This window comes from Jatrophihabitans endophyticus (assembly GCF_900129455.1).
In the GTDB taxonomy this organism is placed as follows: Bacteria; Actinomycetota; Actinomycetes; order Mycobacteriales; family Jatrophihabitantaceae; genus Jatrophihabitans; species Jatrophihabitans endophyticus.
The window spans coordinates 1-54,237 of record NZ_FQVU01000005.1; the positions used below are offsets into that span (position 1 = coordinate 1).

The following is a 54,237-nucleotide window of genomic DNA, read 5'->3' on the forward strand; positions in this document are numbered from 1 at the left end:
TCGGCGGTGGCGGTGGCGACGGCGGATTGGCGGGAGGTGTCCTCGGCCGAGGAGGCGATCTGGGCGGAGGTCGCCGACAGCTCCTCGGCCGACCCCGCGAGCGAGTCCGCGTTCTCGACGACGGTCGACATCACCTGACGCAGGTTGGCGACGGCGGCGTCGAGCGAGGCGCCCATGCGGCCGAGCTCGTCGTTGCTGGTGAGTCCGGCGCTCGCGTTGAGGTTGCCCGCGGCCAGGGCCTCGGTCGCCTCCTGCACCTTGCGGGTGTTGCGGGCGATCGCGGTGGCGACCAGGTAGCCGAGCCCCAGGGCCAGCGCGATGCCGACCGCGAGCAGCACGACGGCGACGACGACCTGCGAGTGGTACGCCGCCTGGGCCTGCTTGTCCCGGTCGGCTGCTTCGGCCGACTCCGACGTCACGAGGTTGTCGAGAGTGGTGGCGAGCTTGTCGCTGATCGGCGACACCTTGGCCTTGTTCACGCTCAGCCACTCCGCGCGCTTGCCGGCGAGGGCGAGCGGCTCGAGCAGCGTCTTCTGCGCCGCCATGTAGTTCGTGGCCAGCGCCTGGACCCGCTTGACCGACGCGACGTACGAGGCGTCCGGGTTGGAGGCGAGGAAAGCGTCCAGGGTCTTGGTGAACACCGCGTAGTCGGCGTTCATCTTGTCGATCGCGGTCTGCGCGTCGGTGCGGGTGGACGCGAGGGGCGCGCCGCGCGCGTCCACGCGGACGGTGAGGAACGCGGCCCGGATCTCGCCGGCCTGCGCGACCCCCAGGGTGTTCTCCTGGTAGATCGAGTGGCCGCGGTCGGCGACGTCGCCCAGCGAGCGGATGCCCAGGACGCCCACGATCACGGCGACCAGGCACGCCAGCGCGACGGCGGCGAGGATCTTGACCTTGACGCCGCGATCGGCGAACCAGCGCGTGGCGCTGCCCTTGCGTGACGTGCTCTGTGCTGCGGACATCTCGACCTCTCACGGACCCCGACCCGAGCACACGCCCGGCTGTTGTCGGTCTGATCGGTTGCGCACAGCAGGAGTTGAGAGGTAAACGAAGTTGATGTTCGGTCAGCGAACGGTACGCACCTTGTAGGTCGATATGGCACCCAGCAGTGCGGTACACCCCACAGTTGCGAACAGGGCGGGGTACCCGTGGCCGGCGCCGTCGATGAGCAGGCCGGCCAGCAGCGGCGCCACCGCCGGCGGCACGATGGTGCCGATGTTCATGACGCCGAGATCCTTGGCCCGGCTGCGCGCGTCGGGCAGCACCTGGGTGATCAGGGCCTGGTCGACCGACATGTACGCGCCGAAACCGCCACCCAGCATCGCGGCGGCGACGAAGGCGACGCCGGGGCCGGGGAACGCCGCGAGCAGGAAACCGGCCAGCGCCTGGAGGACGCCGGCCACCGCCACGAAGATCCGTCGCCGCCCGGATCGGTCGGACAGCACGCCGGCCACGTAGGTCGTGACCAGCGCTGCCACCAGGTAGACGACGGTGAGGGCGAGCAGCGTGCCGTCCGGGTCGGCGACCCGCAGGGCGTCGGTGAGGAAGTAGAGCAGGTAGCACGTGCCCAGTGAGTTGCCGAGGTTGACCAGCAGTCGTCCCCCGAAGGCCCACGCGAAGTCGGGGTGGGCGCGGACGTCGATGCGCAGGGAGCCGACGACCTGACGCAGCCGCAGCACCTCGCCGGGCGCCGGCGGAACCTCGACGTAGTGGCGGACGAACGGCACGGTGAGCACCAGCAGCGCGGCCGCGATCACGACGTACCCCTCGAGCGAGGTCAGGCCCAGCGCGGCCACCACCGCGATGCCGAGGACGACGCCGAGGGCCTGGGGAGCGTAGACGGCGCTGGAGATCATCCCGCGCTGCCGGCCGGGGACACGGTCGACGACGACCGCGGTGAGCCCGGCGGTGGCGGCACTGAGCCCGAGCATGCTGAACGACCACGCGAGGGCGAGGCTGCCCCAGTGCGTCTGCAGGCCGGTGAGCACCAGCCCCGCGGCGAACAGGACCGTACCCCCGGCGATCCACGCGCGGCGGCGACCGAACCGGGAGCGGCTGCGGTCCGACAGTGCGCCGCAGATCGGCAGCGCCAGCAGCGCGATCGCGCCCGAGACCCCGTTGATCACCGCGAAGTCGCGGACCTTGGCCGCCGGGTCGATGCGGGCCAGCTGGTCGGGCAGCAGCAGCTGGATCGGCACCAGGTTGGCCATCCAGAAGCCCAGCCACGCGACGCCGAAACGGACGGTCCAACCGCGGCCGACACGCTCGGTCGCGTCCGACGCGGCGTCCGCCGCGGACGGCACCACGGTGCCACCCACGGCGGGCGGGACGATCGGCTCGAGCTCGGCGGGCATCGTTCCTCGTCTCGCCTCGGGGACCGATGCGAGGTTAGAGCACGAGACCGCTACGGGACGGCCTGCTCGGCCGCGACGGGCTGCGCGGCGTGCCAGGTGACGCCCGCGAGGATGCGGTCGAGCGCGGTGCGCTGTGCGCGCGTGATCTCGTCGCTGCTCCCGGGCGCGGCGAGCTGGAACCCGACCACCGTCCGCGGGCCGACCAGGGTCGCGGCGACCGCGTACCTGCTCACGACGTAGGTCGGCTTGCCGTCCACGGTCCGCCGGACGCTCGCGTACCGGTCGAAACCGTCGACGTCGTCGAGCTTTTCGCCGACGAAGATCACGACCGACCCGGTCTGCCTCGACTCGAGGACCAACCGCGTGGGGTAGTCGCCGGTCGCGTCCGCATAGGTCTCGGTGACCCGGCTGCCGGGCGGTGCGTAGCTCAGTCGGAACGGCACCGGGAAGGGGGCCGTCTCGTCCGGCCGGACCGCACGCGCCACCGCGAGCAGTTGGGCGTCGGTGCTGGTCGCGCTCGTCCGGCCCTGCACGAGGACCCAGCGGCCGCGGGGCGAGCGGAAGGCGAGCGTCGGGTACTCGTGGCCGCCTTCACCCTGCAGTTCGACGTCGCCGAGGTAGGCGGTCCTGCCGTCGAGATCGACCTTGCGCCCCCCGGTGACGGTGCCGCTCGCGAGGTGGTCCCACACCGTCACGTAGGTCTGGTACGGCGAGCCGCCGTTGTCGCCGGCGATGGTCCCGTCGTCGCCCTTCTTGCGGAGGGCGACCGAGCGGTAGCCGGGACGGGACTCCCGGGACGCCACCGTGTAGCCGCTCGGTGTGTCCATGGCGAACCAGGTCAGCGACGCCGACCGGGTGACCCGGTCGACCGCGGGCGCCGGACGGGGCGTCGTGGTCGTCGGCGTGCCGGTGTGCGCCGGCGGGGCCGTCCGCTCGCCGTTCGAGTCGTGGACGGCGACGACGATGCCCGCGGCGGTGAGGACGGCCACGACGGCGGCCGCGGCCGCGAGCAGCGGCGAGCGGTTCGCGGTACGGCGTGCGGCGCGGTGGCGCTCGCGGCGAGGGGCGAGGGTGACGACGTCGGGCGCGTGCTGCTCGTCGCCACCCCGTTCGAACGCGAACGTCGAGGCGGGGACGGCTCCGACGTCCTCGGCGCGGGCGCGCAGCATCGCGCGCAGGTCGTCCTCGAACGTGTCGCGGGTCTGGTTCGGGGTCATCGGGCACCACCCTCGGTGTCGTCGTTCAGGGTGTGGTCGTCGCGCAGGGTGTGGTCGTCGTTCAGGGTGCGGTCGTCGTTCAGGGTGTGGTCGTCGCGCAGGGTGCGGAGACCACGGGCGGCGAGGCTGCGGACGGTGGCCCGCCGGCAGCCGATGGCGTCGGCGATCTCGGGGTCCGCGGCGTCGGCGTAGTAGCGCAGCACCAGCACCGTCCGCTGCCGGGCCGGTAGTCGACGCATGGCCTGCCACAGCACGTCGCGCTCGGCGGCGGCGGTGACGTCGTCGGCACTCGCGACGTCCGGCCGGTCGTGGACGCGCTCGACGGCGACCTCGGTGCTCGACGCGCGACGCGCCCACGAGATGTTGTGGTTGGCGAGGGCTCGCCGCGCGTACCCGACGGGGTTGTCGAGGGGCAGCTCGTCGCCGAAGCGGCGGTGCATCGCGAGGAACACCTCCTGCAGCAGGTCCTCGGCGCGGTGCCTGTCCCCGGACAGCAGGTAGGCGAACCGCAGCAGCTCCGGGGCCGCCGACCGGGCGAACGCAGACAGCGAACTGGACCCGGCCGTGGGCAGTGGGGATTCGGTGGCCATCGCTCTCACGCCCCGTACGACGCGGTCATGGCGCGAAAGTGTTGCAGCCCCCGGTCGTCCGTCCGCCAGGCGCGTCAGAACGTGAGCACGATGCGCCCTCGCACGCCGCCGGCCTCGAGCCGCCGGTGCGCCTCGGCGGCCTGTGTCGCGGGCAGCTGCGCGGCCACGCGCAACGTCACCGCGCCCGCCTCGACCTGCCGTCGCAGCTCGTCGAGCTTCTCGTGCTCGGTCGCATAGCTGCGCACGAGCACGGGGATCACCCGGACGCGCGTCTGCCGGCCGCCGTCCCACCCACGGACGGTGGCGACCCGGCCGCCGTCGGTGACCGCGCCCAGCACGGCGTCGCCCTGGACCGCGCCGTCGCACAGCCCGTCCACGCCGTCCGGGTACCGCTCGCGGACGGCGTCGGCGAACCCGTCACCGCGACGGACGACGAGGTCGGCACCGAGGGAGCGCACGAGCTCCTCGTCCTGCTCGGCGGCGTCGGCGACGACGGTCAACCCCGCCGCCTTGCCGAGCTGCACCGCGTAGCCGCCGAAGGCGCCGGCCGCGCCGGTGACCGCGAGGGTCTGCCCCGGGGCGAGGCCGAGCGTGTCGAGCGCGAGCCGCGCGGTCAGCCCGTTCATCGGCAGCGTGGCGGCCTCGGCGTCGCTCGCCCCGGCCGGGACGGCCACGACCGACCGGGCCGGCAGGACGAGGTCGCTGCGGTAGCCGCCGTGGGCGCCGGCCGGTACCACGATGGCCATGACCCGGTCGCCGACGGCGACGCCGGTGACGACCTCCGCGCCGACCTCGACGACCTCGCCCGCGACGTCCATGCCCGGCACCGCCCCCGGCGGCTGCGCCTCGTCCTCGTCGTCGCGGGCGCCGGCACGCAGCAGCGTGTCGGTCGGGCTCACCGCCGCCGCCGTCACCCGCAGCCGGACGTCGCCCGGCCCGAGGGGTTCGGCCGGCGCGTCGAGCTCGTGCAGGGCCTCGGGTCCGCCGTAGGTGGTCACGCCGATCGTCGTCATGGTCCCTGGCCTACCCCGCCGGTCGGTCGTCGGTCGTGCACTACCGGCCGGTAGCGGGTAGGCCACGGCCATGCTGCTGATCCTGCTGCTCGTCCTCGCCGTCGTCACCGGGGTGCTCGGCGCCGTCATCAAGGGCGCGTTCTGGCTGTTCATCATCACCGCCCTGCTGTTGGTCGGCGCGTTCGTCGCCGGCAAGGCCCGCTCCCGCGCCTGATCCGTCCGCCGGCGGTTCAGTCGCCTGCGGCCAGGACGACGACCTTGCCCGCGAGGGTGCCGGCGGCGGCCCGCGCGTGGATGTCGGCGAGCTCGGCCAGCGCGACCCGCTCGGTGACCTCGACGGTCAGCTCGCCGCGGTCCACCCGGGCCACGAGCTCGGCCAGTTGGTCGGCATCGCTGCGGACGAACAGGTCGATGCCGCGCACACCGCGGGCGTCGTCGGTCGGCGCGGGCATCCACACGGTGGTGCTGACGACGACGCCACCGTCGCCCACCAGCGCGGCCAGCGTCGCGAACTGCTCGGGGCTGATGGGCGCGAGGTTGAGCAGGACGTCGACCGGCTCGCCGACCGTGCTCGCCACGTCGGTGCTCGTGTAGTCGACGACCTCGTCCGCGCCCGCCGCCCGCACGTCGGCGCTGGTGCGCGGGCTGGACGTCGCGATCACGTACGCGCCGGCGGCCTTGGCAAGCTGGACGGCGTAACTGCCCACGGCTCCGCTCGCGCCGTTGACCAGGATCCGCTGGCCCGCCTCGAGCCGGGCGTGGTCGAACAGTGCTTGGTACGCGGTGAGGCCGACGAGCGGCAGCGCCGCGGCGTCGGCGAGCGGGATGGCGGTCGGTGCCGTCGCCAGGCTCGCCGCGGGGGCCACCACGTACTCGGCCGCCGCGCCGTCGACGACGAAGGGCAGGAAGCCGACGACCTGGTCGCCGACGGCCCACCCGGTGACGCCGGTGCCGAGGGCGTCGACCGTGCCGGCGACGTCGAGGCCCGGGACGTGCGGGAACGTGACCGGCATCGGGCCCTGCATCAGCCCGGCGCGGATGTTGCCGTCGACGCCGTTGAACGTCGTCGCGGCGACCCGGATGCGCACCTCGTCGGTACCGGGGACCGGCTGGTCGGCGTCCTCGTAGCGCAGGACGTCGGCGTCGCCGTACTCGTGGAATCGCACTGCCTTCATGTCGGCTCCTTGCTCGGATCGGATGTGCTTCGAATCCGAAGCACTAGAGAGACCGTAGCAGTGCTGCGAATTCGAAGCAAGCTTTAGACTGGGTCCATGTCCGGACCGGAACCGACCCTGGAACCCGCGCAGCTGGGCGCCTACTTCGCGCTGATGGAGGTGGCGGGCCTGCTCCGGCACGGCGTGGAGCAGCAGCTGCGCGACGAGGGCGACCTCACCTACGTCCAGTTCCAGCTGCTCGCCCGCCTCGGGCTGGACTCGCCGACCGGCAGCCGACGGATGACCGACCTCGCCGACGGCCTCGTCTACAGCCGCAGCGGGCTCACCTACCAGGCGGGACTGCTCGAGCAGGCGGGGTTGGTCGAGCGCGGCCCGTCCCCGGACGACGAGCGCGGCGTCACCGTGACCATCACCGACGCCGGGCGCGCCCGGCTGGCCCGGGTGCTGCCCGGGCACGTCCACGTGCTGCGCGACCTGCTCTTCCAGCCGCTCGCCTCGACCGACGTCGACACCCTGGCCGCCCTGCTCGCACCCGTCCGCGACCACATGCGGGCCAGCCCGCCCCGCTCCGCCGCTCCGCGCCGCCGCAAGCGCAACGGCTGATCCGCCGGGCGGCCCGTTCGCCGCTCGTCGGATGCCCGTGTGGCCCATGCGCTCATGTGATGTCAGATGGCGACTTCGACGGCCCTCCCGGTTGGTTCATCGCGACGGCGCGACCTGCCTCGCCTCGACTCGGTCGAGCGGCCGGGTGAATCGTGGACCGACACGCTCGCGGAGCGAGCAGATTCGTCCACGATCGGGATCGGTGGGCCCCGTCGGGCTCGAACCGACGACCTACGGATTAAAAGTCCGCTGCTCTACCGACTGAGCTAGAGGCCCGTGTGGCGACCGGACGAGCCGGCCGCCGCGCTGCGTCGATCCTCCCAGAGCGGACGGCCGGGACGCGAGCGCACCCGCCGCTGGTTCACTCCCGGCCGAGCAGTTCGTTGAGGTCGGCCGCGGCCTGCGCCGCGGCGGAGTCGGCGACGGCGGAGACGCCGCCGAGGCCGAAGTAGGAGTGGTTCAGCGAGGGGAACTCCTGCGTCACGACCTCGACGCCCGCGGCGCGGAGGTCGTCGGCGTAGAAGTTCGCCTCGGTGCGCAGGACGTCGAGGGTGGACGTGTGGATGACGGCCGGGGCGACGCCGGTGAGGTCGGCACAGCGCTTCGGCGACACGCGCCAGTCGGCGGCGTCGGCCTCGTCGACGTAGGCCTGCGCGAACGTCGCCATCGTCTCCAGCGTCAACCCGAAGCGCTGGTAGACCGAACGCCGGGACATGTACCCGTCGTTGATCTCGGCGTCCTGGTAGCGGCCGGCGACGTCGGTGACGGGGTAGAGCAGCAGCTGCGCGGCCACCGGCAGGCCGGCGTCGCGCCGGGCCAGCGCCACCGACGCGGCCAGCTGACCGCCCGCGCTGTCGCCCGCTAACACGAGTGTGTCAGTGCCGCCGAAGTCAGGGAGGCGCTCGCCCACCCAGTTCGCCGCACGCAGCGCGTCGTCGAACGCGGTCGGGAACCGGTGCTCCGGCGCCCGCCGGTAGGCGACCGAGACCACGACCGCGCGGACCTGCGAGCAGATACGCCGTGCGTGACCGAGGTGCGTGTCGAGGTCGCCGATGATCCAGCCGCCGCCGTGGAAGTAGACGACGGTGGGCATGGGCGAGGGGTCGACCTCGGTGCCGCCGGGCTCGCCGGCCGGGCGCAGCACTCGGATCGCGATGGCCGGGGCGTCGCCGTCGGCCGGGATCTCGGTGTCCTCCTCGCTCGCCGGCGTCAGCGCCGGGTCGAGGCTGTCGAGCGCCTTGGCGTTCGTCTCGCGGGCCTGTTCGCGCGCCTGCTCGATCGTCACGGCGTCCTCGTGGGGGGTCACCTGGACCATCCACTCGGCGATGTCGGAGTCGAGGGTCATGTCGTCAGCGTCGGGCACGCGGTCATTGTCCCCGGCTCGCGGCGGCCGGGCGCACACGGGGCGGTCGGCGTCGTTGCACGGCCGTCCAGTGCGTGACATGTTCCCGAAACGCAGGGGTGTGAGCGTGTGCCGCATGGCAACGGCAACCGTCACCTCCTGCGTCCGCGCTCTGCCCGTCGGCGACCCCGGCGAACCCCAGCGCGCCGAGCGCGACGACCTCCTCGCACTGGCCCGGCAACCCTGGACGATGCACATCGGCCGCACCCCGATCGTCGTGCGTCGCGCGACGGTGCGCGACCTGCGCGGCGTCGGCCAGATGCACCGTCGCTGCTCGGCCCGCTCGCTGCTCGACCGCTACCGGCAGGGCGGCCGGCCGCCGACACCGGCCGCGCTCGACGCCGAGCTGCGCAACCCGACCGGCTTCGTCGCGGTCACGGCCGACGGCGGCGTCGTCGCGACCGCGTCGGTCCGCCGCGATCCGGGGCACAGCTACGTCTGCGCCGAGGCCGCCGTGCTCGTCGAGGACGGCTGGCAGCGGCGCGGCATCGGCAGCGAGCTGCTCTCGCACCTGGCCGGCGTCGCGCAGGTCGCCGGCTTCACCGAGCTCATCGCCTACCCGGGCACCGCGATCCCCGCCGCGCAGCGCCTCATGGTCGAGGTCGGCCGCACCCGGATGGTGCCCGACGTGAACGCGCACCTGCACACCTACCTGCCGGAGGCCGCGACCCTGGGCCTCGGCTCGGTGCGACAGCGCCTCGCCGGCTAGGCACCTCACCCGGCCGGCGCCACCGCGGTCCACGGCAGCGTGATCTCGCCGTACCGGGCGCGCCGCGCGTCGACCGGCCAGCCGGCGTCGAGCAGCCCTGCGCACGCGGCGAGCCACCGCTGTCGGGGGCCGAAGGACGACAGCGGCGCGGCGGTGTCCCACGCCGCGTCGAACGCGCGGAGGAACGCGTGGACCGGCTCGCCGGGGACGTTGTGGTGGATGAGCGCCTTCGGCAGCCGCTCGGCGAGATCGGACGGGCGCTCGATCGCGTCCACCCGGCAGGCGAGGGTGATCGTCCGCGGGCCCTCGGCGTCGAGCAACACCCAGCAGCCGCGCCGGCCGATCTCGTCGCAGGTCCCCTCGACGAGCAGGCCGCCGTCGGCCAGCCCGGCGCACATCGTGCGCCACGCGTCGGCGGCACTCGCCTCGTCGTACTGCCGCAGCACGTTCGCGGCGCGGACGAGGGCGGGTCGCCGGCCGGCCAGCTCGAAGCCGCCCCGCGCGAAGTCGAGCCGCGGCGGGTCCGCGGCGGGCGCCGCCGCGGCCACCCGGTCGGGGTCGATCTCCAGCCCGAGCACCCGGACGTCCGGGCGCGCCGTCGCCAGCCGCGCGGCCAGCTCGACCGCCGTCACCGGGGTGGCGCCGTAGCCGAGGTCGACGACCAGTGGGTCCGGCGCCGCCCGCAGTGCACCGCCGAGCGTCGCGACGATCCAGCGATCCATGCGACGCAGCCGGTTCGGGTTGGTGGTGCCACGCGTCGGCAGGCCCAGCGCCCGCGCGCGCCCCGCCGCCAGGCGTGGCCGGCGCCGCGACGGTTGCTGCGATCCGGCCACGACCCGAACGGTAGCGTCGACCGACGTGCAGCTCGCCGACCTGACCACGCTGCGCCTGGGCGGCCCCGCGCGCCACGTCGTCGAGGCGACCACCACCGACGAGCTCGTCGACACCGTCCGGCGGGCCGATGTCGCAGGCGATCCCGTGCTCGTCGTCGGCGGTGGCAGCAACCTCGTCGTGGGCGACGCCGGCTGGCCGGGCACCGTCGTGCTCGTCCGGACCGCCGAGCAGCGGGTCGAGCAGGACGGCGACGCCGTCACCGTCGTCGCCGATGCCGGGGTGGTCTGGGACGACCTCGTCGCGGACTCGGTGGCCCGCGGCTGGTCCGGTCTCGCCGCGATGTCGGGCATCCCGGGCAGCACGGGGGCGACCCCGGTGCAGAACGTCGGCGCGTACGGCAGCGAGGTCGCCGACGCCGTCACCGGGTTGCGCGTCCTCGACCGCGGGACCGGCACCGTCGAGGACTGGGACCCCGTGCGCTGCGGCTTCGGCTTCCGTACCAGCGCCTTCAAGCACACCGACCGCTACGTCGTGCTGTCGGTGACGTTCGGGCTCACGGTGTCGCCGGACGCTCCGCCGATCCGCTACCTCGAGCTGGCCCGTCGGCTCGGCGTCGAGCAGGGCGGTCGGGCGCCGTCCACGGCCGTGCGCGAGACCGTGCTGGCGCTGCGCCGCAGCAAGGGCATGGTGCTCGACGCGCCCGACCACGACACGTGGAGCGTCGGGTCGTTCTTCGTCAACCCGTTCGTCCCGGCCGACCGGGTGCCCGCGGGCTGCCCGAACTGGGAGGTCGACGGCGCGGTCAAGCTCTCGGCCGCCTGGCTGATCGAGAACGCCGGCTACGGCCGGGGCTTCGCCGCCGGGTCCGAGCGGGTCTCGGTCTCGACCAAGCACACCCTGGCCCTCACCAACCGCGGCGATGCCACGACGGCCGAGCTGGTCGAGCTCGCCCGCGTGATCCGCGACGGCGTCGACCGGCGCTTCGGCGTGCGGCTGCGCCCCGAGGCCCACCTGGTCGGCGTCGAGCTCTGACGCCTGTGCCTACTCGATCGGGCCGCGGTGCACCTTGTGCGGCGCGGCCTGCGCGAGCGGCTTGACCACGAGCAGGTCGACGTTGACGTGCGCCGGACGCGTCGCCACGAACGCGATGCAGTCGGCGACGTCGCCGGCGCGCAGCGGCGCCTCGACGCCCTCGTAGACCCGGTCGGCCGCGGCCTGGTCGCCACGGAGGCGGACGAGGGAGAACTCCTCGGTGTGCACCATGCCGGGCGCCACCTCCGTCACCCGGACGGGTCGGCCGGCGAGCTCGAGGCGCAGCGTCTCGACCAGCGCGGCCGCGCCGTGCTTGGCCGCGGTGTAACCGCCGCCCCCTTCGTAGACGAGGTGGCCGGCGATCGACCCGGTGACGATCACGTGCCCGCCCGCGCCGCGTTCGAGGGCGGGCAGCAGCGCCTGCGTCACACGCAGCACGCCGAGCACGTTCGTCTCGAACATGGCCTGCCAGTCGGCGGGATCGCCCCGTTCCACCGTCTCCACGCCGATCGCGCCGCCGGCGTTGTTGACGAGCACCGCGAGGTCGTCGATCGAGGCCGCCAGCGCGGCGACCGAGGCGGGGTCGGTGACGTCGAGGGTGACCGCCCGGACCCCCGGGACGGCCGCGGCCAGCTCGTCGAGGCGGTCGCGGCGCCGTGCCGCGGCGACGACGTCGAAGCCCTCGGCCGCGAGCCGGCGGACCGTCGCGGCGCCGATCCCGCTGCTGGCCCCGGTGACGACGGCAACTCCGTGTGGCATGCGTCCGATTCTGCGGCACGGGGCATGTATGCAGGTGAGGCGGTCGTTCCGCCATGATCTGACCCGAGGACAGGAGACCCGTGTCGCAGCCGACGAGCACCGGCGAGGTCGCGACGCCCGCCGAGGTGCGGCGCGTCGCGATGCTCAGCGTGCACACGTCACCGCTGGACCCGCCCGGGGGCGGCGACGCGGGCGGCATGAACGTCTACGTCGTCGAGACCGCCAGACGACTCGCCGCCCGGGGCATCTCGGTCGAGATCTTCACCCGGGCGACGTCGAGCGAGCAGCCGCCGGTCGTGGAGATGTGCCCGGGCGTGCACGTCCGGCACGTCAGCGCCGGCCCGTTCGAGGGGCTCGACAAGGGCGACCTGCCCGCGCAGCTGTGCGCCTTCACCGCCGGCGTGCTCCGTGCCGAGGTGCGCCACGACCCGGGCTGGTACGACGTCATCCACTCGCACTACTGGCTGTCCGGACAGGTGGGCTGGCTGGCCCGCGAACGGTGGGGCGTCCCGCTCGTCCACTCGTCGCACACGCTGGCGAAGGTGAAGAACGAGCTGCTGGCCGAGGGGGACGCGCCCGAGCCGCGGGCCCGCGTCATCGGCGAGGAGCAGGTGGTGGCCGAGGCCGACCGGCTCGTGGCCTCGACCGCCGACGAGGCGCGCGACCTCGTCCGCCTGTACGGGGCCGACCCGCGCACGGTGCGCACCGTCGCCCCGGGCGTGGACCTCGACCTCTTCGTGCCCGGCGACGGCGCGGCGGCCCGGGCCCGGCTCGGGCTGGACCCGACCGCGACCGTCCTGCTCTACGTCGGGCGCATCCAGCCGTTGAAGGCGCCGGACGTGCTCGTCCGCGCCGCCGCGGCGCTGCGGGCCGAGGACGCGCTGCCGGGCCCGTTGCAGGTCGTGGTCCTGGGCGCCCCGAGCGGGTCCGGGCTGGTGCACCCACAGGCCCTCGCCGATCTCAGCGACTCGCTGGGGCTGCGCGACGTCGTCCGGTTCCGGCCGCCGGCGCCCCGCGAGGTCGTCGCCGACTACTATCGGGCCGCCGACCTCACCGTCGTGCCGAGCTACAACGAGTCCTTCGGACTGGTGGCGCTCGAGTCGCAGGCCTGTGGGACGCCGGTGGTGGCCGCCGCGGTCGGCGGTCTGCCCACCGCGGTCGCCGACGACGTCTCCGGTGTGCTCGTCGACGGGCACGATCCCGCCCAGTGGGCGAAGGCGATCGCGGGCGTGCTGCGAGGGGCAGGGGTGCGCGAACGACTGGTCACGGGTACCCGGCGCCACGCCGAACGGTTCTCGTGGGAACGCACCGCCGACGGCCTGCTGGCCGCCTACCGCGAATCGATACCGGAGCTGGAGGCCGCCCGCGCATGAGCGACGCCGCTACGCACGACGTCACGACGACCATCGAGCAGGCGCTGGCCGAGCTCGACCTGGAATGGCAGCCGGTCGGCACCGCCGCGTACGCGGTGGCGCTGCCCGGCGAGAAGCGGCTCAAGACCGCCTGCATCCTCACCGTCGGCGCGCACGCGCTCGCGATCGAGGCGTTCGTCCTGCGCGCTCCCGAGGAGAACCGCGAGCAGGTCTACTCGTGGCTGCTGCAGCGCAACACCCGCATGTACGCCGTGTCCTGGGCGATCGACGGCACCGGCGACGTCTACCTCGCCGGCCGCGTGCCGCTCGCGTCGGTGACGCCGGACGAGATCGACCGCATCCTCGGCGCCGTCCTCGAGTACGCCGACGGCGCGTTCAACGTCCTGCTCGAGCTGGGCTTCGGCTCGTCCATCAAGCGCGAGTGGGCGTGGCGCGTCAAGAACGACCAGCCGCTCGCCAACCTGCAGGCGTTCGCCGAGTTCGCCCAGCGGGACGCCTGACGCGACCGGCGTCACCCTCGCATCGCCCGGGAAGCGACGGCCGGCTCGGACCGCTGCCGCGCGGGCTCGTTCCCCGGGCCTGCGGGGCCGCTGGCAGGATGGCGACATGGCGACCCTCGTGCTGCTCCGCCACGGCGAGAGCGACTGGAACCAGAAGAACCTCTTCACCGGCTGGGTGGACGTCGACCTGACCGACAAGGGCGTGGCCGAGGGACGCCGGGGCGGCGAGCTGCTGATCGAGCACGACCTGCTGCCCGACGTCGTCCACACGTCGCTGCTGCGGCGGGCCATCCGCACCGGCCAGCTCGCGCTCGACGTGGCCGACCGGCACTGGATCCCGGTGCGTCGCTCGTGGCGACTGAACGAGCGTCACTACGGCGCGCTGCAGGGCAAGGACAAGGCGCAGGTGCGCGACGAGTTCGGCGACGAGCAGTTCATGCTGTGGCGCCGCTCGTACGACACGCCGCCGCCCCCGCTCGATGACGCCGACGAGTACAGCCAGGCCGGCGACCCCCGCTACGCCGACCTGCTCGAGACGCTGCCGCGCACCGAGTGCCTGCAGGACGTCGTCGGGCGCATGCTGCCCTACTGGTTCGACGCCATCGTCCCCGACCTGCGACGCCACGGCGTCGTCCTCGTCGCGGCGCACGGCAACTCGCTGCGCGCGCTCATCAAGCACCTCGACGGCATGAGCGACGAGGCCGTCGTCTCGCTCAACGTGCCCACGGGGATCCCGCTGCACTACGACCTCGACGACGCCACGCTGCGGCCGACCCGCCCCGGCACCTACCTCGATCCCGACGCCGCGGCGGCGGCCATCGAGGCCGTCGCGAACCAGGGCAGGAGCGCCGCGGGCGGCTAACCCAGGCCGGCGAGACCGTTGGCCAACGGGCTCGGCCGCACGCCGGTGACGATGAAGATGGTGCGACGGGCCACCGCGACGGCGTGGTCGGCGTACCGCTCGTAGTAGCGCCCGAGCAGGGTCATGTCGATCGCGGCCTCGGTGCCGTGGCCCCACCGCGGGGAGAGCACGAGCGTGAACAGCTTGCGGCGCAGGGCGTCCATCGAGTCGTCCTCGGCCTCGATGGCCTGCGCGAGCTGGATGTCGCGGCCCTCGACGACGTCGGCGACCTTCTGCACGAGCGACTTGGCGACATCGCCCATCTGCGCGATGACGTCGCGGGCCTCGGCCGGGACGGCGAGATCGGGGTAGCGCAGCCGCGCGATCTTCGCGACGTGCAGGGCGAGATCGCCCATGCGCTCGAGGTCGGCGACCAGGTGCAGCGTGGTGACGAGGGTCCGCAGGTCGGTCGCCACCGGCTGCTGCCGGGCGATCATCTGGAAGGAGCGGTCCTCGAGGTCCTCGCGCAACGCGTCGACCTGCACGTCGGCCTCGATCACGCGCTCGGCGCGGCCGAGGTCACCGCCGAGCAGGGCACCCGTCGCCTCGTCGATGGCGGCGGCGACGAGACGGATCATCTCGGCGACACCGGCGCCGATCTCGTCCATCTCGTCGTGGAAGACGTCACGCATGGTCGCGACGATCCGACGCGCGGACGACCACGGCATGCAACCGAGGTGAACGTGCCCGGGCTTGTTCGTGAACAGCAGGTGGCAGCATGCCCGCCTCCTCGTGACGGGGCGGTTCGGTGGCCGAACCGCCGTACCATTCCCAGTGTGGCGGTTCTGGCGACGATCGTCGCACTCGTGGCCCTCGCCGTGGGCGTGGTGCTCGGGCTCGCCGTCGCCCGTGGTGTTCCGCGATCCGGCGACGTCACCACCCCCGGCGACCCGGCGTCGGACGATCCGGCGTCACCCCCGTCGGTCGACCCGCAGCTCGCCTCCCTCGTGGTCGAGGCGCTCGACCACGGGGTCGTGGTCATCGACCGCGAGGAGCGCGCCGTCCTGGTGAACCCCGCGGCCCGCGCCATGGGCATCCTGGACGTCGACACCCTCGCCTTCCCCGGGCTCGTCGCGGTCGCGCGCAAGTCGCTCGAGACCGGCGAGTACGACAGCGCGTCCATCGACCTGCCCATCGGTCGGCTCGGTCGCGAGCCCATCGCGCTCTCCGTCACCGGCGTGCCGTTGTTGCCCGGGCCGGACGAGCGGGTCGCGGCGGTGTGCCTGCTGCTGTCCGACGTGTCCGAGCTGCGCCGCCTCGAGGCCGTCCGTCGCGACTTCGTCGCCAACGTCTCGCACGAGCTCAAGACCCCCGTCGGTGCGCTGACGCTGCTGGCCGAGGCGATCCAGGACGCCGCGGACGATCCCGAGGCCGTGCACCGCTTCGCCGGCCGTATCCAGCACGAGGGGTCGCGGCTGGCTCGACTCGTGGGCGAGCTGATGGAGCTGTCGCGGGTGCAGGGCGCCGACCCGATGCCGGGGGCCACCGTGGTCGGCGTCGAGACCATCGTCACCGAGGCCATCGAGCGCACCCGCCTCGCCGCCGAGCAGGCGTCGATCACCGTCACCCGCGCGTGCGTCGGCGATGTCGAGGTCCGGGGCAACAAGGCCCAGCTCGCCACCGCCGTCGCCAACCTCGTCGACAACGCGATCGCCTACAGCGGCAGCGGGACGCGCGTCGCCGTGACCGCGCGGCTCTCCACCGACATCGACGCCCGCCCCACCGTCGACATCAGCGTCACCGACCAGGGGATCGGCATCGCCGAGGCCGACCGCGAGCGGATCTTCGAACGCTTCTACCGGGTCGACCCGGCACGGAGCCGCGCCACGGGCGGCACCGGTCTGGGGCTCGCGATCGTCAAGAACATCGTCACGAACCACCTCGGGACGGTGTCGGTCTGGAGCGCCGATCGCTCCGGATCTACATTCACCATCCGGTTACCGCGCGTTCATTCCGATCGTCCATCGTCGGCCACGTCCGACACGGCCGGACCGACGCCGCCGCCGAGCCGCGGCGAGTCGAACAGCGGCGAATCAGCCGGCGTCGCGGCGCTGGCCGCAGAGAGTGGGGAGAACCGCGCATGACGCGAGTCCTGGTCGTGGAGGACGAGGAGTCCTTCTCGGACGCGCTGTCCTACATGTTGCGACGCGAGGGGTACGAGGTCGAGGTCGCCGGTACCGGCACCGACGCGTTGCAGAGCTTCGAGCGGAGCGGGGCCGACCTCGTCCTGCTCGACCTGATGCTGCCGGGGCTCTCCGGCACCGAGGTGTGCCGCGAGCTGCGCACCCGGTCGCACGTGCCCATCATCATGGTCACCGCCCGCGACTCCGAGGTCGACAAGGTCGTCGGTCTCGAGCTCGGCGCGGACGACTACGTCACCAAGCCGTTCTCGTCGCGCGAGCTGGTGGCGCGTATCCGGGCGGTGCTGCGTCGTGGCGCCGAGCCCGAGGAGCTGCTGCTCAACGTCGTCGAGGCGGGTCCGGTGCGCATGGACGTCGAGCGCCACGTCGTCACCGTCGACGGCCAGCAGATCGCCATGCCGCTCAAGGAGTTCGACCTGCTCGAGCTGTTGCTGCGCAACGCCGGCCGGGTCCTGACGCGCGGGCAGCTCATCGACCGCGTGTGGGGCGCCGACTACGTCGGTGACACCAAGACCCTCGACGTCCACGTGAAGCGGCTGCGGGCCAAGATCGAGCCCGACCCCGCCACGCCCAAGTACCTCGTCACCGTCCGCGGCCTGGGCTACAAGTTCGAGAGCTGACCCGCGGTGCCGGCTGCACGCGTGGCGGGGTGGACGGCGACGAGGCCCAGGGCGAGCCGCTTCGCGCAGACGGCGGCGAGTTCGTCGTAGGCCGGCTGCCCGATGAGCGCGACGAGCTCCGGGCCGTACGAGACGTACATCGGCTCGCCGCCGACGTGGGCCTCCGGCGAGGACGTGCAGTACCAGTCGAGGTCGTGACCGCCCTCGCCCCAGCCGCGACGGTCGAACTCGGCGAGCGTGGTGCGCAGGATGCGCGTCTCGTCGGGACGGTCCACCCACTCCTGCTCCCGACGGACCGGTAGCTGCCAGCACACCTCGGGCTTGGTCTCGAGCGGGTTGCGCCCGATCTCGAGGGCGAGCCCGTGCAGCGCGCAGCCGATGCCGCCGGGGTGCCCGTCGCGGTTGGCGAAGATGCAGGCACCGTCGACGGTGCGGGTCTTGCGGCGACCCTCCTCGTCGTCCTCGACCGGCTCGGCGAAGTCGAGCTTGACGGCACCGCGCTTGCCGGTGCGGTGGCCCTCGTCGTAGAGCTGCCAGTGCTCGCGGGTCAGCTGCTCGGCGAAACGCTTCGTGCGCTTCTCGTCGTCCTTGTCGGTGAAGTACGCGCCGTGGTTGCAGCAGCCGGTGCTGGCCTGACCGGCCACCGTGCCGTGGCAGCCGCGGCCGAAGATGCACGTCCACCGCGACGTCAGCCAGGTGAGGTCGGCGCGGACGAGGTGCTGCGGATCGGCCGGATCGAAGAACTCGATCCACTCGCGGGGGAAGTCGAGGCCGACCTCGCGGACGGGGCGGGCACTGGCGGGACTGCGCTTCGGCACGCGTCGAGCCTACGAGACGAAACGCGGCCGCATCGTGCAGCCGATACGCTGCGCGGCGTGCGACTGGGTGTGCTGGACGTCGGCTCGAACACCGTTCACCTGCTGGTGGTGGACGCCCATCGCGGTGCCCAACCGACGCCGCAGCTGTCGCACAAGGTCGAGCTCCGACTCGCCGAACACATCGACCGCGACGGCGATCTGTCCAAGGCCGGTGCCGATACGCTCGTCGCCGCGGCCGTCAGCGCGCGGGACAAGGCCGACGAGCACGGCTGCGACGAGCTGGTCGCGTTCGCGACGTCCGCGGTACGCGACGCCGGCAACAGCGCGCGCGTGCTCAAGCGGGTCGCGAAGGAAGCCGGGGTGCCCCTGGACGTGCTGTCGGGGGAGGACGAGGCCCGGTTGACGTTCCTCGCGGTGCGGCGCTGGTTCGGCTGGAGCGCCGGCAACCTCATCAGCCTCGACATCGGCGGTGGCTCGCTGGAGCTCGCCGTCGGCCGGCACGAGGACGCGGAGGTCGCGTTCTCGGTGCCGCTCGGTGCCGCGCGCCTCACCCGCGAGTGGTTCCGCGACGACCCGGCCGGCAAGAACGAGGTCAGCGCTCTCCGTGCGTACGTGGACGAGACACTGCGTGCACCGGCGCAACGGCTGCTCGACGCGGGGCTGCCCGACCGGGTCGTCGCCACCAGCAAGACGTTCCGCACCCTGGCCCGGCTGGCCGGCGCGGCGCCCAGCTCCGAAGGGCCCCGGGTCCGCCGGTTGCTGACCCGCACCGGTCTCACCCAGGTCACGTCGTTCATCTCGCGGATGGCCTCGCAGGACCTCGCCGAGCTCGACGGCGTCAGCGTCGGTCGCGCGCACCAGGTGCTGGCCGGCGCGGTGGTCGCCGCCGCCGCGATGGACGCCCTCGACGTCGAGGAGCTCGAGCTGTGCCCGTGGGCGCTGCGCGAGGGTGTGATCCTGCGGCGGCTCGACTGGCTCGAGGGGTCGTGACCGCGCCCCGCGGATTACGCTCGCTCGCATGAGCGCGGGCCCCCCGGACGGCACGCCGGGCCGGGCGCTGCGGCCGTGCGCCGCCCGGATCGGGTTGTCGACCGCGTCGGTCTACCCCGAGGGGACGGCCGTGGCGTTCGAGCTCGCCGCGAAGCTCGGCTACGACGGCGTCGAGGTCATGGTGTGGACCGATCCCGTGAGTCAGGACCCGTACGCGTTGCAGCGGTTGTCGCAGCACTACGGCGTCGCCGTCCTCGCGATCCACGCCCCGTGCCTGATCATCACCCAGCGGGTGTGGACGACCGACCCCTGGACCAAGCTGCAACGCGCGCGGTTCGCCGCCGAGCTGGTGGGGGCCGACACGGTCGTCGTCCATCCGCCGTTCCGCTGGCAGCGCGACTACGCGCGCCGCTTCCGCGAGGGCGTGGGGCAGCTGGCCGAGGAGACCGACGTGCGCTTCGCGGTCGAGAACATGTTCCCGTTGCGCGTTCGCGGACGCGAGGTGTCGGCCTACCAGCCGTCGTGGGACGTCGCGGCCGAGGAGCCGTACCGCGACTACACCCTCGACCTCTCGCACACGGCCGTCTCGCAGTCGGACGCGATCGGCATGCTCACCGCGATGGGCGACCGGCTCACGCACCTGCACATCGCCGACGGCACCGGCCAGCCGAAGGACGAGCACCTCGTGCCCGGCCGCGGCAGCCAGCCGTGCGCGGACGTCCTGGAGCGTCTCGCGCGCCGCGACTTCAGCGGCAACGTCGTCGTCGAGATCAACACCCGGCGGGTGCTGGACCGCGCCGAGCGCGAGGCCGACCTCGCCGAGGCCCTCGCCTTCTGCCGCCTGCACCTGGCGGCGGCGGACGTCCCGCCCTCCCGCCCTGGGTGAGCGCGGACGCGATTAGCCTGGGCGGATGCTCCGTTCGCCGATCCTCGCGGCCGCCCGCAACCGGCGTCTCGAACGCCTGGTGACGCACGCGCCGGTGTCACGCTCGGTGGTGCGGCGCTTCGTCGGGGGTGCGGACACCGCGGCCGCGGTCGAGGTCGCCCGTGCGCTCGTCGCCGACGGGCTCACCGTCTCGCTCGACCACCTCGGCGAGGACACCAGCGACCGGGCGCGGGCGGCGGACGCCGTCACCGCCTACGTGGACGTACTGCAGGCGTTGGACGACGCAGGGCTGACGGCCCGTCTGGCCCCGCTCACCGCCCGGGCCGAGGTGAGCGTGAAGCTCAGCGCCGTCGGGCAGGCCCTGGGCGACGACGGTGAGAAGATCGCCCTCGACAACGCCCGAACCATTTGCGCGCGTGCGCGCGAAGTCGGCGCCACGGTCACGCTCGACATGGAGGACCACACCACCACCGACTCGACGCTCACGGTGCTGGGGGAACTCCGGCGGGACTTCCCGGACACCGGCGCCGTCCTGCAGGCGTACCTGAAGCGGACGGAGGGTGACTGCCGCGACCTCGCGCACCCGGGCAGTCGGGTACGACTCTGCAAGGGCGCGTACGACGAGCCCGCGTCGGTCGCGTTCGACCGGTCGCTGGACGTCGACCGGTCCTACGTCCGCTGCGCCAACGTGCTGCTCGACGGCGGCGGCTACCCGATGTTCGCGACCCACGACCCGCGGCTGATCGAGATCGTCGACGACCGGGCCCGGGTCAAGGGTCACGGCGACGTCGAGTTCCAGCTGCTCTACGGCATCCGCCCGGACGAGCAGCGCCGGCTCGCGGCCGCCGGGAACACGGTGCGCGTCTACGTGCCCTACGGTTCCCAGTGGTACGGCTACCTGATGCGCCGGCTGGCCGAGCGGCCCGCGAACCTCGCCTTCTTCGCCCGCGCACTCGTCTCGAAGGGCTGACATGACCGAGGACAGCGCCGGCGCCGGTGACGGCATCGCCCTCATCGGCGGCGGCAAGATCGGCGAGGCGTTGCTGTCCGGACTGCTGCGCGGCGGCAGGACGCCCGGCGACACCGTCGTCAGCGAGAAGCACCCGGAACGGGCGGCCTACCTCGCCGAGACGTACGGGGTGACGACGGTCGACGTCGCCGAGGCGGCGGCCCGGGCCCGGACGCTGGTCCTCGCCATCAAGCCGCAGGACATCGACACGCTGCTCGCCCAGCTCGCCCCGGTGATCGGCCCGGACCACCTGCTGGTGTCGGTCGCCGCCGGCATCACGACGACGCGGATCGAGCGCGCCCTCGCCGACGGCGTGCCGGTGGTGCGCTGCATGCCCAACACGCCGGCACTGGTCGACCAGGCGATGACCGCCGTCTCCGCCGGCGCGCACGCCACCGACGAGCACGTCGCCACCGCCGAGGCCATGCTCGGCGTGGTGGGGCGGGTGGTGCGCGTCCCCGAGTCCCAGCTCGACGCCGTCACCGCGCTGTCCGGTTCGGGGCCGGCATACTTCTTCTTCCTCGTCGAGGCGATGATCGACGCGGGGATCCTGCTCGGCCTGCCGCGGACCCTCGCCGCCGAGCTCATCGTGCAGACGGCGGTCGGGGCGGCGACCATGCTGCGCGACTCCGGCGAGCACCCCGTCCAGCTGCGCGAGGCGGTCACCAGCCCGGGCGGCACCACCATCTCGGCGATCCGCGAGCTGGAGGCGCACGGCGTACGCGCGGCGCTCATCGCGGCCATCGAGGCCGCCGCCGTCCGCAGCGCCGTCCTGGGGGCGGACGGCTGAGCAGCTAGGGACGCGGGCCCCCCGGCGGCGGGCACACGGCGCGAATCGGGCGCCGACGAAGCGTCGAGTGGGGATTTAGGGTGCGCTCAGGTATCGCATAGGCACCATGAGTACCGCTAGTCTCTCCTCAAGCACGTGCGTGTCCCGTGCGTCGGTGGGGAAGCCGACGACCCGACACGTGCCGAAGGTGTCGGTGAGTCATGCCTGCCAAGAAGAACGACGAGTCGAGGGAGCCGGCCGGGATCCGCCCGGTCGATCCCGCCCTTGCCGACGTCAAGTTCTTGACCGTGGCCGAGGTGGCCACGGTGATGCGCGTGTCCAAGATGACGGTCTATCGCATGGTCCACGGCGGCGAGCTGCCCGCCGTGCGGGTGGGGCGGTCGTTCCGCGTGCCCGAGAAGGCCGTCCACGACTACCTGCGCGACGCCTTCATCGAAGCCGGTTAGCTAGACTCTGGCTGGTACCTGTCGGCAACAGCGGAGCACGACGATTCTGCTGGAACGAGACGACAGCAGAAGAGTTCCGGAGAGGCTGGCACCCCCATGGGTTCTGTGATCAAGAAGCGTCGCAAGCGGATGGCCAAGAAGAAGCACCGCAAGCTGCTGAAGAAGACTCGCGTCCAGCGTCGTAACAAGAAGTAGCGCCCGGGCCCGCATCGCGGCGGGCGACCGCCGACTCGTCCGCGGGAGACGTCGGTGTCCTCGATCGTCCTCATCACAGGCGTGAGCCGCCTCCTCGGCGGCCGCCTGGCCGCGCTGCTGTCCGCCGATCCCGCGATCGAGCGGATCATCGGCATCGACACGGCGCCGCCCCGGGGTGCCGCCCTGCAGCAGCTCGGCCGGGCCGAGTTCGTCCGCGCGGACATCCGCAACCCGCTCGTGGCCAAGGTGATCGGCCAGGCGCGGGTCACGACCGTCGTGCACGCGTCGTTGCTCGCCTCCCCGCGCCAGGCCGGGGGTCGCGTGCCGATGCAGGAGCTCAACGTCACCGGCACCATGCAGCTGCTGGCGGCGTGCCAGCACTCCGACACCGTCGAGCGGGTCGTGCTGAAATCGACCGCCGCGGTCTACGGCGCGGGCCCCGACGCCCCCGCGGTCTTCACCGAGGACATGCCCCCGCTCGCCGGGTCGCGTAGCGGCTTCGCGAAGGACGCCGTCGAGGTCGAGGGATACCTGCGCGGATTCGGCCGCCGCCGGCCCGACGTCGCCGTCGCCGTCCTGCGGCTCGCCGACCTCGTCGGGCCCACGGTCGACTCGGCGCTCAGCCGCTACCTCGCCATGCCCGTCGTCCCCACACCGCTGGGGTACGACCCCCGGCTGCAGCTGCTGCACGAGTCCGATGCCGTCGAGGTGCTGCGGTCGGTGACCACCGGCCGCTTCACGGGGACCGTCAACGTCGCCGGCGACGGCGTGCTGACGCTCTCGCAGGTGGTGCGTCGCGCGGGGCACCGGTCACTGCCGGTGCCGGCGGCGGCAATCGGCGCGCTCGGTGGGCTGGTGCGCAATGCCGGCGTGGCCGATCTCGGCCCGGAGGAGGTCCGGTACCTGACCTACGGCCGGGCGCTCGACACCACCGCGCTCCGCGAGCGCGTGGGCTACCTGCCGCGGTACTCCACCGAGCGCGCCGTGGACGAGGTCTTCGCCCCCCGCTGGTCCCGTCCGGGCCGCGTCCGGCGCGCCGTCCTCGGGAGCACGTGATGGGCGGCGCCCGCATCATCCCGCTCCAGGGCGAGGCCGGCCGGCCGGCCGGACGCGGTCGCGAGGACGCGGTGACGGCCGGAACGACCGATGCCGTGGCGGCCGGCGCGGTGGCGGGTCGCCCGCGTCCCCCCGGTGCCGTCGACGCCGCGCTCGCGCTGCTGCGCCGACGGCTGGCCGGGCGCTACGAGGTGGACGACTTCGGCTTCGACGCCGACCTCGCCGAGGGGGCGCTGCTGCCGCTGCTGCGACCGCTCTACGAGCGCTGGTTCCGGGTCGAGGTCAACGGCGTGGAGCACATCCCGGCCGAGGGCCCGGCCCTGCTCGTCGCCAATCACGCCGGCGGGCTGTGGGCGCTCGATGCCGTGATGACGGCGGTCGCGGTGCATGTCGAGCACCCCGCGCACCGCTTCCTGCGGCCGCTGGCCGCCGACCTCCTCTTCCGCACGCCCGGCATCGGGCAGCTCGCGCGCAAGGGCGGCGGGACGCTCGCGTGCGCCGAGGACGCCGACCGGCTGCTCGCCGCCGGCGAGCTCGTCGGCGTGTGGCCCGAGGGGTTCAAGGGCATCGGCAAGCCCTTCGCCGAGCGCTACCGGCTGCAGCGCTTCGGCCGTGGGGGCTTCGTGCGCTCCGCCGTGCGGGCCCACGCGCCGATCGTCCCGGTGTCGATCATCGGCTCCGAGGAGATCCACCCGGTGCTGGGCAACGCTCGCACGCTGGCCCGCATCCTCGACCTGCCCTACTTCCCGCTCACCCCGACGTTCCCCTGGCTCGGGCCGCTCGGGGCGGTGCCGCTACCGAGCAAGTGGTACATCGAGTTCGGCGCGCCGATCGACACCACGGCGGTGTCGGTCGACGCGGCGGACGACCCGCTCGCCGTCTTCGAGCTCACCGACCGCGTGCGCGAGACGATCCAGCACACGCTCTACCGACTGCTCGGGGCGCGCCGCTCGGTCTGGCGCTGACCGGCGGTCACGCCCGACGGAGCACGATCGTCGAGACGCTCCGCGCGAGGTCGTCGCCCAGCCGTCGCAGCGGGCTGCGCGTGTCGCGGCGCGCCCGGCGCACCGCGACCGCGGCGGCGACGCCGCCGCCCGCCGCGCCCAGGCCGAGCGCGGCGGGGATGCCGATGCGTGCGGCCTTGCGGCCGGTGCGGAAGTCGCGGATCTCCCAGCCCCGTCGCTTCGCCTCGGCCCGCAGGGCGGAGTCGGGGTTCACCGCGACCGGGCGCCCGACGAGCGAGAGCATGGGCAGGTCGTTGATCGAGTCGGAGTACGCCGAGCAGTGCGACAGGTCGAGCCCCTCGGCCGCGGCGAGCAGGCGGACGGCGGCGGCCTTGTCCTCGCCGTGCAGCACCTCGCCGACGAGGTGCCCGGTGTAGACGCCGTCCTCGTGCTCGGCGACCGTGCCCAGGGCGCCGGTGAGCCCGAGGCGGTCGGCGATGATCCCGGCCAGCTCGACCGGGGTGGCGGTCACCAGCCAGACGCGCTGGCCGGCGTCGAGGTGCAGTCGTGCGAGGGACTCGGTGCCCCGCCATATCTTGCCCGACATCTCCTCGTCGTAGATCTCGGCACCGAGTGCGACGACGTCCTCGACCCGCTTGCCGGCGACGAAGGCGAGCGCCGACTCGCGCGAGGAGTGCATGTCGCCGTGCGACTCGCCCCGCACGCGCAGTCGCGCCTGGCGAGCCGTGAAGCGGGCGAGGTCACGCCAGGTGAAGAAGTCGCGCGCCGCCAGCCCGCGGGCGAAGTGGTAGATGGACGCGCCGATCATCATCGTGTTGTCGACGTCGAAGAACGCGGCCGCGGTCGGGTCGACGACGTAGGGCGCGACCGGTTCGATCCCCGGCTCGACGGTGCCGTCGACGGTGCCCTCGCCGGTGAGCTGCTCGTCCCGGGCCCGTCCGTCCACGGGCCGAGCGTAGTCACGCCGGCCTGGCCGTGGGCTGTCGGGCGAGTAGGGGTGCGCTGTCCGCCGGCCTACTTGGACGGGCAGATCCGCACGCCGAGCAGGTTGATCGTGCAGAGGTCGAGCGGGGCGCTGGTCGCCCGCCGGGAGGTCGGCGGCGCGGTGAGCGTCGGCAGCGGGAGCCGCGGCAGCCGGCGGGTGCTCGTCCGGGGCGCCGCCGTGGTGGGCTTTCGCGAGCCCGCGGTGCCCGTCGTGCCGTGCCGTGCAGCGGTGGTCGGGGACGAGCCGGGCGCGTGGCTGCGCCGGGCCGTCGGGGCAGGGGCCGGCGAGGTCGGGTGCGTGCCCGACGGGCGGGAGCGGGTGGGCACGGGACCGTAGGAGTCGCTCGGCGCGTGCTGCAGGCAGCGGCAGCCGACGCGACCGTCCAGGGCCTTGACCCGCGCCGCGGCGGTCCGCAGGACGGTCATCGACCTCGTGGCGCTGCTGCGTGCGGAGGTGCCCGCCGGGACGGCCTTGCGCAGTCGGGCGAGGCGGTCCAGCTGGCCGGGCCACCAGGACTGCATGCCCCGCAACGCGTCGGCCGAGCCCGCCTGGACGGCCGTCGCGCCGAGGAGGCGCAGCGCGGCGCGCGTGTCGTCGTCGGCGGCGGTGAGGGTGTCGGTGACCTGATGGCTGGTCTCGGGCGAGAGGCCGCCGGCCTGCAGTCGGCCACCGGCGGCGGCCGCGGTGGCGCGCGAGACCAGCGTGCGTGCCTCCTCGACGCGGGTCTGCGCGAACTGCAGGTGGTACCGGGCCCGGTCGGCGTCGTCGTCGGCGAAGGACAGCTCGACGCGTTCGCTCGTGCGCTTCAGGCCGTAGAGGGTGTCGCCGGGCACGGCGTCCCGGCTCAGCCAGACCGCACCGCCGAGTACCAGCGCCAGGACGGTGACGACGGAGGCGGCGACGGCCAGCGGCCGGGCGAGCGGGACGCGCCGCCGCCGGCGGGTGCGCTCGGCGCCGGTCGACGGGACGGCAGGGGTGCCCGGGCGCGGCCGCGGGCTGGGGCGGGGTCGGTCGAGCACCGCGGTGGAGCCGCCGGCGGCGGGGGTGGTGTCGGCGACCGCCGTGGGGCGCGTCGCGGCGCCCGGCACGGTGGTCGGGTCGTCGGCGCTCTCGGCGACGATGCGGGGCGCGATGGCCACGAGCTGCGCGCGGAGCTCGGCGCGGAACTCCGGCCGTGGCGCGGGGGCGACGGGGAGACGTGCCAGCTCGTCGAGCACGGCGACGACGCGCGGGTCGGTCGAGGTCGTCGGGTCCTGGACCCGGCGGAACCCACGACCGCCCGTGCGCGTCCGACGCTCGTCAGCCATCGGCCCGAACTCCCGTTTCCGGACGCGTCGGTGCGCGTCCGCCACCCAGTGCCGCGCCGGCGAACCCGCCGGTCACCGGGTAGAACGACGAGGGCGGTCCGCAGTTACGCCGGAGCCCGTACAAATTGCCGGGACACCATGTCCCGCCTAGCCGTCGCGGCCCGGCCGGCCGGACCGTCATCGCAGCTCGCCACCGACGATCTCGGCCAGCTTGCGCACGGCCCGGTGCTGCAGCGCCTTCACCGCGCCGTCGTTCTTGCCCATCACCGCGGCGGTCTCGCTCACCGACAGCCCCTGGATGAAGCGCAGCATCACGCAGTCGCGCTGTTCGTCGCCCAGCTGCCGCACCGCCGCCATCAACCGTTCGGACTGCAGGGTCTCGAGCACGGCGGCCTCGGTGCTGCGCTCGTGGTCCTTGCGTTCGATGGTCTCGCCGGTCGGGGTCTCGAGCCGGTGCCGGGCCGACTTCATGTGGTCGAGCACGATGTTGCGCGCGATCGTGACGAACCAGGCGCCGATGTCACGGCCCTGGTAGCTGAACGAGCCGATGCGCCGCAACGCCCGCAAGAACGTCTCGCTGGTGAAGTCCTCGGCGAGCGCGCGGTCGTTGACGCGGAAGTAGATGAAGCGGTAGACGACGTCGACGTACCGGTCGTAGAGCACGCCGAAGGCCTCGCCGTCCCCGTCCTGCGCCGCGCGTACCAGTCGCCAGCCCTCGGCGTGGCTCTCCTCGACGCCGCCGGCGACGGCGTCACCCGGGTCGTCGCCGCTGCCGGTGTCGTCGCTGCTGCCGCCGCCGGGCCGGGTGCCCGCGACCGGACGCGCTGCGGTCCCGCGCCACCGGCCGCGCTCGGCGTGGGCGGTCGGCACCGAGGCCGCGACGGCGGGGCGGTGCGGGTGGCCGGCCGTCGCGTACGCCGGGCGCGCACCCAACCGGGCCAGTGCGTCGTTGACCAGATCGGCGAGGGCCGACAGGCCGGTCGCCTCGTCGGTGCGCGCCGGGCGACGCAGCGGCGCACCTGGCATGTTCGCTGCCCCTTCGCCCGACTCCGACCCGGGCCGCCTCCGGCAGGTGGCCCGTGTGAAAAAATTTCGCTTTCCGTACCGCGGCTCGGCTGGTTGGGCGTCTCCGAACCCGGCGACGGTGACGCCTTTGGCCCGGAACGCCGGGATTACCGGGTCATCCACCTGCTCGCTGTCCTCTAGCTTGCACGCCGTGTCACGAATGGCAAGGGTCGTCCGATACATCGACGGCCGCGGGACGCGTCCGCCGGACGGGTGCGGGGCACGAACGGCGCGGCGTGTGCCGCCCGGTGAGGGGAGCGTGACGAGTGAGCGCAGCAGCGCGGTGGAGGTCGTTCCCGCATTGCCGCACACCGTGACGGGCACGGTGAAGAAGTGGCAGCTCGATCCCGGCGGGTCGGGCGAGGACGTCGAAGGGCAGGTCGCCGATGGCTCCCGCTGACCACGTGGTGACCCTGCTCACCCGCACCGGATGCCATCTGTGCGAGGAGGCCGAGACGCTGCTGCGCGCGCTGGCCGCCGAGCTCGGCTTCGCCTATCGCGAGGCGGACGTCGACGCCGTCCCGCGGCTGCGTGCGGAGTACTCCGACCGGGTGCCGGTGATCCTCGTCGACGGCAAGGAGCACGGGTACTGGCGTGTCGAGGAGGCCCGCTTCCGCCGGGCCGTCGCCCGCTGACGTCCGGCTCCGTCGACCCGCCGGCCGCCGCGCGAGGCATCCACTACCACGGCCCCTCGCGATTTGGGAAAAGATTCACGAGCGGCGTACCGTCCAGAAGCGGAAATCAGCCCTACCACACCGACTCCGACGCCCGCGCGCAGGTCCGCTCCGCGTTCGCGCCACGCCGTCCGGGTCATCTCCTCGAGGTGTCGATGTCGCAGCCGCGCAACGTCCGCGGACAGGTCGTGCCCGACGCCCCGCGCGCCGGCGAGGCCCGCTCCGTCCCGGACGCGACGGTGGCCCGCCTGGCGACCTACCTGGGCGTGCTGACGCTCCTGGCCGAGCGCGCGATCACCACCGTGTCGTCCGAGGAGCTCGCCACCGGGGCCGGGGTGAACTCCGCCATGCTGCGCAAGGACCTGTCCTACCTCGGGTCGTACGGCATCCGGGGGGTCGGGTACGACGTCGGCATCCTCACCCGACAGATCTCGCGCACCCTCGGCCTGACCGTGCACCGCTCGGTCGCCCTCGTCGGCGTCGGCAACCTCGGTCAGGCGCTCGCCGGCTACGCGGGCTTCGCGTCGCGCGGCTTCCGCATCGCCGCGTTGCTGGACGCGGCCCCCGAGCTGGTCGGCACGACCGTGCAGGGCTTCACCGTGCGCGACGTCGCCGAGCTCGACCGCGTCGTGGCCGAGGAAGGCATCACCATCGCCGTGCTGGCGGTGCCGGGCAAGGTGGCCCAGGAGGTGTGCGACCGGCTGGTCGCGGCCGGGGTCACCAGCATCCTGAACTTCGCGCCCGTCGTCGTGTCGGTGCCCGAGCACGTCGACGTGCGCAAGGTCGACCTCGCCGCCGAGCTGCAGATCCTCTCGTTCCACGAGAACCGCAAGGCCGCCGCGGCCCTGACGAAGGCGGCCAACTCGTGAGCGAGGCTTGCCGAGTGAACCAGGGGCACAGTGCGCGCCGAGCCTCGTGCGCGCCCGCAGCGGAACGAGGACGCGCATGAGCGTCATCGTGGTCGGTCTGTCGCACCGGACGGCGCCGGTGTCGGTGCTCGAGCGCGCGTCGGTGTCGGCCGACGACCTGCGCAAGACCCTGGAGGAGCTGCACCGCGCGGAGACCATCAGCGAGGTGCTGCTGCTCTCGACCTGCAACCGGGTCGAGGTCTACGCCGACATCCCGCGCTTCCACCCCGGCGACTTCGAGATCCGCTCGGTGCTCGCGCGGCACGCGGGCATGGCGATCGCCGACCTGTCCGACCACTGTTACGTGCACTTCGCCGAGGCGGCGGCCGAGCACATGTTCAGCGTCGCCGCCGGACTCGACTCGATGGTCGTCGGCGAGTCGCAGATCCTGGGCCAGCTGCGCGTCGCCTACGCGCTGGGCACCGAGCTCGGGTCGGTCGGCACCGTCATGCACGACCTGACGCAGACCGCGTTGCGGGTGGGCAAGCGGGTGCACGCCGAGACCGGCATCGACCGCGCCGGCGCGTCCGTCGTGTCGGTCGCGCTCGACCGTGCCGAGCAGGCGCTCGGCCACCTCGAGGGGCGTACCGCCCTGATCGTCGGTGCCGGCTCGATGGGGGCGCTCAGCGGCGCCACGCTGCGGCGCCGCGGCGTGACCGACATCGTGGTGGCGAACCGCTCGCTCGAACGGGCCGAGCGTCTCGCCGAGAATCTGGACGGTCGCGCGGTCGCCCTCACCCGGCTGCAGCACGAGATCGCGAACGCCGACGTCCTCGTCTCCTCGACCGGCTCCACCGGCCTGGTGGTCGAGTCCCACCTCGTCGGCGCACGTCACGAGCGACCGCTGTGCGTGCTCGACCTCGCGCTGCCGCGCGACGTCGACCCGGCGGTCGCGGTGTCGCCCGGCGTCACCTACGTCGACCTCGAGGCGCTGCGCAACGGCGGCGCCATGGTCAGCGACGCCGAGGTCGACGCGTCGACGGCGATCGTGGCCGCCGAGCTGCAGGACTACCTGATCGCGCAGCAGCGGCTGGCGGTCGCGCCGACCGTGACCGCGCTCCGAGCGCGTGCCAAGCAGGTCGTCGACTCCGAGCTCGCCCGCCTCGACGGCCGGCTGCCCGGCCTCGACCCGGCCGACCGCGGCGAGGTCGCCGACGCCGTGCGCCGCGCGGTCGAGAAGGTGCTGCACGCGCCGACCGTCCGCGTGAAGGAGCTCGCCTCGACACCGGGCGGCGACCAGTACGCCGCTGCGCTGCGCGAGCTGTTCGGGCTCGACCCCGCCGCCGCGGAGTCCGTCGCCGCGGTCAAGAAGCAGACCGGCGAGGTGCGATGACCGAGGCCCGCACCTTCCGGGTGGGCACGCGGGCGAGCCGGCTCGCCCGGGCCCAGACCGACCACGTGATCTCGCAGCTGGGCGCGCCCACCGAGACCGTCCACATCACGACCGAGGGCGACCGCTCGGCCGCGGCGCTGACGCAGATCGGCGGCACCGGCGTGTTCGTGTCGGCGCTGCGCAGCGCGCTGCTCGCGGGCGAGATCGACATCGCCGTCCACTCCTACAAGGACCTGCCCACCGGCCCCGCCGACGGCATCACCGTGGCAGCCGTCCCGCCCCGCGAGGACCCGCGCGACGTGCTGGTCGCCCGCGACGGGCTCACGCTCGGCGAGCTGCCCGCCGGGGCGCGGGTGGGGACCGGCTCGCCCCGGCGCGCCGCGCAGTTGAACGCGCTCGGGCTCGGCGTCGAGGTCGTCCCGATCCGCGGGAACATCGACACCCGCGTCGGCAAGGTCACCGCCGGCGAGTGCGACGCCGTCGTGCTGGCGTACGCCGGGCTGCGGCGCATCGGTCGCGCCGACCTCGTCACCGAGGTGCTCGACCCGATCCAGGTGCTGCCCGCGGCGGCCCAGGGCGCGCTCGCGATCGAGTGCCGGTCCGACGACGCCGGCGCCGTGGCGCTGCTGAGCGTGCTGGACCACGCGGCCAGCCGGGCGGCGGTCGCCGCCGAGCGCGCGTTGCTCGAGGCGCTCGAGGCGGGCTGCTCGTCCCCGATCGGGGCACTGGCCGAGATCGCCGAGGGCGACGACGGCCCCGAGATTTTCCTGCGTGGTTCGGTGACCGCGATCGACGGCAGCGACGCCGTTCGACTGTCGGCCACCGGACCCACGACCGATGCCGACGGAGTCGGCCGGCGCCTTGCCGCCGAGCTGCTCGCCGACGGCGCCACCACCATGATGGGGAGCACTGCATGACCCGCGCGCGCAAGACCGTCGGCCGGATCACCTTCGTAGGTGCCGGTCCCGGCGATCCCGGCCTGCTGACCACCCGTGCCGCGGACGCCGTCCGGGCCGCCGACCTCGTGGTGGTCGACGCCGCGGTGGCGCCGGGGGTGGTCGCTCTCGCGAGCGGCGAGGTCCGGCCGGCCGAGACCGTCGCCGCCGAGACGGCCAAGGTGACGCTGACCGAGGCCCGCAACGGTCGTCACGTCGTCCGGCTCGTCGCCGGCGACCCGTTCGTCGACGACGCCGCGGTCAAGGAGGCACTGGCGGTCGCCAAGACCGTCGTGCCCTTCGAGGTCGTCCCGGGCGTCACGCTCGGCACCGGCACGGCGGCCTACGCCGGCGTCCCGGTGGGCTCGGTGCGCACCGAGGTCGACCTCGCCGACATCGCCGACGCCGACTTCGAGGCGCTGGCCGGCGCCGCCGGCACCCTGGTGCTCACCGTCGACGCGGCCGAGGTCGAGAACGTCGGCGAGCAGCTGGTGGCCAACGGCCTCAAGCCCGACACCCCGGTCGCGGTGAGCTGCGCCGGAACGACCACCGGCCAGCAGACCGTGCTCGGCCAGGTCGGTGATCTCGCGCTGGCGACGGTGGGGATGTCCGGCCGGCTCGTCGTGACGGTCGGCAAGGCCGCCGCCGCGCGCGACAAGCTGACGTGGTGGGAGTCCCGGCCGCTCTACGGCTGGAAGGTGCTCGTGCCGCGGACCAAGGAGCAGGCCGGCGTCATGAGCGAGCGGCTGCGTGGTCACGGCGCGGTGCCCGTCGAGGTGCCGACGATCGCCGTCGAGCCGCCCCGCACGCCGACGCAGATGGAGCGGGCGATCAAGGGCCTCGTCACCGGGCGCTACGAGTGGATCATCTTCACCTCGACGAACGCCGTGCGCGCCGTCCGGGAGAAGTTCGAGGAGTTCGGCCTGGACGCCCGTGCCTTCGCCGGCGTCAAGATCGGCTGCGTCGGCAAGGCGACGGCCGAGGCCGTCCGCTCGTTCGGCATCAAGCCCGAGCTCGTGCCCGCCGACGACAACGCGTCGTCCGAGGGCCTGCTCGCCGACTTCCCGCCGTACGACGACGTGCTCGACCCGATCGACCGCGTCCTGCTGCCGCGCGCCGACATCGCGACCGAGACGCTCGCAGCCGGGCTGCGTGAGCTCGGCTGGGAGATCGACGACGTCACCGCCTACCGCACCGTGCGCGCCGCCCCGCCGGCGGCCGAGATCCGCGACGCGATCAAGTCCGGTGGGTTCCAGGCCGTGTGCTTCACGTCCTCGTCGACCGTGCGCAACCTCGTCGGCATCGCCGGCAAGCCGCACGCCCGGACCGTCGTCGCCTGCATCGGCCCGCAGACCGCCGCCACGGCCACCGAGTTCGGCCTGCGCGTCGACGTACAGCCCGAGGAGGCCACGGTGCCCGCGCTGATCGACGCGCTCGCGGAGTTCGCCGTCGAGCGGGCCGCGGCGGAGAAGGAGAAGGTGGCCACCGCCGCCGCGAAGAAGCCGGTCCGCGGTTCGGCCCGGCGCGCCTCGCGCTGACCTCGCGCGCCGCGTCGCTCCGGCGGCGCGGCGCGGGTGGCGCTGGGCACGGGGATCGTCCTGCGTGTCCCGCGTCCGGCGTCGTGTGGTGCCCGAAGATCGCCGAGCGGGGGCTGCGGCACCGCCGTAACCTGGGTTCGTGAGCCTGCCCCAGTTGCCGCCGTTCCCGGCGTCGCGTCCGCGCCGGCTGCGGCGCACCGCCGCACTGCGTCGCCTCGTCGGTGAGGTGACGGTCCGGCCGAGCGACCTCGTCCTGCCGATGTTCGTGCGCGAGGGGATCGACGAGCCGGTGCCGATCGGGTCGATGCCCGGCGTCGTGCAGCACAGCCTCGACTCGCTGGCCAAGGCCGCGCGCGAGGCCGTCACCGCGGGGGTCGGCGGCGTGATGCTCTTCGGCGTCCCCGAGCACAAGGACGCCCGAGGCTCCGGCGCCGACGACCCCGACGGCATCCTCAACGTCGGCCTGCGCCGGCTGCGCGACGAGCTCGGCGACGACACCGTGCTGATGGCCGACCTGTGTCTCGACGAGTTCACCGACCACGGTCACTGCGGCGTCCTCGACGAGCGGGGCGGGGTCGACAACGACGCCACCCTCGAGCGGTACGCCGCGATGGGGCTCGCCCAGGCCGCGGCCGGTGCCCACCTGCTCGGCACCAGCGGGATGATGGACGGCCAGGTCGCGGCGGTGCGGCAGGCGCTCGACGCCGCCGGACACGTCGACACCGGCATCCTGGCGTACGCGCCGAAGTACTCCTCGGGCTTCTACGGCCCGTTCCGCGAGGCGGTGAACTCCTCGCTGCAGGGCGATCGCGCCAGTTACCAGCAGGACGCCACGCGCACCGTCGCCGACGCGCTGGCCGAGGTCGCGCTGGACGTCGGCGAGGGGGCGGACGTCGTCATGGTGAAGCCGGCGCTGCCCTACCTCGACATCCTGCGCGCCGTCGCCGACGCCAGCCCCGTCCCGGTGGCGGCGTACCAGATCAGCGGGGAGTACGCGATGGTCGAGGCGGCCGTCGCGAACGGCTGGCTCGACCGCGAGCGGGTCATGCTCGAGACGCTGACGTCGATCAGGCGGGCCGGCGCGTCGGTGATCCTCACCTACTGGGCGAGCGAAGCCGCGACCCTGCTGCGGTGACCGACGACGCCGCTGCCGGCGCGCGCGACGCGGCCGAGGCCGGTCCGCGGGGCGCGCGGGAGTACGTGGAGTCGCCGCGGAGCTACCGCGAGGTGCTGGTCGTCCTCGCGGTGCTCGCGCTCGGCTTCGGCTGCGACGCGGCGCTCGGCTCGGGCGGGGCCGTCGCCCACCTGCCGGGCTGGCTCGTCGCCGCCGTCCTCGTGGCCGGCGCGGACGCGCTGATCGTCGCGTCGGCGCGGGCGACCCGCACCCTCGTCGTCACCGCGGACGAGCTCTGGGTGGGGGAGGAGTTCGTGCCGCGCGACGAGATTGCCGGGCAGGCGCCGGCCGGCGACGTCCCCGCCGAGCTGCCCGTCCTGGGCTGGCCGCACGGCCGCGCCGCGGCGAAGGGCGCCGTCCTGCGCCTCGCCGACGGTCGTGACGTGCTCGTGCCGACGCGGCGACCCGACGCGCTGCTGGCCGCGCTCGGCGTGGGCGCGACGGCGCCGCGGTCGGTGCCGGACGTCCGCGTCGCGACCGAGGCCGACCTCGCGACGCTGCCCGAGTTGGACGCGCGGGCCGGCGTCGTGTTCCGCGTCGCCGGGTACGCGCTGCCCGAGCTGCCGCTGTCGCCCGACGCGCTGGCCGACGCGGCCGCGGTGTTCGTGGTGGGTGACCCGCCGGACGGTTTCGCGTGGCTCGACGAGGTGGACGGTCTCGCGCACCTGCAGGAGATCGCGGTCGCGCCCCGCGCCATGCGGACCGGGCTCGGCAGTCGGCTGCTCGAGCACGCCTGCGCCTGGGCCGGCGCGGCCGGTCACCCCGCGCTGACGCTCACCACCTACGCCGACGTGCCGTGGAACGGGCCCTGGTACGCCGCACGGGGTTTCGTCGAGGTCGACGACCCGACGCCGGGCCTGCGCGCGATCCGTGACCACGAACGGGACGTGGGCCTCGACGACGTCGGACGTCGCATCGTCATGCGCCGGACCCTGTCCTGAGCTCGCCGCGGGACGCCTGGACGCGTTCGAGCAGCAGCAGCGTGCCGACCCCGGCTGCGACGATGCCGACGAGGTTGATCGCGAGCTGCAGCAGCGACTCGCCGGCCTGGTGCCAGTCGCCGACGGTCCCGGCGACCGCGACGTTCCCGGCGGCGGGCACGGTGGTCACGGAGATGAAGACGCCGACGAGCGCAGCCGACTTGCTCGACGTCAGCGAGAGCATCCCGGCGGCACCCGCGACGAGCGCGGTGATGAGCGAGAACCAGCCCGGCTGGTAGATGAACTCGGTCTGCGCCCGGCCGGTCACGTCCCCCACGTCGAACAGACCCGCCACGCGGCCGAGCAACGAGAGGGCGGCGGTGACGGCAAGCGCGACCACGAAGCCCAGCACCACGGCCGCGGTCGCCCGCCGGATCATCATCGGTCGCCGCTTCACCAGTCCGACGGCAATCGCCGCGAGCGGACCGAACTCCGGGCCGACCACCATCGCGCCGACGATGGTGACCTGGGAGTCGGTGACGATGCCGATCGCGGCGAGCAGCGTGGCCAGCACCATGAAGGCCGTGAACGTCCAGGTGATGACCGAGTCCTCGCCGGTCCGTGCCTCGAGGTCGTCCCAGATGAGCGCGTCCGCCCCCTCGCCAGGTGCGTCGGCCTCGGCACGCCGGGCGAGCTCGCCGACCGCGGTGTCCAGTGGCGCCATGGTGACCATGCCGTCGTCGAGGACGCCGAGTTCGCGCAGCCGGTCGAGGAGGTCGTCGGCGCACTCGCGGGCGACGTCGGCGGTGATCACCGCGCCGGAGGACGAGGTCGAGACCGACAGCGCGACCGCGCCGGACTCGGCGACCAACGCGTCGTAGACCGAACCCGTGCGGTCGGGAGGGCAGACGACCCGCAGCTGCAGCATCGCCATGTCCGCCATCCTGCCGGGGCGGCCGTGCCGGTGCCCGGCGGCGCGCGGACGGCGTTTGGCAGAGTTGGACGGGTGGCTGACGCACCGATCTCCGCCGACCTGTTCGACCGCGCCCAGCGGGTGACGCCGGGGGGCGTGAACTCCCCGGTCCGCGCGTTCCGGGCCGTGGGCGGCACACCGCGTTTCATGGTCAGCGGCTCGGGGCCCTGGGTCGAGGACGCCGATGGCACGCGCTACGTCGACCTCGTGTCGTCCTGGGGCCCGATGATCCTCGGCCACGCGCACCCGGCCGTGGTGGCGGCGGTGCAGCAGGCGGCGTCGTCCGGCCTGTCGTTCGGCACGCCGACGCGCGGCGAGGTGGAGCTCGCCGAGGAGCTCGTCGGACGGATCGCGCCGGTCGAGCAGGTGCGTCTCGTGAACTCCGGCACCGAGGCCACGATGTCGGCGGTGCGCCTCGCCCGCGGCGTCACCGGCCGGCACCGGGTCGTGAAGTTCGCCGGCTGCTACCACGGCCACGTCGACGCGCTGCTGGCCGCAGCCGGCTCCGGTGTCGTCACGCACGGGCTGCCCGACACCCCCGGTGTCACCGGGGCGCAGACGGCCGAGACGATCGTGCTGCCCTACAACGACCTCGACGCGGTGGAGGCGTGCTTCGCCGAGTTCGGTGCCGACATCGCCTGCGTGATCACCGAGGCCGCGGCCGGCAACATGGGCGCGGTCGCGCCGGTCGCCGGGTTCAACGCCGGGCTGCGCGAGGTCACCCTGAAGCACGGCGCGCTGCTGATCATGGACGAGGTGATGACCGGCTTCCGGGTCTCCGCCTCGGGCTGGTACGGCCTCGACCCGGTCGACGCCGACCTGTTCACCTTCGGCAAGGTCATGAGCGGTGGGCTGCCCGCCGCGGCGTTCGGCGGCCGCGCCGACGTCATGGCCCGCCTCGCACCGGCCGGCCCGGTCTACCAGGCCGGGACGCTCGCCGGGAACCCGGTGGCGGTCGCGGCCGGGCTCGCCACGCTGCGCACCGCCGACGCGGACACGTATGCCGCGCTCGACGCGAACGCCCGCACCATCGGCACGCTCGCCTCGCAGGCGCTGACCGCGGCCGGGGTCGAGCACCAGCTGCAGTACGCCGGCAACTTCTTCTCGATCTTCTTCGCGGCCGACCCGGTGCGCGACTTCGCCGGCGCGCAGGCGGCCGCGACGTGGCGGTTCGCGCCGTTCTTCCACGCCATGCTCGACGCCGGTGTCTACCTGCCGCCCAGCGCCTTCGAGGCGTGGTTCGTCAACGCGGCGATCGACGCGGACGCGCTCGCCGTGATCGAGGCCGCGCTGCCCGCCGCGGCCCGCGCCGCCGCGGCCGCTACTGCACCCCGGCCGTGACCTGGGCGCGGAAGCGCTCGTAGTCGGCCTCGGAGCCGGTGACGTCGACCTCGCCGAAGCCGGGCCGATTCCACAGCCACGCGTCGAGGTCGGCGGCCGGGGCGCTGACGGTGAAGGTGGGGTCGGTGTCGGCAAGTCGCCCTTTGTCGACCAGCTCGACGGCGGGCTCGTCGGCGTAGTCCTTGCCGGTGTCGGGCGAGTGCCCGCCCCAGCTGCCGGGCCGGACGACGACCCGGGTGCCGGTGTCCGTGGCGTGCAACAGGCCGACGCCCCCGGACGGGGTCCACGTGGCCCAGCCCGGGCGCCACGTCATCGTGTACCGCGTGACGACCTCGATGCCGTCGGCGGCGAGCTCGGCCGGCAGCGGCGTCGGCGCGCCGCTGACCAGCTCGGCGTCGACCCGGTGCATGAGCGCCTCGTGCGCCTGGAAGCGGCGGACGAAACCGACCTCCTGCTCCGGCGCCCACGTCCACACCGGCGTGGTGTCCTCGGCCCCGGCCAGCGCGTCGAGCAGCGCCGTCGTGGTGCGCTCGTAGACCTCGAAGAGCGCGGCGTCGGAGTCGGGGCGCTCGAGCTCGCCCGCGGCCTCGGCGGCGTCGCCGTCGACGATGCGCTCGCCCACGACGACGGCCCAGAAGTGATGCACCTCGGCGAGGTGCCACAGCAGGTCGGCGGCCGTCCAATCGGGGCACGAGGGCACCCGGGCGGCGAGATCGGCATCGCGCAACGCAGCGGCGAAGCGGTCGGACTCGGTGCGGACGTGGGCGAGCAGGTCGACGGCCATGGCGGCACGGTAGCCCCGAGCTCGGACGACGTCGCGTCTGCGACGATGGCGGCCATGACGTCCTCGCCCCCGCCGGCCGCCGGGATCGTCACCGTCCACCTGCTGCGGCACGGCGAGGTCCACAACCCGGCCGGCGTGCTCTACGGTCGGCTGCCCGGCTTCGGGCTCAGCGAGCTCGGCGAGCGGCAGGCCCGGGCGGCCGCCGACTGGCTCGCCGGGCGCGATCTCGCCCATCTCGTCGCCTCGCCGCTGCAGCGCGCCCAGCAGACCGCCGCGCCGCTGGCCGAGGCCACCGGGCTCGACATCGCCACCGACGAGCGGCTGATCGAGGCCGCCAACGTCTTCGAGGGACGGCCGGTGGCCGGCGGCTCGGGCCTGCTGCGCGACCCGCGGATGTTCCGCTACTTTCTCAACCCGTTGCGCCCGTCCTGGGGCGAGCCCTACGCCGAGATCGCCGCCCGCGTCCTCGCCGCCGCGGGAGCCGCCCGCGACGCCGCCCGGGCCGCGGGCGGGTACGAGGCCGCCTGCGTCAGCCACCAGCTGCCGATCGTCTGCGCGGCGCGCCGGGCGACCGGCCAGCGCCTCGCCCACGACCCCCGCAAGCGGCGCTGCAGCCTGGCGTCGGTGACGTCCCTCGTCTACGACGGCGACGTCGTCGTCGGCGTCGACTACCACGAACCGGCCGCGGACCTCCCCGCCGGCCACGGCGCCGGCGCATAGCGGGTCCACGGCCGGCACCCGGCGGCCGCACCGGCGGCCGTGGAAGTACTGAACCCGACGACGACCGACCCGGGTTCATAACGCACACTGGACCTCGATGTCCCCGCGCCGTACGCTGCCCCGCCTCGCCGCCGCCGTGCTCACCGTGGCGGCCCTGGCGCTGTCCGGCTGCAGCGGCGGCTCCGACGACGACTCGCACTACCGCTTCGACGGCGCCACCCCCATCGGCACGCTGATCCCGAAGGCCGACCGCCTGCCGGCCGCCGACGTCACCGGTCCGTCGCTGCTCGGTGCCGGCCGACAGCGGCTCGCGGCCGGCAAGGGTCGGGCCACGGTCGTCGCCTTCTGGGGCTCCTGGTGCCCACCGTGCCGTGTCGAGATGCCGCAGCTGCAGACGCTGCACGAGCAGTACGCGAGCAAGGGCGTCTCGTTCGTCGGTGTCGACTCGCTCGACGACAAGGACAACGCCCGCGCGTTCCTGACCAACAACAAGATCGACTTCCCCAGCATCTACGACCCCCGCGGCGAGGTCGTGCTCAAGCTCGGCAACATCCCCGGCAACATGCCGTTCACCGTGCTGCTGGACCGCGCGGGCAAGGTCGCGGCGGTCTACACGGTGCGCTACGCCCCCAAGGACCTCACCCGCGCGCTCTCCTCGCTGCGCGCGGAGAGTTGACGGTGCTGGCCGACGGCGGGCTGACCGGCACCGTGCAGACCGGTCCGCTGCTGGTCGCGGCCGCAGTCGCGGCGCTCGTCGGCCTCATCGGCTTCCTCTCGCCCTGCGTGCTGCCGCTCGTCCCGGGTTACCTGTCCTACGTCGCGGGGCTCTCCGGCGACGCCGAGCGGCCCAGCCAGCGACGGATGCTGCTCGGCGCGCTGCTGTTCGTCTCGGGGTTCACGGCCATCTTCGTGGCCCAGGGCACGCTGTTCGGGGAGTTCGGCTTCTACATCCGCGAGCACCGGCGCGGCATCGAACAGGTCTTCGGCGTCGTGACGATCGTGATGGGCGTCGTCTTCCTCGGCGGCATCGGCTTCCTGCAGCGGGAGCTCAAGATCCACCGCCGGCCGCGCGCCGGGCTCGTCGGCGCCCCGCTGCTCGGGCTGGGTTTCGGGCTGGCCTGGACGCCGTGCCTGACCCCCACCTTCAGCGCCGTGTACTCGATGTCGCTCGTGCAGGGGACGGCCGGCCGCGGCGCGCTGCTCACCGTGTTCTACTGCCTGGGTCTCGGCATCCCGTTCCTGCTCGTCGCCGCCGGCTTCGGCTGGGTCGCGAGCGCGCTCGGGTTCGTGCGCAAGCATCGCCGCGCGGTGAGCATCGCCGGTGGCGTGCTGCTGGTGGCGATCGGCATCCTGCTCGTCACCGGGGCGTGGAACGAGTTGAACATCTGGCTGCGCACGAGCGTCCCGGCCGACTCGGGGGTGCAGGTGTGACCCCGCTGCGCACGCTGCGGCGGGCATGGCGCCGGCTCACCAGCATGCGGACCGCGTTGATCCTGCTCTTCCTCCTCGCGGTCGCGGCCGTCCCGGGGTCGTTGCTGCCGCAGCGGCCGCTGAACCCCACCCAGGTCAGCAGCTACATCGCCGAACACGGCGGCTGGGGCCGCTTCCTCGACACGTTGGGCATGTTCGACGTCTTCGGGTCGGTGTGGTTCGCGGCCGTCTACCTGCTGCTCGCGATCTCGCTCGTCGGGTGCCTCGTCCCGCGCATCCGGGTCTACGCGCGCTCGGTGGCCCGTAAGCCGCTCGCCGCGCCCAAGTACCTCAGCAAGCTGCCGGAGTCGGCGCGCTTCACCAGTGAGCGGCCGGCCGACGAGTACGCCAGCGCCGCCCGCGAGGTCCTCGGCCGCCGCTGGCGCGTCGAACGGCGCACGGAGACCGCCGACGTGCTCACGCTGTCGGCGGAGAAGGGCTACTCGCGAGAGGCCGGGAACCTCGTCTTCCACGTCGCGCTGCTCGCGTCGCTGCTGCTGATCGCGATCGGCCGTCTCTACAACTACGAGGGCAGCCGGATCCTGGTGCAGGGCAAGGGGTTCTGCAACACCGTCTCGCAGTACGACCAGTGGAAGCCCGGCCGCCTCGCGGCCCGCGGCGACGTCACGCCCGGTCGGTTCTGCATCGACAGCCTCGACCGGTTCACCGCCCGCTACAGCGAGTCCGGTGAGCCCCGCACGTTCCGCGCCGACGTCACCTACCGGCCCGACGCGGACTCGGCGACCACGCGGACCGACGCGATCACCGTCAACCATCCGCTGCGTCTGGACGGGGACCGGGTCTACCTGATCAACCACGGCTTCGCGCCCAGCATCACCGTCCGCATGCCCGACGGGACGACGCGAACCTCCACCGCGCCGTTCCTGCCCACCAACAACACCACCTACTACTCCGAGGGTGCGTTCAAGCTGCAGGGCAAGCCGGACGCGAAGCAGGACGTCGGCATCTCCGGGTTCTTCGCGCCTCGGCCGGTGCAGACGGCGCCCGGCGTGTACGCCTCGTCCTCGCCAGACGCGCGCGACCCGGTCCTGGGCATGTTCGTCTACACCGGCACCATCAACCCGAACGGCGAGGCTGAGTCGGTCTACGCGCTGCACACCGCCGAGCTCACGAAGATCGGCGCCGCCAACCTGCGGGTCGGGCAGACCAAGACGTTCGCCAACGGGGTGTCGGTGACGTTCGACGGCTGGCGACCCTGGGCCAGCCTGCAGGTCTCGCACGACCCCGCGCAGGGTTGGCTGCTCGGCGCCGCCGTCGCGATGGTGCTCGGGCTGGGGTTCTCGCTCGGCGTCCGGCGTCGCCGGCTCTGGATCCGCGTCACCCCGGGCTCCCCGCAGCGGCCCGGATCACCTACCGTGGTGACGGTCGGCGGGCTCGCCCGCAGCGACTCGGGCAACTTCACCCACGAGTTCGCCGCGGTCGTCGAACGGTTGCACGATGCCGGGTCCCCGGCGCTCGCCGTCGCGGACGGGTCGCACGACGCCGTCGACGACCTGGACGTCGTCGGCACGCGAAAGGACTGAAGACGTGAGCGGTATCAACGGCGACATGGCCCATCTGTCCGATGGGCTGTTCACCACCGCCATCGCCGTCTACGCGCTCGCCATGGTCGGGCACACCGCCGAGTACGCGTTCGGCCGGGTCGGGCGCAGTGCGGCCGAACGTGCCGCGTCGCGCCAGCTCGTCGGCGCGGGCGGACCCGCGGTCGTGACGCCCGACGCACCGCCGGTCGCGCCGCGCCCACGTCGTCGGCTCGCCGACCGCATCGGCCGCTGGTCGGTCGCCGCGACGGTCGTGGGCGCCGTCGTCCACACCGCCTCGATCCTCGTCCGCGCGGTCGCCGTCGACGCCGTCCCGTGGTCGAACATGTACGAGTTCGCGTCGGTGTCGGGACTCGTCGCCGTCATCGCGTTCCTCGGCGTGATGTGGAAGGCGCCGCAGATCCGTCATCTGGGCGGCTTCATCCTGCTGCCCGTCATCCTGCTCATGTTCCTGGCCGGGACGGTCTTCTACTCCGACGCGCAGAAGCTCGTCCCCGCGCTGCAGTCGTACTGGCTCGCGATCCACGTCTTCCTGGTCTCGATCGCCGAGGGTGCCCTGCTCACGAGCGCGATGCTCACGATCCTCTACCTCGCGAAGTCGCGCAGCGACCGCCGGCTCGCGGCAGGCGAGCCCGCCCGCGGCACGCTGGCCACCCTCGCCGAGCGGCTGCCCTCGGCCGACACACTGGACAAGGCCGCCTACCGCGTCGTCGCGTTCTCGTTCCCTCTTTACACCGTGGCCATCATCTGCGGTGCGATCTGGGCGGAGGCCGCCTGGGGCCGCTACTGGGGCTGGGACCCGAAGGAGACCTGGGCGTTCATCGTCTGGGTCGTCTACGCCGGCTACCTGCACGCCCGCGCGACCGCCGGCTGGAAGGGCCGCTCGGCTGCGTGGATCAACCTGGCCGGCTTCACCGCCATCATCTTCAACTTCATCATCGTCAATCTCGTCGTCACCGGCCTGCACTCCTACGCCGGCGTGAGCTGACCGGGACGCCGGTCAGCTCCCGGTCAGGTCGTAGACGGTCGTCCCGCCCACGGTCTTCGCGGTGAAGGTGGACGTCACCCACTGCTGGATCGCGTACGCGGTGGACGAGGTCGACGACGTCGAGCCGAGGAAGCCCTGGCCGAGCGAGACGAAGTAGTGGACCTTCTTCGCCGCGACCAGCGCCTTGAACTGGGTGAGCGTGATCGCCGGGTCGGTGCCGTTGTAGCCGCCGAGTGACATCACCGCCCCGCCCGTGGCGAGCTCGAGCGAGGACGCCGAGTTGTCGCTGACCGTCGCGGCGACCCACGTGTAGTCGGCGGAGTCGGCACGCAGCGCCGCGGTCAGGGCCGAGCTCACGGTCGTCGCCCCGCCGAGACCGCCCATGCCGCCGGCGCCACCCCCCATGCCGCCGCCGCGCTGGCCACCGAAGCCGCCGGGACGGGTGCCGTTCTGCTGGCCGCCGAAGCCGCCGCGCGTCCCGTTGGTGGTGCCGTTGGTCGTGCCGTTGCCGGGCGCGCCGCCCGGGATGCCGTTGCGGGTGCCGCCCTGGCCGCCGCCGGGTCCGCCACCCTGACCGCCGCCGGGACCGCCGCGTCCGCCGAAGCCGCCGCCGGCCGTGCTCGCCGGTCCGGCGCTCGGCAGCGCGCCACTGTGCGCGGTCGCGGCCGTCTGCAGCGAGTAGGCGGCGGGGGCGAGCAGCAGCGTCACCGCGACGAACGGCGCCACGAGCAGCCCTCGCACCCGGCGTCCGACGAGCACCAGCGCGGCCGCGACGATGCCGGTGATCACGACGATCCAGCGCAGCTCGGGGTGCCAGGACGCACGTCCCAGCAGGGTGTTCGTCCACACCGCACTCACCGCGAGCAACGCGGCGAGGGCGAGACGGCCGACCAGCCGGTCCCGCACCCGCCAGAGGGCGACGACGCCGGTGCCGGCGAGCGCGGCGATAGCCGGGGCCAGTGCGACCGAGTAGTAGGGGTGGATGATGCCGCTGGCGAAGCTGAAGACGACGCCGGTGACGACGAGCCAGCCGCCCCACACGATCGTCGAGGCGCGCAGCAGATCGGTCCGCGGCCGACCCCACGTGAGCCAGCCGAGCACGACCACGGCGCCGAGCGCGAGCGGCAGCAGCCAGCTGATCTGCGTCCCCATCTCCGAGCCGAAGAGGCGGGTCCAGCCGGTCTCGTTCGACGAGAAGCCGGTACCACCCTGGCCGCCCACGCTGCCGTTGTTGTTGGAACCGGTGAGCCGGCCGACGCCGTTGTAGCCGAAGACGAGCTCCAGCACGCTGTTGTTCGTGGAGCCGCCGATGTAGGGCCGTGAGCCGGCCGGCCACAGCTCCACGAGCGCGACCCACCACCCGGCGGACACCACGAGCGCACCGCCGGCCGCGAGCGTGTGCAGCAGTCGTCGGCGCAGTGTCGTCGGCGCGGCCACGAGATAGGCGAGCGCGAAGCCGGGGACGACCAGGAGGCCCTGCAGCATCTTGGTCAGGAACGCGAGCCCGATCAGCGCGCCGGCGAGTGCGAGCCACCGCAGCCCGGCCCTCTCGACCGCACGGACGGTGGCGTAGGCCGCCGCCGTCATGAGCAGCACCAGGAGCGCGTCGGGGTTGTCGTAGCGGAACATCAGCGTCGCCACCGGCGTGACGGCGAGCGCCGCCCCGGCGAGCAGACCGGCGTGCGGGCCGGCGACCCGGCGTACCGCGGCGTAGAGCAGCGCCACCGCGGCGACGCCTTCGAGCGCCTGGGGGACGAGCACCGCCCACGGGTTCGCGCCGAAGAGCCACACCGAGACGTCCATGACCCACAGCGAGGCCGGCGGCTTGTCGACGGTGATGAAGTTCGACGCGTCGAGCGAGCCGAACAGGAACGCCTTGAACGACTGGCTGCCCGCCTGCGCCGCGGCGGCGTAGTACTGGTTCGCCCAGCCGGACGCCGACAGCCCGATCAGGTAGAGCAGCGCGGTGCCGAGCAGCAGGGCCGCCAGCAGCGCGCGGTCGGTGGTCAGCCGCGGTCGCCGCAGACGTCGCCGCGGTGGAACCGGCGCCGTCGTGTCGGCGGGGCGGTCGAGGGTCGTGGTCATGAGGACGCCTTCGGTGTGCTGAGGTCGTAGACGGTCGTGCCGCCCACGGTGGTGGCCGTGTAGTTCGCGCTCACCCAGGACGAGATCGCGCTGCCCGCGCTCTGCCCGCCGCGACCGCCCATGCCGCCGCCCATGCCGCCGCCGGAGACGAAGTAGCGGACCTTGCCGGCCGCGACGTAGGCCTTGAACTGCGCCAGTGTCGGGGCGTCGTCGCTGCCGCTGAAGCCGCCGATGGCCATGACGGCCTTGCCGGTCGCCAGTTCGAGGGAGCCCGCGGTCTGCGAGCCGATCGTCGCCGCGGCCCAGGTGGTGTCGGTCTTGGCGATCAGGGCGTTGAGGGTGGCGTTGGAACCGCCCATGCCGCCACCCATGCCGCCCTGGGTATCGCCGCTCCCGCGGCCCGAACCACCGGGTGCGCCGGGCCGCTCACCGGCGCCGCCGCCCGGCGCGCCGTCCTGGCCGCCCGGTGCACCGCCCGGTGCGCCGCCCTCCGTGCCGGGGAAGCCACCGTTCTGGGCGCCGGGGAAACCGCCGCCCTCGGGCCCGCCGCCGCGGTTGCCGCCGGGGCCGCCGTTGCCGCGGCCGAAGCCGCCGCGGCCGCCACCCGGCCCGCCGAAACCGCCGCCGGTGGAGGGGCCCGCCGACGGCGTCGAGCCGGTGTGGGGCGTGTTCACGGTGTCGAGGGCGTAGGCCGTCGAGCCGCCGCCGAGCACGGCGATGCCGAGCGCGGCCGCCGCCGTGACAAGCGTGCGACGCCGCCACGTCCGCGGCAGGACAAGAATGACCGCGGCGCCCGCGGCCGCCACCAGCAGCAGCCAGCGCAGCCAGGGTGCGAAGTCGGCCGTCCGGCCCAGCAGCTGGAACGTCCACACCGCGGTGACGACGACGCCCGCGGCGAGCGCGAGCCGCGCCGCCGTCGTGTGACGCCGCCGCCACAGCACGACCGTCCCGGTCGCGACGAGCGCGGCTACGGCGGGGGCGAGCTCGACGGTGTAATAGGTGTGGATGATGCCGCCCGCGTAGCTCAGCACCGCACCGGTCACGAGCAGCCAGCCGCCCCAGATGATGGCCGCCGCGCGGGTGCGGTCGGCCAGCGGCGCCTTCGCCGAGACGACGACCAGGGCGATCAGCGCGAGCAGCGCGGTCGGCAGCAGCCAGGCGATCTGACCGCCGTTGAGGTCGTTGAACAGCCGGCCTACGCCGCTGGCGCCGCTGAAGCTGGCGCCCCCGCCACCTCCGCCGCCCGGGCCGCCGCTGGAGTTCAACCGATCCAGGCCGTTGTAGCCGAAGGCGAGCCCGAGGGCGGAGTTGTCACCGGAGCCGCCGATGTACGGGCGCGACGACGCCGGCGTGAGATCGACGGCGAGCACCCACCAGCCGGCCCCCACGATGATCGCGACCCCGGCGGCGAGGAGCTGCAGCAGGCGGCGCGGCCACGAGGTCGGGGCGGCGACGAGGTAGGCGAGCGCGAGCGCGGGCAGCACCGTGAACGGCTGCAGCCCCTTGGCGAGGAACGAGAAGCCCAGGACGACGCCGGCGAGCAGCAGCCACTTCGTCGCCGCGTTCTCGAGCGCGCGCGTCGTGCAGTACGCGGCGAGCACGATGAGCAGCACCATGAGCGCGTCCGGGTTGTTGAACCGGAACATCAGGACGGCGACCGGCGTGATCGCGAGCAGCGCGCCGGCGAGCAGCCCGGCGCCGTGGCCGAACCAGCGCCGGACCGTCGCGTACAGCAGCCAGACGCTCAGCACGCCCTCGATCGCCTGCGGCACGAGCATCGACCAGGAGTTGAAACCGAAGATGCGGCCCGCGATCTCCATCGGCCAGAGCGCGGCCGGCGGCTTGTCGACGGTGATCAGGTTGGCCGAGTCGAACGACCCGAAGAAGAACGCCTTCCAGCTCTGCGTCCCGGCCTGCGCGGCCGCCGCGTAGAACTCGTTGGCGTAGCCGGACGCGCCCAGTCCCCACACGTAGAGGACGGTCGTGACGGCGAGCAGGACGCCGAGCTGCAGGCGCGGGTGCTGCCACCTCGCGGTCGTCCCCGACTGGCGACCTCCCTCGTCGACTGGCGACCTATCGTCCGACTGGCGACCTATAGCTCGCCAGTCGGCGACATGGTCGCCAGTCGACGAGGTGGGGGCGGAGGGCGCGGTCACGCGGCCACCTTCTTGCCGAACACCCACTGCCGGAACAGCACGAACCGGACGGCCGTGGCGAGCAGGTTCGCGAGGACGAGGACGGTCACCTCGACGGCGCGACCGGGATGCGCGACCAGGTGCGAGAGCGTCCACAGCGCGCCGCTGGTGAGGCCCAGCCCGATCGCGAAGACGACCAGCCCCTGCGCCTGGTGCCGGCCGGCGCCGCCGCCCCGCACGCCGAAGGTGTAGCGGCGGTTCGCGGCGGTGTTGCCCACCGCGGTGATGAGCAGGGCGGCGAGGTTCGCCACCTGGGCGCCGACGCCGGGACGCAGCAGCACGAACAGCAGCAGGTAGGCGATCGTCGACGCCACGCCGATCGCGCCGAAGCGGATGGCCTGCCACGTCAGCCCCGCCGAGACGCCGGGCACCGTCGGCTCGTCGTCCCGACCGGCCGCACGTCGCAGGTCGGACAGCGGCAGGTCACCGCGGACAAGCGCGCGACCGATTCGCGCGATTCCGCGTAAATCGTCCTTGGCGGTCTTGACGATGTCGACGCGGCTGTCCGGGTCGTCCACCCAGTCCACCGGGACCTCGGCGATGCGCATGCCGCTGCGCTCGGCGAGCACCAACAGCTCGGTGTCCCAGAACCATGCGGTGTCCTGCACGTGGGGCAGCAGCGCCTGCGCGCACTCGGCGCGCATCGCCTTGAAGCCGCACTGGGCGTCGGAGAACCGGGTCCGCAGCGTGGTGCGCAGCAGCAGGTTGTAACTGCGCGAGATGAACTCGCGCTTCGGACCGCGGACCACCCGCGACGTCCGCGACAGCCGCGAGCCGATGGCCACGTCGCTGTGCCCCGACAGCAGCGGTGCCACCAGAGGCAGCAGCGCGGCGAGGTCGGTCGACAGGTCGACGTCCATGTAGGCGACGACGCGGGCGGTGCTGTCACCCCACACGCGGTTCAGCGCGCGGCCGCGTCCCTTGGCGTCGAGGTGGACGGCGCGCACGCCGTCGAGCTCGTCGGCGAGGTCGAGCGCGCACTGCCAGGTGCCGTCGGTGCTCGCGTTGTCGGCGATGGTGATGATCGACTCGAACGGGAAGTCGCGGCGCAGGAAGGCGTGCAGGCGCCGGACGCTCGGCTCGAGATCGGTCTCCTCGTTGTAGACGGGCACGACGATCTCGACGTCCACGGTCTTGGTGGGCGTCTCGGTCCGGTCGGCGAGCGCGGTCATATCGGTCCCTTTCACGGAATTCATCTGGTGGTGCGTGACGCGGGTCAGGCGGATGCGAGTCGGAGGGCGAGGGCGGGGCACGCGGCGACGGCGCGGCGCACCTCGCCCGCGAAGTGGGCGGGGACGGCGGTCTTGGGCAGGACGGGGAATCCCCACTCGTCCAGGGCGAGCACGTCGGGCAGCAGCGCGTGGCACAGCCCGTGCCCGTCGCAGCGGGTCCAGTCGATCTCGAGCGCGGTCATCGGGCCGCCGCCAGGGGCAGCTGTCCGAGCACGGGCCGCCCGCAGCCGCCGTGCTCACGGTGCCGGTCGGTCTCCTCGTGCAGCAGGTGGACGGCCGACACGACGAAGCGGGCGGCGCCGTCGGGGTGCGCGCACGCGCCCCGGCCGTCGACCGCGCGGGCGTGCCCCAGCGCGTCGGAGACGGCGGCGGCGGAGCCCGCGGCCAGCGCCCGGACGTCGGCGGCGAGCGCGGGCAGGCCGAACGCGCACGGCCCGCACTGGCGCGCGGACTGTGCGGCCAGCCAGTCGGTGACCCGGCCGAGCTCGCCGAGGGCGCAGCTGTCCTCGCCCACGACCGCGACGACACCGGCGCCGAGCGTGCCGCCCGCCGCGGCCACGCCGGCGCGCGACAACCGGATCTGCGGGATGGGGGCGAGCCAGCTGCCGTGGTACCCGCCCACGACGACGGCCTGCGGCCGGTGTGCCTGCGCGGCGGCGAGGACGATGCCGAGCGGTGTGCCCAGCGGGATCTCGACGACCCCCGGCCGGCCGACGGCGCCGACGACGGTCAGCAGCGTCGTTCCCGGCTCCTCGGCCGTGCCGGTCGCGGCGAAGCGGTGCGCGCCGAGGCGCAGCAGGACGGCGAGCTGCGCGAACGTCTCGACGTTGGCGACGAGGACGCCGGCCGCGCTCGGCGGGGTGCGGCGGCCGGTGGGCAGCGCCGGCCCGCCGCGCAGCGCCCGGACCACGGCGCGGGCCTCACCGGACACGAATCCGCCCGGCACCACGCGTACCTTGGCCCGGCCGGCGTCACGGCGTTCGGCGAGGGCGGCCCGCACGCTCGACGCCGTCGCGTCGTCGTGGACGGCGACGGTGACCTCGCGGGTGCCGAGCGCGGCCGCGACCGCGACGGCACCGTCGATCACGAGGTGCGGGGTACGGAGCAGCAGCACGCGGTCCTTGCGCGACGCCGGCTCGCTCTCGGTGCCGTTGACGACGACGCGGCGGTGACCGTCGGCGAGCGCCCGCAGCTTGGTCGCGAGGGGGAAGCCGGCGCCGCCCCGGCCGGCGACCGGCGATCCGTCGAGCAGCGTCAGCAGCAGCTCGAGGTCGCTGCCCGGCAGCGCGCCGTGGGTGCGCAGGTGGGCGTCGAGGTCGAGGCGCTCGGCGGTGTCGAGGCCGGCGAGCAGCCGCGGCGCGCCGATCGCCCAGGCGGAGGTGTCGACGGGGGCCGCCGGCGTGGGCGGGGTCAGCAGTGCGGTCATCGGAGGGCTCCTCGGGGGGACGGCACGGTCGACACCGGCGACAGGGGGGTGGTGGCACGGGGTGCGGCCGCGAACCGGCCGGCGGCATCACGGCGGCGGGGCTGGGCGACGCGTGCGGCCACGCAGCCGAGCACGGCGACGAGGCAGCCCACGTACAGCAGGCGGACCCAGCCCACCTCGCTGTCGCTGCCGGTGACGAAGCCGTGCCAGAGGGCGGCGAGCCAGCCCGCGTAGGCGAGCGAGTGCAGGCCGCGCCAGACGCGCGCCCCGCCCGGGCCGGCGGCCATCCGGCCGCGGGCCAGGCCGAGGACGGCCACGCCGACGAACAGGTAGGCGGCGATGCTGCCGAGGGCGACCCAGCCCGGCCGGTACCCGGACGTGAAGGGGACGAGCGCGCCCTGCCAGCCGACGCCGGCGTAGGAGTCGGACAGGATCGCCACGAGGTGCAGGGCCAGCGTGACGAGACCGAGCCCGGCGGTGGCGCGGTGCAGGTACTGCACGAGGTAGCGGCGGCCGGCGGCGTCGACGACCGCGCGGCGACCGGTGCTGCCGCGGCGCGACGTGACCGCGCCGAGGCCGGTGGCCACGCTGAGCAGGACGAGGGCGGCGAGCCCGCTGCCGCGGGCGAGGTACCAGGTGATCACGACGCGGCCCCCAGCAGCTCAGCGGCGGGCCGCGGATCGGGCCAGCCGCCCAGCACGTGGACCGCGCCGGCCTGGTCGACGAGCCTGGCTGCGAGGCCCTGGTCTCGCAGCCAGGCCCGCGCACCCGCGCCCATGACGACGGCGGCGGTGCTTGCGGTGTTGGCCGCGAGCGCCGAGCCGGCTGCCACGGTGGCGGTGCGCCACGGTCCGGTGACCGGCTCACCGGAGACCGGGTCGACGATGTGGTGCTGCGGGCGGCCACCGCGCGTCCAGGTGCGGACGGTCGTGGTGGACGTGGTCAGGCCGCCGTGGCGCAGCGTGATCAGCTGGCCGTCCCCCGCGCCGGCGCGTTCGGCGACGCGCACGACCCAGCCGCCCGGTCGCGAGCCGGCCACGGCGAGGTCGCCGCCCAGCTCGACCAGCACGCCGGTGCCGTAACGCCCGGCGAGCGTGGTGGCGGCGCGGTCGGCCGTCCAGGCCTTGGCGGTGGCGCCGAGGTCGAGGGCGGTACCGACCGGGACGGTCAGCAGGCCGGCCTCGCGATGCAGTCGCACCGACCGCCACCGCCCCGGGAGGGAGGGGACGGTGGGGGAGCCGGCCGCGACGTCGCCGGCCTGGACGGCGGCGATGTCGCGGTCGTAACCGATGCGCTGCATCGCGAGACCGAGTGTGGGGTCGACGGCGCCGTCGGTGGCGGCGGCGGCATCGAGGGCGGCGCCGACGAGGTCGACGAGCAGCCGGGGGATCGCGCAGGGTCGCCCGGCGCGGGCGTTCGCGACGCCGAGGGCGGAGTCGGCGCGGAAGCGGCTGGCGGCCCGGTCGACGCGGTCGAGCAGCGCGACGAGGTCGCGGGCGGCACGGTCGAGCACCCGGTCGTCGGTGACGACGAGGCGGACGGCGCAGCTCCACGCGGTGGTCTCGAAGGTGGCGGTCACGATCCGTTGCTCCCGCCCTGCGCGCTGCTGTCCTGGTCGGCGCTGCCGACCTGCGACGAGCTGTCGTCACTGTCGTCTGCGGAGCTGCTGGAGCTGCTGGAGCTGCTGCTCGCCGCGGAGCTGCTCGCGCTGCTGCTCGGGGTGCTGCTGCTCGCCGCGCTGCTGGTGGCGCCGCTGGTCGGGGTGCTGGACGACGTGGCGCTGCTCGACGTGGTGTCGGTGTCCTGGGTCGAGCTGGTGGAGGTGTCGGTCGTGCCCGTGGCCGTCGACTCGTCGGCACCGGCGGCGACGCCCGCGACGAGGCCGCCGGTGAGCAGCGCGGCGGCGGCGGTGACGGTCGCGGCGGCGGTGCGCGCCTTGGTGCGGAGGACGGCTCGTGCGGTCATGGCAGCAACGGTGCCGCCGGGCGGTTCAGGCGGGCGTCACTACAACGTCAAGGCTTCCTCAAGGCTGTCTGGGCGTGGATCGTGGACCGAACCGTCGGTGGGGCGACCGGTTGGGTCCATGATCGCGTCAGTCGGTGCCGCCGAGGTGCAGCGTCACGCGCGCCCCACCCGAGGTGGTCGACGCGAGCGTCATCGACCCGCCCGACGACTCGGCGCAGCGGCGCGCGATGTCCAGGCCCAGGCCGCTCGACCCGCGGTCGCTGCGGCCGCGCACCTGCGCGTCCTCGGGCAGCCCCGGCCCGTCGTCGGACACCTCCAGCGTCGCGCCGCCGTCGGCGACGGTGAGGTCGACGGCGAAGGGCGTGCCCTCGGGTGTGTGGGCGATGACGTTCTCGAGCAGCGCGTCGACGGCCGCCGCCAGGTCCTCGGCGCCGGCGCGGACGGTGACCGGCCCGGCGGGGAGCGCGACGGTGGCGCCGCGACCCTGGTCCTCGGCCAGCGCCGACCAGAACTCGACGCGCTCGCCGACGACGGCGGTGGCGTCCGCGGACGGCAACCGGCCCTCGCGCTGGGGGCGGCGGGCGGCGCGGATCACCGCGGTGAGCATGCGTTCCAGGGCCGTGACGTGGACGCCCACGCGCTCGGCCTCGGCGGGATCGCGCAGGGCCTCGGCGTCGAGACGCAGTGCGGTCATGGGCGTGCGCAGCCGGTGGGAGAGGTCGGCGATGGTCTCGCGTTCCTCGGCGATGAGCTGGTCGATGCGATCGGCGAGCCGGTTCAGCGCGCGGCCGACGTCGGCCACCTCGGCCGGCCCGGACGTCGTCGCGCGGGCGGTGATGTCGCCCGCGGCGAGTCGCTGCGCCGTCTCGGAGGTGTGGACGAGGGGACGCACGATCCGGCGGGTCAGCACCTCGCCGAGAGCGACGCCCAGCGCGACGAGCAGCAGCGCGACGCCGCCGAGCAGCAGCAAGGGCGTCCTCGCGCCCGACATGACCTCGTCGTCGGTGGCGTAGACGCGCACCACGTAGTCGCGTCCCCCCTCGCCGGGCGTGGCCCTGCCGCCGCGGAAGATGCCGAAGCGCAACTGCATGAGCACGCCGTTGGCGTAGTCGGTGGGCGAGGCGGTCGGCGGGCCGCCGCCGGCGGCCTGCGGGAGCGGACGGGAGCCCTGGTCGGCCGAGGGCAGGGCCGGCAGGTCGGCGGCCTTGCCGGGCGGCGGCGTCCCGATCACCGACCCGCTGGGGAGCCGGACCGACACGTCGTGCTTCAGCCGGGCGAGATACGTGGCCAGGTCGTCGGTGCCGTACTGACCGACCGTGCGGGCGACGTCGCCGGCTTCCCGACTCAGGTCGCTGATCGCGTCCGAGCGGGTGTTGTTGCGGATCAGCACGGTCAACGGGACGGCGAAGGCGAGCACGACCAGCACCGTCATGCCCACGACGAGCAGCAGGATCCGGCGCCGCATTCAGCCTTCGCCTCCGTTCACAGGTGGTCTGGGCAGCGGGAGTGGGTCTTCGGTCCCGATCCGCACGTCAGGACTCCGACGGCGCGACCAGACGAACTCCGACGCCGCGCACGCTGTGCAGGTAGCGCGGCTCGGCGGCGGTCTCGCCGAGCTTGCGCCGCAGCCAGGACAGGTGGACGTCGACGGTCCGATCGGAACCGCCCCACGCCAGCTGCCACACCTCGCCGAGCAGGTCGCGCTTGGTGACGACCTCGCCGGCGCGGCGGGCGAGTGCGAGCAGCAACTCGAACTCCTTGCGTGCCAGCTCCACCGGCCGGCCGTCGACGGTGACCTCGTAGCTGCGGGTGTCGATGACGAGGCCCCCGACGGTGATGACGGGGTCCTCGTCGGTCTTGCCGGAGCGGCGCATCACCGCGCGGACCCGGGCGGTGAGCTGCGCGGCGGTGAAGGGCTTGATCACGTAGTCGTCCGCCCCGAGGTCGAGCAGCCGGACCATCTCGGTCTCGTCGTCGCGGGCGGTGGCGACGATCACGGGGACCTCGCTGACCGCGCGCAGCATCGACAGCACGTCGGCGCCGTCGATGTCGGGCAGCCCGAGATCGAGCAGGACGACGTCGGGCTTCTGCTCGACGGCGGCGCTGAGGGCCGGCATGCCCGACCCGACCGCGGACACGACGTGCCCCTGCTCGCGCAGCGCGCGGGTCAAGGCGGTGCGGATCGCCGCGTCGTCCTCGACCAGGAGCAGGTGGGCCATGGCGGCAGGGTAGCCCGGCCGCCCCGGTGCCCCCCGTCTCCCCGCCGGTGCTCGGTCCGG

General features: G+C 73.9%; 57 protein-coding genes and 1 tRNA gene. 31 read left to right on the forward strand and 27 right to left on the reverse strand.

Annotated elements, in window-relative coordinates; translation table 11 throughout:
- The 5 genes from BUE29_RS16630 to BUE29_RS16650 all read right to left on the reverse strand — a co-directional run.
- Positions 1-962 (reverse strand): MCP four helix bundle domain-containing protein (locus BUE29_RS16630; protein WP_143168221.1); only part of this gene is annotated, 962 nt, incomplete at its 3' end.
- 102 nt (positions 963-1,064) lie between these two features.
- Positions 1,065-2,354 carry an MFS transporter gene (locus tag BUE29_RS16635; protein ID WP_073391592.1) on the reverse strand — a complete coding sequence of 430 codons (1,290 nt, stop codon included), beginning with the start codon at positions 2,352-2,354 and terminating at the stop codon, positions 1,065-1,067.
- Positions 2,355-2,404: 50 nt separating this feature from the next.
- The gene (locus tag BUE29_RS16640) at positions 2,405-3,571 is read right to left on the reverse strand and encodes a hypothetical protein (protein WP_073391593.1); all 1,167 of its coding nucleotides are present in this window, start codon (positions 3,569-3,571) and stop codon (positions 2,405-2,407) included.
- The gene (locus tag BUE29_RS16645) at positions 3,568-4,161 is read right to left on the reverse strand and encodes a SigE family RNA polymerase sigma factor (protein ID WP_073391594.1); all 594 of its coding nucleotides are present in this window, start codon (positions 4,159-4,161) and stop codon (positions 3,568-3,570) included. The genes BUE29_RS16640 and BUE29_RS16645 overlap by 4 nt, the downstream gene beginning before the upstream one ends.
- Positions 4,162-4,235: 74 nt before the next feature.
- Complete coding sequence (locus tag BUE29_RS16650; protein ID WP_073391595.1) at positions 4,236-5,174, reverse strand: NADP-dependent oxidoreductase; 939 nt, start codon at positions 5,172-5,174, stop codon at positions 4,236-4,238.
- 70 nt (positions 5,175-5,244) lie between these two features.
- Here BUE29_RS16650 and BUE29_RS22895 point away from each other — a divergent pair, with 70 nt between their 5' ends.
- The gene (locus tag BUE29_RS22895; RefSeq protein WP_200800273.1) at positions 5,245-5,388 is read left to right on the forward strand and encodes a hypothetical protein; all 144 of its coding nucleotides are present in this window, start codon (positions 5,245-5,247) and stop codon (positions 5,386-5,388) included.
- A 16-nt stretch (positions 5,389-5,404) separates the two neighbouring features.
- Here the strand turns inward: BUE29_RS22895 and BUE29_RS16655 are convergent, their stop codons facing one another.
- Positions 5,405-6,349 carry an NADP-dependent oxidoreductase gene (locus tag BUE29_RS16655; protein WP_073391596.1) on the reverse strand — a complete coding sequence of 315 codons (945 nt, stop codon included), beginning with the start codon at positions 6,347-6,349 and terminating at the stop codon, positions 5,405-5,407.
- Between the two features lie 96 nt (positions 6,350-6,445).
- Here BUE29_RS16655 and BUE29_RS16660 point away from each other — a divergent pair, with 96 nt between their 5' ends.
- Positions 6,446-6,952 (forward strand): MarR family winged helix-turn-helix transcriptional regulator, encoded by a 507-nt coding sequence (locus tag BUE29_RS16660; RefSeq protein ID WP_073391597.1) that lies wholly within the window; start codon positions 6,446-6,448, stop codon positions 6,950-6,952.
- Between the two features lie 203 nt (positions 6,953-7,155).
- Here the strand turns inward: BUE29_RS16660 and BUE29_RS16665 are convergent.
- A tRNA-Lys gene (locus BUE29_RS16665) sits at positions 7,156-7,228 on the reverse strand.
- 85 nt (positions 7,229-7,313) lie between these two features.
- Entirely contained in the window at positions 7,314-8,315 is a 1,002-nt protein-coding gene (locus BUE29_RS16670) for an alpha/beta hydrolase (RefSeq protein WP_159440887.1), read from the reverse strand.
- A 115-nt stretch (positions 8,316-8,430) separates the two neighbouring features.
- Here BUE29_RS16670 and BUE29_RS22560 point away from each other — a divergent pair, with 115 nt between their 5' ends.
- Positions 8,431-9,063 (forward strand): GNAT family N-acetyltransferase, encoded by a 633-nt coding sequence (locus BUE29_RS22560; RefSeq protein ID WP_073391599.1) that lies wholly within the window; start codon positions 8,431-8,433, stop codon positions 9,061-9,063.
- A 5-nt stretch (positions 9,064-9,068) separates the two neighbouring features.
- Here the strand turns inward: BUE29_RS22560 and BUE29_RS16680 are convergent, their stop codons facing one another.
- On the reverse strand, positions 9,069-9,857 hold the full coding sequence (locus BUE29_RS16680) for a class I SAM-dependent methyltransferase (RefSeq protein WP_407657343.1): 789 nt from the start codon (positions 9,855-9,857) through the stop codon (positions 9,069-9,071).
- A gap of 64 nt (positions 9,858-9,921) precedes the next feature.
- Between BUE29_RS16680 and BUE29_RS16685 the strand changes: the two genes are divergently transcribed.
- Positions 9,922-10,929 carry a UDP-N-acetylmuramate dehydrogenase gene (locus BUE29_RS16685; protein WP_073391600.1) on the forward strand — a complete coding sequence of 336 codons (1,008 nt, stop codon included), beginning with the start codon at positions 9,922-9,924 and terminating at the stop codon, positions 10,927-10,929.
- 9 nt (positions 10,930-10,938) lie between these two features.
- Here the strand turns inward: BUE29_RS16685 and BUE29_RS16690 are convergent, their stop codons facing one another.
- Positions 10,939-11,688: an SDR family NAD(P)-dependent oxidoreductase gene (locus BUE29_RS16690; protein WP_073391601.1), complete on the reverse strand. Its 750-nt coding sequence runs from the start codon at positions 11,686-11,688 to the stop codon at positions 10,939-10,941.
- Between the two features lie 140 nt (positions 11,689-11,828).
- Here BUE29_RS16690 and mshA point away from each other — a divergent pair, with 140 nt between their 5' ends.
- The 3 genes from mshA (at position 11,829) to BUE29_RS16705 (ending at position 14,423) form a co-directional block, all read left to right on the forward strand.
- The gene (gene mshA / locus BUE29_RS16695; RefSeq protein ID WP_073391914.1) at positions 11,829-13,061 is read left to right on the forward strand and encodes a D-inositol-3-phosphate glycosyltransferase; all 1,233 of its coding nucleotides are present in this window, start codon (positions 11,829-11,831) and stop codon (positions 13,059-13,061) included.
- A complete protein-coding gene (locus BUE29_RS16700) occupies positions 13,058-13,561 on the forward strand; it encodes a type III secretion system chaperone family protein (protein WP_073391602.1) in 504 nt (167 codons plus the stop codon). Before mshA ends, BUE29_RS16700 begins: the two co-directional genes overlap by 4 nt.
- 106 nt (positions 13,562-13,667) lie before the next feature.
- Positions 13,668-14,423, forward strand: a complete 756-nt coding sequence (locus tag BUE29_RS16705; protein WP_073391603.1) for a phosphoglyceromutase — start codon at positions 13,668-13,670, stop codon at positions 14,421-14,423.
- Here BUE29_RS16705 and phoU read toward each other — a convergent pair.
- Positions 14,420-15,094 (reverse strand): phosphate signaling complex protein PhoU, encoded by a 675-nt coding sequence (phoU, locus tag BUE29_RS16710; protein ID WP_073391915.1) that lies wholly within the window; start codon positions 15,092-15,094, stop codon positions 14,420-14,422. The two genes, BUE29_RS16705 and phoU, sit on opposite strands and share 4 nt — an antisense overlap.
- A gap of 144 nt (positions 15,095-15,238) precedes the next feature.
- Here phoU and BUE29_RS16715 point away from each other — a divergent pair, with 144 nt between their 5' ends.
- Both BUE29_RS16715 and BUE29_RS16720 read left to right on the forward strand, forming a co-directional pair.
- Positions 15,239-16,546 (forward strand): sensor histidine kinase, encoded by a 1,308-nt coding sequence (locus tag BUE29_RS16715; protein ID WP_073391604.1) that lies wholly within the window; start codon positions 15,239-15,241, stop codon positions 16,544-16,546.
- Entirely contained in the window at positions 16,543-17,223 is a 681-nt protein-coding gene (locus BUE29_RS16720; RefSeq protein ID WP_073391605.1) for a response regulator transcription factor, read from the forward strand. The genes BUE29_RS16715 and BUE29_RS16720 overlap by 4 nt, the downstream gene beginning before the upstream one ends.
- On the opposite strand, the gene BUE29_RS16725 is transcribed toward BUE29_RS16720, so the two are convergent.
- On the reverse strand, positions 17,205-18,041 hold the full coding sequence (locus BUE29_RS16725) for a DUF3109 family protein (protein WP_073391606.1): 837 nt from the start codon (positions 18,039-18,041) through the stop codon (positions 17,205-17,207). The genes BUE29_RS16720 and BUE29_RS16725 overlap by 19 nt on opposite strands.
- Before the next feature lie 57 nt (positions 18,042-18,098).
- Between BUE29_RS16725 and BUE29_RS16730 the strand changes: the two genes are divergently transcribed.
- The 8 genes from BUE29_RS16730 (at position 18,099) to BUE29_RS16765 (ending at position 24,378) form a co-directional block, all read left to right on the forward strand.
- The gene (locus BUE29_RS16730) at positions 18,099-19,031 is read left to right on the forward strand and encodes a Ppx/GppA family phosphatase (RefSeq protein WP_073391607.1); all 933 of its coding nucleotides are present in this window, start codon (positions 18,099-18,101) and stop codon (positions 19,029-19,031) included.
- A 28-nt stretch (positions 19,032-19,059) separates the two neighbouring features.
- Positions 19,060-19,917, forward strand: coding sequence for a sugar phosphate isomerase/epimerase family protein (locus BUE29_RS16735; protein WP_073391608.1), 858 nt, complete (start codon positions 19,060-19,062; stop codon positions 19,915-19,917).
- Between the two features lie 25 nt (positions 19,918-19,942).
- Complete coding sequence (locus BUE29_RS16740) at positions 19,943-20,887, forward strand: proline dehydrogenase family protein (protein ID WP_073391609.1); 945 nt, start codon at positions 19,943-19,945, stop codon at positions 20,885-20,887.
- 1 nt (position 20,888) lies between these two features.
- Positions 20,889-21,716: a pyrroline-5-carboxylate reductase gene (proC, locus tag BUE29_RS16745; RefSeq protein ID WP_073391610.1), complete on the forward strand. Its 828-nt coding sequence runs from the start codon at positions 20,889-20,891 to the stop codon at positions 21,714-21,716.
- 200 nt (positions 21,717-21,916) lie between these two features.
- Positions 21,917-22,162, forward strand: a complete 246-nt coding sequence (locus tag BUE29_RS16750; protein ID WP_084181311.1) for a helix-turn-helix domain-containing protein — start codon at positions 21,917-21,919, stop codon at positions 22,160-22,162.
- A gap of 96 nt (positions 22,163-22,258) precedes the next feature.
- Positions 22,259-22,357, forward strand: a complete 99-nt coding sequence (locus BUE29_RS16755) for a 30S ribosomal protein bS22 (RefSeq protein ID WP_012854759.1) — start codon at positions 22,259-22,261, stop codon at positions 22,355-22,357.
- A gap of 54 nt (positions 22,358-22,411) precedes the next feature.
- Positions 22,412-23,413: an NAD-dependent epimerase/dehydratase family protein gene (locus BUE29_RS16760; protein ID WP_073391611.1), complete on the forward strand. Its 1,002-nt coding sequence runs from the start codon at positions 22,412-22,414 to the stop codon at positions 23,411-23,413.
- On the forward strand, positions 23,413-24,378 hold the full coding sequence (locus BUE29_RS16765; RefSeq protein WP_084181313.1) for a lysophospholipid acyltransferase family protein: 966 nt from the start codon (positions 23,413-23,415) through the stop codon (positions 24,376-24,378). The genes BUE29_RS16760 and BUE29_RS16765 overlap by 1 nt, the downstream gene beginning before the upstream one ends.
- Before the next feature lie 7 nt (positions 24,379-24,385).
- Here BUE29_RS16765 and BUE29_RS16770 read toward each other — a convergent pair whose 3' ends face one another.
- The 3 genes from BUE29_RS16770 to BUE29_RS16780 form a co-directional block, all read right to left on the reverse strand.
- Positions 24,386-25,324: an HAD family hydrolase gene (locus BUE29_RS16770; protein WP_234971498.1), complete on the reverse strand. Its 939-nt coding sequence runs from the start codon at positions 25,322-25,324 to the stop codon at positions 24,386-24,388.
- Between the two features lie 68 nt (positions 25,325-25,392).
- A complete protein-coding gene (locus BUE29_RS22565; protein WP_073391612.1) occupies positions 25,393-26,670 on the reverse strand; it encodes a DUF5667 domain-containing protein in 1,278 nt (425 codons plus the stop codon).
- 177 nt (positions 26,671-26,847) lie between these two features.
- Complete coding sequence (locus BUE29_RS16780) at positions 26,848-27,696, reverse strand: sigma-70 family RNA polymerase sigma factor (protein WP_084181319.1); 849 nt, start codon at positions 27,694-27,696, stop codon at positions 26,848-26,850.
- 298 nt (positions 27,697-27,994) lie between these two features.
- Between BUE29_RS16780 and BUE29_RS22570 the strand changes: the two genes are divergently transcribed.
- The 8 genes from BUE29_RS22570 (at position 27,995) to BUE29_RS22900 (ending at position 35,238) form a co-directional block, all read left to right on the forward strand.
- On the forward strand, positions 27,995-28,135 hold the full coding sequence (locus BUE29_RS22570; RefSeq protein ID WP_159440889.1) for a hypothetical protein: 141 nt from the start codon (positions 27,995-27,997) through the stop codon (positions 28,133-28,135).
- Complete coding sequence (locus BUE29_RS16785) at positions 28,122-28,370, forward strand: glutaredoxin family protein (protein WP_073391613.1); 249 nt, start codon at positions 28,122-28,124, stop codon at positions 28,368-28,370. The genes BUE29_RS22570 and BUE29_RS16785 overlap by 14 nt, the downstream gene beginning before the upstream one ends.
- Before the next feature lie 227 nt (positions 28,371-28,597).
- Positions 28,598-29,278: a redox-sensing transcriptional repressor Rex gene (locus tag BUE29_RS16790; protein ID WP_073391918.1), complete on the forward strand. Its 681-nt coding sequence runs from the start codon at positions 28,598-28,600 to the stop codon at positions 29,276-29,278.
- 76 nt (positions 29,279-29,354) lie between these two features.
- Positions 29,355-30,650, forward strand: coding sequence for a glutamyl-tRNA reductase (locus tag BUE29_RS16795; protein WP_073391614.1), 1,296 nt, complete (start codon positions 29,355-29,357; stop codon positions 30,648-30,650).
- On the forward strand, positions 30,647-31,567 hold the full coding sequence (gene hemC / locus BUE29_RS16800; protein ID WP_073391615.1) for a hydroxymethylbilane synthase: 921 nt from the start codon (positions 30,647-30,649) through the stop codon (positions 31,565-31,567). Before BUE29_RS16795 ends, hemC begins: the two co-directional genes overlap by 4 nt.
- Positions 31,564-33,123, forward strand: a complete 1,560-nt coding sequence (locus BUE29_RS16805) for a bifunctional uroporphyrinogen-III C-methyltransferase/uroporphyrinogen-III synthase (RefSeq protein WP_073391616.1) — start codon at positions 31,564-31,566, stop codon at positions 33,121-33,123. The genes hemC and BUE29_RS16805 overlap by 4 nt, the downstream gene beginning before the upstream one ends.
- A gap of 139 nt (positions 33,124-33,262) precedes the next feature.
- Entirely contained in the window at positions 33,263-34,258 is a 996-nt protein-coding gene (gene hemB / locus BUE29_RS16810) for a porphobilinogen synthase (RefSeq protein WP_084181321.1), read from the forward strand.
- Complete coding sequence (locus BUE29_RS22900) at positions 34,255-35,238, forward strand: GNAT family N-acetyltransferase (RefSeq protein ID WP_200800275.1); 984 nt, start codon at positions 34,255-34,257, stop codon at positions 35,236-35,238. The genes hemB and BUE29_RS22900 overlap by 4 nt, the downstream gene beginning before the upstream one ends.
- Here BUE29_RS22900 and BUE29_RS16820 read toward each other — a convergent pair.
- Positions 35,216-36,145, reverse strand: coding sequence for a DUF389 domain-containing protein (locus BUE29_RS16820; protein ID WP_073391920.1), 930 nt, complete (start codon positions 36,143-36,145; stop codon positions 35,216-35,218). The genes BUE29_RS22900 and BUE29_RS16820 overlap by 23 nt on opposite strands.
- 78 nt (positions 36,146-36,223) lie before the next feature.
- On the opposite strand from BUE29_RS16820, the gene hemL reads away from it, so the two are divergent.
- Positions 36,224-37,531 (forward strand): glutamate-1-semialdehyde 2,1-aminomutase, encoded by a 1,308-nt coding sequence (hemL, locus tag BUE29_RS16825; RefSeq protein WP_073391617.1) that lies wholly within the window; start codon positions 36,224-36,226, stop codon positions 37,529-37,531.
- Here the strand turns inward: hemL and BUE29_RS16830 are convergent.
- Positions 37,512-38,315 (reverse strand): maleylpyruvate isomerase family mycothiol-dependent enzyme, encoded by an 804-nt coding sequence (locus BUE29_RS16830; protein WP_073391618.1) that lies wholly within the window; start codon positions 38,313-38,315, stop codon positions 37,512-37,514. The genes hemL and BUE29_RS16830 overlap by 20 nt on opposite strands.
- 54 nt (positions 38,316-38,369) lie before the next feature.
- On the opposite strand from BUE29_RS16830, the gene BUE29_RS16835 reads away from it, so the two are divergent.
- From BUE29_RS16835 to ccsB, 5 genes are all read left to right on the forward strand, one after another.
- Positions 38,370-39,035: a histidine phosphatase family protein gene (locus BUE29_RS16835; RefSeq protein WP_073391922.1), complete on the forward strand. Its 666-nt coding sequence runs from the start codon at positions 38,370-38,372 to the stop codon at positions 39,033-39,035.
- A gap of 97 nt (positions 39,036-39,132) precedes the next feature.
- Entirely contained in the window at positions 39,133-39,711 is a 579-nt protein-coding gene (locus BUE29_RS16840; RefSeq protein WP_073391619.1) for a TlpA family protein disulfide reductase, read from the forward strand.
- On the forward strand, positions 39,708-40,466 hold the full coding sequence (locus tag BUE29_RS16845) for a cytochrome c biogenesis CcdA family protein (RefSeq protein WP_084181323.1): 759 nt from the start codon (positions 39,708-39,710) through the stop codon (positions 40,464-40,466). Before BUE29_RS16840 ends, BUE29_RS16845 begins: the two co-directional genes overlap by 4 nt.
- The gene (resB, locus tag BUE29_RS16850; protein WP_073391620.1) at positions 40,463-42,049 is read left to right on the forward strand and encodes a cytochrome c biogenesis protein ResB; all 1,587 of its coding nucleotides are present in this window, start codon (positions 40,463-40,465) and stop codon (positions 42,047-42,049) included. The genes BUE29_RS16845 and resB overlap by 4 nt, the downstream gene beginning before the upstream one ends.
- 4 nt (positions 42,050-42,053) lie before the next feature.
- On the forward strand, positions 42,054-43,055 hold the full coding sequence (gene ccsB, locus BUE29_RS16855; protein WP_234971500.1) for a c-type cytochrome biogenesis protein CcsB: 1,002 nt from the start codon (positions 42,054-42,056) through the stop codon (positions 43,053-43,055).
- Between the two features lie 12 nt (positions 43,056-43,067).
- Here ccsB and BUE29_RS23450 read toward each other — a convergent pair whose 3' ends face one another.
- The 10 genes from BUE29_RS23450 to BUE29_RS16900 form a co-directional block, all read right to left on the reverse strand.
- Positions 43,068-45,140: a glycosyltransferase family 39 protein gene (locus tag BUE29_RS23450; protein WP_073391621.1), complete on the reverse strand. Its 2,073-nt coding sequence runs from the start codon at positions 45,138-45,140 to the stop codon at positions 43,068-43,070.
- Positions 45,137-47,110, reverse strand: coding sequence for an ArnT family glycosyltransferase (locus BUE29_RS23455; protein WP_200800277.1), 1,974 nt, complete (start codon positions 47,108-47,110; stop codon positions 45,137-45,139). Before BUE29_RS23455 ends, BUE29_RS23450 begins: the two co-directional genes overlap by 4 nt.
- 182 nt (positions 47,111-47,292) lie before the next feature.
- Positions 47,293-48,507 (reverse strand): glycosyltransferase, encoded by a 1,215-nt coding sequence (locus BUE29_RS16870; RefSeq protein WP_073391622.1) that lies wholly within the window; start codon positions 48,505-48,507, stop codon positions 47,293-47,295.
- A gap of 44 nt (positions 48,508-48,551) precedes the next feature.
- Positions 48,552-48,749 carry a ferredoxin gene (locus BUE29_RS22905; protein WP_200800278.1) on the reverse strand — a complete coding sequence of 66 codons (198 nt, stop codon included), beginning with the start codon at positions 48,747-48,749 and terminating at the stop codon, positions 48,552-48,554.
- Positions 48,746-49,993 (reverse strand): NADH-ubiquinone oxidoreductase-F iron-sulfur binding region domain-containing protein, encoded by a 1,248-nt coding sequence (locus BUE29_RS16875; RefSeq protein ID WP_200800279.1) that lies wholly within the window; start codon positions 49,991-49,993, stop codon positions 48,746-48,748. The genes BUE29_RS22905 and BUE29_RS16875 overlap by 4 nt, the downstream gene beginning before the upstream one ends.
- Entirely contained in the window at positions 49,990-50,637 is a 648-nt protein-coding gene (locus BUE29_RS16880; RefSeq protein WP_073391623.1) for a hypothetical protein, read from the reverse strand. Before BUE29_RS16880 ends, BUE29_RS16875 begins: the two co-directional genes overlap by 4 nt.
- Entirely contained in the window at positions 50,634-51,572 is a 939-nt protein-coding gene (locus tag BUE29_RS16885; protein ID WP_200800280.1) for an FAD:protein FMN transferase, read from the reverse strand. The genes BUE29_RS16880 and BUE29_RS16885 overlap by 4 nt, the downstream gene beginning before the upstream one ends.
- Positions 51,569-51,958: a hypothetical protein gene (locus tag BUE29_RS16890; protein WP_073391625.1), complete on the reverse strand. Its 390-nt coding sequence runs from the start codon at positions 51,956-51,958 to the stop codon at positions 51,569-51,571. Before BUE29_RS16890 ends, BUE29_RS16885 begins: the two co-directional genes overlap by 4 nt.
- 127 nt (positions 51,959-52,085) lie before the next feature.
- Positions 52,086-53,423, reverse strand: coding sequence for a HAMP domain-containing sensor histidine kinase (locus BUE29_RS16895; RefSeq protein ID WP_073391626.1), 1,338 nt, complete (start codon positions 53,421-53,423; stop codon positions 52,086-52,088).
- Positions 53,424-53,490: 67 nt separating this feature from the next.
- Positions 53,491-54,177: a response regulator transcription factor gene (locus tag BUE29_RS16900; RefSeq protein ID WP_073391926.1), complete on the reverse strand. Its 687-nt coding sequence runs from the start codon at positions 54,175-54,177 to the stop codon at positions 53,491-53,493.
- Between the last annotated feature and the right edge of the window lie 60 nt (positions 54,178-54,237).

What these genes read in the sequence shown, in the direction of transcription:
- BUE29_RS16635 (WP_073391592.1), bottom strand. Translation starts at nt 2,354, where the DNA reads ATGCCCGCCGAGCTCGAGCCGATCGTCCCGCCCGCCGTGGGTGGCACC.
- BUE29_RS16640 (WP_073391593.1), bottom strand. Translation starts at nt 3,571, where the DNA reads ATGACCCCGAACCAGACCCGCGACACGTTCGAGGACGACCTGCGCGCG.
- BUE29_RS16645 (WP_073391594.1), bottom strand. Translation starts at nt 4,161, where the DNA reads ATGGCCACCGAATCCCCACTGCCCACGGCCGGGTCCAGTTCGCTGTCT.
- BUE29_RS16650 (WP_073391595.1), bottom strand. Translation starts at nt 5,174, where the DNA reads ATGACGACGATCGGCGTGACCACCTACGGCGGACCCGAGGCCCTGCAC.
- BUE29_RS22895 (WP_200800273.1), top strand. Translation starts at nt 5,245, where the DNA reads ATGCTGCTGATCCTGCTGCTCGTCCTCGCCGTCGTCACCGGGGTGCTC.
- BUE29_RS16655 (WP_073391596.1), bottom strand. Translation starts at nt 6,349, where the DNA reads ATGAAGGCAGTGCGATTCCACGAGTACGGCGACGCCGACGTCCTGCGC.
- BUE29_RS16660 (WP_073391597.1), top strand. Translation starts at nt 6,446, where the DNA reads ATGTCCGGACCGGAACCGACCCTGGAACCCGCGCAGCTGGGCGCCTAC.
- BUE29_RS22560 (WP_073391599.1), top strand. Translation starts at nt 8,431, where the DNA reads ATGGCAACGGCAACCGTCACCTCCTGCGTCCGCGCTCTGCCCGTCGGC.
- BUE29_RS16690 (WP_073391601.1), bottom strand. Translation starts at nt 11,688, where the DNA reads ATGCCACACGGAGTTGCCGTCGTCACCGGGGCCAGCAGCGGGATCGGC.
- mshA (WP_073391914.1), top strand. Translation starts at nt 11,829, where the DNA reads ATGCTCAGCGTGCACACGTCACCGCTGGACCCGCCCGGGGGCGGCGAC.
- BUE29_RS16700 (WP_073391602.1), top strand. Translation starts at nt 13,058, where the DNA reads ATGAGCGACGCCGCTACGCACGACGTCACGACGACCATCGAGCAGGCG.
- BUE29_RS16705 (WP_073391603.1), top strand. Translation starts at nt 13,668, where the DNA reads ATGGCGACCCTCGTGCTGCTCCGCCACGGCGAGAGCGACTGGAACCAG.
- phoU (WP_073391915.1), bottom strand. Translation starts at nt 15,094, where the DNA reads ATGCGTGACGTCTTCCACGACGAGATGGACGAGATCGGCGCCGGTGTC.
- BUE29_RS16720 (WP_073391605.1), top strand. Translation starts at nt 16,543, where the DNA reads ATGACGCGAGTCCTGGTCGTGGAGGACGAGGAGTCCTTCTCGGACGCG.
- BUE29_RS16735 (WP_073391608.1), top strand. Translation starts at nt 19,060, where the DNA reads ATGAGCGCGGGCCCCCCGGACGGCACGCCGGGCCGGGCGCTGCGGCCG.
- BUE29_RS16740 (WP_073391609.1), top strand. Translation starts at nt 19,943, where the DNA reads ATGCTCCGTTCGCCGATCCTCGCGGCCGCCCGCAACCGGCGTCTCGAA.
- proC (WP_073391610.1), top strand. Translation starts at nt 20,889, where the DNA reads ATGACCGAGGACAGCGCCGGCGCCGGTGACGGCATCGCCCTCATCGGC.
- BUE29_RS16750 (WP_084181311.1), top strand. Translation starts at nt 21,917, where the DNA reads ATGCCTGCCAAGAAGAACGACGAGTCGAGGGAGCCGGCCGGGATCCGC.
- BUE29_RS16755 (WP_012854759.1), top strand. Translation starts at nt 22,259, where the DNA reads ATGGGTTCTGTGATCAAGAAGCGTCGCAAGCGGATGGCCAAGAAGAAG.
- BUE29_RS16765 (WP_084181313.1), top strand. Translation starts at nt 23,413, where the DNA reads ATGGGCGGCGCCCGCATCATCCCGCTCCAGGGCGAGGCCGGCCGGCCG.
- BUE29_RS22565 (WP_073391612.1), bottom strand. Translation starts at nt 26,670, where the DNA reads ATGGCTGACGAGCGTCGGACGCGCACGGGCGGTCGTGGGTTCCGCCGG.
- BUE29_RS16780 (WP_084181319.1), bottom strand. Translation starts at nt 27,696, where the DNA reads ATGCCAGGTGCGCCGCTGCGTCGCCCGGCGCGCACCGACGAGGCGACC.
- BUE29_RS16785 (WP_073391613.1), top strand. Translation starts at nt 28,122, where the DNA reads ATGGCTCCCGCTGACCACGTGGTGACCCTGCTCACCCGCACCGGATGC.
- BUE29_RS16795 (WP_073391614.1), top strand. Translation starts at nt 29,355, where the DNA reads ATGAGCGTCATCGTGGTCGGTCTGTCGCACCGGACGGCGCCGGTGTCG.
- hemC (WP_073391615.1), top strand. Translation starts at nt 30,647, where the DNA reads ATGACCGAGGCCCGCACCTTCCGGGTGGGCACGCGGGCGAGCCGGCTC.
- BUE29_RS16805 (WP_073391616.1), top strand. Translation starts at nt 31,564, where the DNA reads ATGACCCGCGCGCGCAAGACCGTCGGCCGGATCACCTTCGTAGGTGCC.
- BUE29_RS16820 (WP_073391920.1), bottom strand. Translation starts at nt 36,145, where the DNA reads ATGCTGCAGCTGCGGGTCGTCTGCCCTCCCGACCGCACGGGTTCGGTC.
- BUE29_RS16830 (WP_073391618.1), bottom strand. Translation starts at nt 38,315, where the DNA reads ATGGCCGTCGACCTGCTCGCCCACGTCCGCACCGAGTCCGACCGCTTC.
- BUE29_RS16835 (WP_073391922.1), top strand. Translation starts at nt 38,370, where the DNA reads ATGACGTCCTCGCCCCCGCCGGCCGCCGGGATCGTCACCGTCCACCTG.
- BUE29_RS16840 (WP_073391619.1), top strand. Translation starts at nt 39,133, where the DNA reads ATGTCCCCGCGCCGTACGCTGCCCCGCCTCGCCGCCGCCGTGCTCACC.
- BUE29_RS23450 (WP_073391621.1), bottom strand. Translation starts at nt 45,140, where the DNA reads ATGACCACGACCCTCGACCGCCCCGCCGACACGACGGCGCCGGTTCCA.
- BUE29_RS16870 (WP_073391622.1), bottom strand. Translation starts at nt 48,507, where the DNA reads ATGACCGCGCTCGCCGACCGGACCGAGACGCCCACCAAGACCGTGGAC.
- BUE29_RS22905 (WP_200800278.1), bottom strand. Translation starts at nt 48,749, where the DNA reads ATGACCGCGCTCGAGATCGACTGGACCCGCTGCGACGGGCACGGGCTG.
- BUE29_RS16875 (WP_200800279.1), bottom strand. Translation starts at nt 49,993, where the DNA reads ATGACCGCACTGCTGACCCCGCCCACGCCGGCGGCCCCCGTCGACACC.
- BUE29_RS16890 (WP_073391625.1), bottom strand. Translation starts at nt 51,958, where the DNA reads ATGACCGCACGAGCCGTCCTCCGCACCAAGGCGCGCACCGCCGCCGCG.
- BUE29_RS16895 (WP_073391626.1), bottom strand. Translation starts at nt 53,423, where the DNA reads ATGCGGCGCCGGATCCTGCTGCTCGTCGTGGGCATGACGGTGCTGGTC.
- BUE29_RS16900 (WP_073391926.1), bottom strand. Translation starts at nt 54,177, where the DNA reads ATGGCCCACCTGCTCCTGGTCGAGGACGACGCGGCGATCCGCACCGCC.